At 73.5% G+C, this 55,734-nt stretch carries 54 protein-coding genes and 1 pseudogene (2 of these 55 only partly in view); 31 read left to right on the top strand and 24 right to left on the bottom strand.

Going from position 1 to position 55,734, the window contains the following annotated elements; genetic code table 11:
• Positions 1-679 carry the 3' portion of a phytanoyl-CoA dioxygenase family protein gene (locus AB0I67_RS26090; protein ID WP_357928132.1) on the top strand. The gene continues 140 nt to the left of window position 1, outside the view, so the window shows 679 of its 819 coding nt (coding positions 141-819); its start codon lies beyond the left edge, outside the window; its stop codon occupies positions 677-679.
• 8 nt (positions 680-687) lie between these two features.
• On the opposite strand, the gene AB0I67_RS26085 is transcribed toward AB0I67_RS26090, so the two are convergent.
• Positions 688-1,179, bottom strand: coding sequence for a DUF2087 domain-containing protein (locus tag AB0I67_RS26085; protein ID WP_357928130.1), 492 nt, complete (start codon positions 1,177-1,179; stop codon positions 688-690).
• A gap of 26 nt (positions 1,180-1,205) precedes the next feature.
• Here AB0I67_RS26085 and AB0I67_RS26080 point away from each other — a divergent pair, with 26 nt between their 5' ends.
• Positions 1,206-1,802: a hypothetical protein gene (locus tag AB0I67_RS26080; RefSeq protein ID WP_357928128.1), complete on the top strand. Its 597-nt coding sequence runs from the start codon at positions 1,206-1,208 to the stop codon at positions 1,800-1,802.
• A gap of 125 nt (positions 1,803-1,927) precedes the next feature.
• Here the strand turns inward: AB0I67_RS26080 and AB0I67_RS26075 are convergent, their stop codons facing one another.
• Positions 1,928-4,429, bottom strand: a complete 2,502-nt coding sequence (locus AB0I67_RS26075; protein ID WP_357928127.1) for a DUF3516 domain-containing protein — start codon at positions 4,427-4,429, stop codon at positions 1,928-1,930.
• A 72-nt stretch (positions 4,430-4,501) separates the two neighbouring features.
• On the opposite strand from AB0I67_RS26075, the gene AB0I67_RS26070 reads away from it, so the two are divergent.
• Entirely contained in the window at positions 4,502-5,506 is a 1,005-nt protein-coding gene (locus tag AB0I67_RS26070; protein WP_357928125.1) for a DUF4344 domain-containing metallopeptidase, read from the top strand.
• Here AB0I67_RS26070 and AB0I67_RS26065 read toward each other — a convergent pair.
• On the bottom strand, positions 5,490-6,809 hold the full coding sequence (locus AB0I67_RS26065; protein WP_357928124.1) for an acyltransferase: 1,320 nt from the start codon (positions 6,807-6,809) through the stop codon (positions 5,490-5,492). The genes AB0I67_RS26070 and AB0I67_RS26065 overlap by 17 nt on opposite strands.
• Before the next feature lie 155 nt (positions 6,810-6,964).
• On the opposite strand from AB0I67_RS26065, the gene AB0I67_RS26060 reads away from it, so the two are divergent.
• Together AB0I67_RS26060 and AB0I67_RS26055 are read left to right on the top strand one after the other, a co-directional pair.
• On the top strand, positions 6,965-8,212 hold the full coding sequence (locus tag AB0I67_RS26060) for a sensor domain-containing protein (protein ID WP_357928122.1): 1,248 nt from the start codon (positions 6,965-6,967) through the stop codon (positions 8,210-8,212).
• Complete coding sequence (locus tag AB0I67_RS26055; RefSeq protein WP_357928121.1) at positions 8,203-8,850, top strand: response regulator transcription factor; 648 nt, start codon at positions 8,203-8,205, stop codon at positions 8,848-8,850. Before AB0I67_RS26060 ends, AB0I67_RS26055 begins: the two co-directional genes overlap by 10 nt.
• A 111-nt stretch (positions 8,851-8,961) precedes the next feature.
• Here AB0I67_RS26055 and mihF read toward each other — a convergent pair whose 3' ends face one another.
• The 3 genes from mihF to AB0I67_RS26040 form a co-directional block, all read right to left on the bottom strand.
• The gene (mihF, locus tag AB0I67_RS26050) at positions 8,962-9,267 is read right to left on the bottom strand and encodes an integration host factor, actinobacterial type (RefSeq protein WP_357928120.1); all 306 of its coding nucleotides are present in this window, start codon (positions 9,265-9,267) and stop codon (positions 8,962-8,964) included.
• A 102-nt stretch (positions 9,268-9,369) separates the two neighbouring features.
• Positions 9,370-9,774 (bottom strand): heme-binding protein, encoded by a 405-nt coding sequence (locus AB0I67_RS26045; protein ID WP_357928118.1) that lies wholly within the window; start codon positions 9,772-9,774, stop codon positions 9,370-9,372.
• 97 nt (positions 9,775-9,871) lie between these two features.
• A complete protein-coding gene (locus AB0I67_RS26040; RefSeq protein ID WP_357928116.1) occupies positions 9,872-11,086 on the bottom strand; it encodes an ROK family protein in 1,215 nt (404 codons plus the stop codon).
• Between the two features lie 20 nt (positions 11,087-11,106).
• Here AB0I67_RS26040 and AB0I67_RS26035 point away from each other — a divergent pair, with 20 nt between their 5' ends.
• The 10 genes from AB0I67_RS26035 (at position 11,107) to rbsK (ending at position 21,942) form a co-directional block, all read left to right on the top strand.
• Positions 11,107-12,282 carry an MFS transporter gene (locus AB0I67_RS26035; RefSeq protein ID WP_357928114.1) on the top strand — a complete coding sequence of 392 codons (1,176 nt, stop codon included), beginning with the start codon at positions 11,107-11,109 and terminating at the stop codon, positions 12,280-12,282.
• A 163-nt stretch (positions 12,283-12,445) separates the two neighbouring features.
• Positions 12,446-13,453, top strand: coding sequence for a LacI family DNA-binding transcriptional regulator (locus AB0I67_RS26030; RefSeq protein WP_357928112.1), 1,008 nt, complete (start codon positions 12,446-12,448; stop codon positions 13,451-13,453).
• Positions 13,450-14,364 (top strand): sugar ABC transporter permease, encoded by a 915-nt coding sequence (locus tag AB0I67_RS26025; RefSeq protein WP_357928111.1) that lies wholly within the window; start codon positions 13,450-13,452, stop codon positions 14,362-14,364. Before AB0I67_RS26030 ends, AB0I67_RS26025 begins: the two co-directional genes overlap by 4 nt.
• Positions 14,361-15,179 (top strand): carbohydrate ABC transporter permease, encoded by an 819-nt coding sequence (locus AB0I67_RS26020; protein WP_357928109.1) that lies wholly within the window; start codon positions 14,361-14,363, stop codon positions 15,177-15,179. The genes AB0I67_RS26025 and AB0I67_RS26020 overlap by 4 nt, the downstream gene beginning before the upstream one ends.
• Before the next feature lie 13 nt (positions 15,180-15,192).
• Entirely contained in the window at positions 15,193-16,500 is a 1,308-nt protein-coding gene (locus tag AB0I67_RS26015; RefSeq protein WP_357928107.1) for a sugar ABC transporter substrate-binding protein, read from the top strand.
• A gap of 3 nt (positions 16,501-16,503) precedes the next feature.
• Complete coding sequence (locus AB0I67_RS26010) at positions 16,504-17,589, top strand: ADP-ribosylglycohydrolase family protein (protein ID WP_357928105.1); 1,086 nt, start codon at positions 16,504-16,506, stop codon at positions 17,587-17,589.
• 7 nt (positions 17,590-17,596) lie between these two features.
• Complete coding sequence (locus tag AB0I67_RS26005) at positions 17,597-18,601, top strand: ADP-ribosylglycohydrolase family protein (RefSeq protein ID WP_357928103.1); 1,005 nt, start codon at positions 17,597-17,599, stop codon at positions 18,599-18,601.
• Positions 18,598-19,737 carry an ADP-ribosylglycohydrolase family protein gene (locus tag AB0I67_RS26000; protein WP_357928101.1) on the top strand — a complete coding sequence of 380 codons (1,140 nt, stop codon included), beginning with the start codon at positions 18,598-18,600 and terminating at the stop codon, positions 19,735-19,737. The genes AB0I67_RS26005 and AB0I67_RS26000 overlap by 4 nt, the downstream gene beginning before the upstream one ends.
• Positions 19,734-21,080: an ADP-ribosylglycohydrolase family protein gene (locus AB0I67_RS25995; RefSeq protein WP_357928099.1), complete on the top strand. Its 1,347-nt coding sequence runs from the start codon at positions 19,734-19,736 to the stop codon at positions 21,078-21,080. The genes AB0I67_RS26000 and AB0I67_RS25995 overlap by 4 nt, the downstream gene beginning before the upstream one ends.
• Entirely contained in the window at positions 21,061-21,942 is an 882-nt protein-coding gene (gene rbsK / locus AB0I67_RS25990) for a ribokinase (RefSeq protein WP_357928097.1), read from the top strand. Before AB0I67_RS25995 ends, rbsK begins: the two co-directional genes overlap by 20 nt.
• On the opposite strand, the gene AB0I67_RS25985 is transcribed toward rbsK, so the two are convergent.
• Complete coding sequence (locus AB0I67_RS25985) at positions 21,939-22,277, bottom strand: helix-turn-helix transcriptional regulator (RefSeq protein ID WP_357928095.1); 339 nt, start codon at positions 22,275-22,277, stop codon at positions 21,939-21,941. The two genes, rbsK and AB0I67_RS25985, sit on opposite strands and share 4 nt — an antisense overlap.
• 118 nt (positions 22,278-22,395) lie before the next feature.
• Between AB0I67_RS25985 and AB0I67_RS25980 the strand changes: the two genes are divergently transcribed.
• Positions 22,396-23,394 (top strand): zinc-dependent alcohol dehydrogenase family protein, encoded by a 999-nt coding sequence (locus tag AB0I67_RS25980; RefSeq protein WP_357928093.1) that lies wholly within the window; start codon positions 22,396-22,398, stop codon positions 23,392-23,394.
• Between the two features lie 19 nt (positions 23,395-23,413).
• Here the strand turns inward: AB0I67_RS25980 and AB0I67_RS25975 are convergent, their stop codons facing one another.
• Positions 23,414-23,980, bottom strand: a complete 567-nt coding sequence (locus AB0I67_RS25975; protein ID WP_357928091.1) for a TetR family transcriptional regulator — start codon at positions 23,978-23,980, stop codon at positions 23,414-23,416.
• Between the two features lie 64 nt (positions 23,981-24,044).
• Between AB0I67_RS25975 and AB0I67_RS25970 the strand changes: the two genes are divergently transcribed.
• Positions 24,045-24,944: an oxidoreductase gene (locus tag AB0I67_RS25970; RefSeq protein WP_357928089.1), complete on the top strand. Its 900-nt coding sequence runs from the start codon at positions 24,045-24,047 to the stop codon at positions 24,942-24,944.
• A 4-nt stretch (positions 24,945-24,948) separates the two neighbouring features.
• On the opposite strand, the gene pyrF is transcribed toward AB0I67_RS25970, so the two are convergent.
• Positions 24,949-25,752, bottom strand: coding sequence for an orotidine-5'-phosphate decarboxylase (gene pyrF, locus AB0I67_RS25965; protein ID WP_357928087.1), 804 nt, complete (start codon positions 25,750-25,752; stop codon positions 24,949-24,951).
• 4 nt (positions 25,753-25,756) lie between these two features.
• The gene (pcp, locus tag AB0I67_RS25960) at positions 25,757-26,377 is read right to left on the bottom strand and encodes a pyroglutamyl-peptidase I (RefSeq protein WP_357928085.1); all 621 of its coding nucleotides are present in this window, start codon (positions 26,375-26,377) and stop codon (positions 25,757-25,759) included.
• A 24-nt stretch (positions 26,378-26,401) separates the two neighbouring features.
• Between pcp and AB0I67_RS25955 the strand changes: the two genes are divergently transcribed.
• Positions 26,402-26,671: a hypothetical protein gene (locus AB0I67_RS25955; protein WP_357928083.1), complete on the top strand. Its 270-nt coding sequence runs from the start codon at positions 26,402-26,404 to the stop codon at positions 26,669-26,671.
• Between the two features lie 3 nt (positions 26,672-26,674).
• On the opposite strand, the gene AB0I67_RS25950 is transcribed toward AB0I67_RS25955, so the two are convergent.
• Complete coding sequence (locus tag AB0I67_RS25950) at positions 26,675-27,073, bottom strand: hypothetical protein (protein ID WP_357928081.1); 399 nt, start codon at positions 27,071-27,073, stop codon at positions 26,675-26,677.
• Positions 27,074-27,097: 24 nt separating this feature from the next.
• On the opposite strand from AB0I67_RS25950, the gene AB0I67_RS25945 reads away from it, so the two are divergent.
• Positions 27,098-27,892, top strand: coding sequence for a Cof-type HAD-IIB family hydrolase (locus tag AB0I67_RS25945; protein ID WP_357928079.1), 795 nt, complete (start codon positions 27,098-27,100; stop codon positions 27,890-27,892).
• A 67-nt stretch (positions 27,893-27,959) separates the two neighbouring features.
• Complete coding sequence (locus tag AB0I67_RS25940) at positions 27,960-28,382, top strand: hypothetical protein (protein WP_357928077.1); 423 nt, start codon at positions 27,960-27,962, stop codon at positions 28,380-28,382.
• On the opposite strand, the gene nfi is transcribed toward AB0I67_RS25940, so the two are convergent.
• On the bottom strand, positions 28,305-28,985 hold the full coding sequence (gene nfi, locus AB0I67_RS25935) for a deoxyribonuclease V (RefSeq protein ID WP_357928075.1): 681 nt from the start codon (positions 28,983-28,985) through the stop codon (positions 28,305-28,307). The two genes, AB0I67_RS25940 and nfi, sit on opposite strands and share 78 nt — an antisense overlap.
• Before the next feature lie 7 nt (positions 28,986-28,992).
• On the opposite strand from nfi, the gene AB0I67_RS25930 reads away from it, so the two are divergent.
• Together AB0I67_RS25930 and AB0I67_RS25925 are read left to right on the top strand one after the other, a co-directional pair.
• Positions 28,993-29,994 (top strand): alpha/beta hydrolase, encoded by a 1,002-nt coding sequence (locus AB0I67_RS25930; RefSeq protein ID WP_357928073.1) that lies wholly within the window; start codon positions 28,993-28,995, stop codon positions 29,992-29,994.
• 78 nt (positions 29,995-30,072) lie between these two features.
• A complete protein-coding gene (locus AB0I67_RS25925; protein WP_357928072.1) occupies positions 30,073-33,429 on the top strand; it encodes a serine/threonine-protein kinase in 3,357 nt (1,118 codons plus the stop codon).
• Positions 33,430-33,445: 16 nt separating this feature from the next.
• On the opposite strand, the gene AB0I67_RS25920 is transcribed toward AB0I67_RS25925, so the two are convergent.
• The 5 genes from AB0I67_RS25920 to AB0I67_RS25900 form a co-directional block, all read right to left on the bottom strand.
• On the bottom strand, positions 33,446-34,357 hold the full coding sequence (locus AB0I67_RS25920) for an SGNH/GDSL hydrolase family protein (protein ID WP_357928070.1): 912 nt from the start codon (positions 34,355-34,357) through the stop codon (positions 33,446-33,448).
• A gap of 32 nt (positions 34,358-34,389) precedes the next feature.
• Positions 34,390-35,832, bottom strand: coding sequence for a hypothetical protein (locus AB0I67_RS25915; RefSeq protein ID WP_357928068.1), 1,443 nt, complete (start codon positions 35,830-35,832; stop codon positions 34,390-34,392).
• 40 nt (positions 35,833-35,872) lie between these two features.
• Positions 35,873-37,393 carry a M1 family metallopeptidase gene (locus AB0I67_RS25910; RefSeq protein ID WP_357928066.1) on the bottom strand — a complete coding sequence of 507 codons (1,521 nt, stop codon included), beginning with the start codon at positions 37,391-37,393 and terminating at the stop codon, positions 35,873-35,875.
• Between the two features lie 88 nt (positions 37,394-37,481).
• A complete protein-coding gene (locus AB0I67_RS25905; protein WP_357928064.1) occupies positions 37,482-37,982 on the bottom strand; it encodes a hypothetical protein in 501 nt (166 codons plus the stop codon).
• A gap of 39 nt (positions 37,983-38,021) precedes the next feature.
• On the bottom strand, positions 38,022-38,693 hold the full coding sequence (locus AB0I67_RS25900; protein ID WP_357928062.1) for a GNAT family N-acetyltransferase: 672 nt from the start codon (positions 38,691-38,693) through the stop codon (positions 38,022-38,024).
• Between the two features lie 164 nt (positions 38,694-38,857).
• Between AB0I67_RS25900 and AB0I67_RS25895 the strand changes: the two genes are divergently transcribed.
• Positions 38,858-39,532, top strand: a complete 675-nt coding sequence (locus AB0I67_RS25895; RefSeq protein ID WP_357928060.1) for a glycoside hydrolase family 25 protein — start codon at positions 38,858-38,860, stop codon at positions 39,530-39,532.
• Here the strand turns inward: AB0I67_RS25895 and AB0I67_RS25890 are convergent.
• The 3 genes from AB0I67_RS25890 to AB0I67_RS25880 all read right to left on the bottom strand — a co-directional run bounded on the left by AB0I67_RS25890 (position 39,522) and on the right by AB0I67_RS25880 (position 43,121).
• Positions 39,522-40,697, bottom strand: coding sequence for a cytochrome P450 (locus tag AB0I67_RS25890; protein ID WP_357928058.1), 1,176 nt, complete (start codon positions 40,695-40,697; stop codon positions 39,522-39,524). The two genes, AB0I67_RS25895 and AB0I67_RS25890, sit on opposite strands and share 11 nt — an antisense overlap.
• Positions 40,694-41,428 (bottom strand): SAM-dependent methyltransferase, encoded by a 735-nt coding sequence (locus AB0I67_RS25885; protein WP_357928056.1) that lies wholly within the window; start codon positions 41,426-41,428, stop codon positions 40,694-40,696. The genes AB0I67_RS25890 and AB0I67_RS25885 overlap by 4 nt, the downstream gene beginning before the upstream one ends.
• Positions 41,429-41,558: 130 nt before the next feature.
• The gene (locus AB0I67_RS25880) at positions 41,559-43,121 is read right to left on the bottom strand and encodes a sodium:proton antiporter (RefSeq protein ID WP_357928054.1); all 1,563 of its coding nucleotides are present in this window, start codon (positions 43,119-43,121) and stop codon (positions 41,559-41,561) included.
• Positions 43,122-43,281: 160 nt separating this feature from the next.
• Here AB0I67_RS25880 and AB0I67_RS25875 point away from each other — a divergent pair, with 160 nt between their 5' ends.
• The 8 genes and pseudogenes from AB0I67_RS25875 (at position 43,282) to AB0I67_RS25840 (ending at position 52,055) form a co-directional block, all read left to right on the top strand.
• Complete coding sequence (locus AB0I67_RS25875; RefSeq protein WP_357928053.1) at positions 43,282-45,084, top strand: peptide ABC transporter substrate-binding protein; 1,803 nt, start codon at positions 43,282-43,284, stop codon at positions 45,082-45,084.
• A complete protein-coding gene (locus AB0I67_RS25870) occupies positions 45,077-46,135 on the top strand; it encodes an ABC transporter permease (protein WP_357928051.1) in 1,059 nt (352 codons plus the stop codon). The genes AB0I67_RS25875 and AB0I67_RS25870 overlap by 8 nt, the downstream gene beginning before the upstream one ends.
• On the top strand, positions 46,132-46,962 hold the full coding sequence (locus AB0I67_RS25865) for an ABC transporter permease (RefSeq protein ID WP_357928049.1): 831 nt from the start codon (positions 46,132-46,134) through the stop codon (positions 46,960-46,962). The genes AB0I67_RS25870 and AB0I67_RS25865 overlap by 4 nt, the downstream gene beginning before the upstream one ends.
• Complete coding sequence (locus tag AB0I67_RS25860) at positions 46,959-47,924, top strand: ABC transporter ATP-binding protein (protein ID WP_357928048.1); 966 nt, start codon at positions 46,959-46,961, stop codon at positions 47,922-47,924. The genes AB0I67_RS25865 and AB0I67_RS25860 overlap by 4 nt, the downstream gene beginning before the upstream one ends.
• Positions 47,921-48,709, top strand: a pseudogene (locus AB0I67_RS25855) (ABC transporter ATP-binding protein); the annotation flags it as partial. The gene AB0I67_RS25860 and the pseudogene AB0I67_RS25855, both read left to right, overlap by 4 nt.
• A gap of 15 nt (positions 48,710-48,724) precedes the next feature.
• A complete protein-coding gene (locus tag AB0I67_RS25850) occupies positions 48,725-49,654 on the top strand; it encodes an LD-carboxypeptidase (RefSeq protein ID WP_357928046.1) in 930 nt (309 codons plus the stop codon).
• Complete coding sequence (locus AB0I67_RS25845) at positions 49,651-51,198, top strand: D-aminoacylase (protein WP_357928044.1); 1,548 nt, start codon at positions 49,651-49,653, stop codon at positions 51,196-51,198. The genes AB0I67_RS25850 and AB0I67_RS25845 overlap by 4 nt, the downstream gene beginning before the upstream one ends.
• Positions 51,195-52,055, top strand: coding sequence for a serine hydrolase (locus tag AB0I67_RS25840; protein WP_357928043.1), 861 nt, complete (start codon positions 51,195-51,197; stop codon positions 52,053-52,055). The genes AB0I67_RS25845 and AB0I67_RS25840 overlap by 4 nt, the downstream gene beginning before the upstream one ends.
• Before the next feature lie 127 nt (positions 52,056-52,182).
• On the opposite strand, the gene AB0I67_RS25835 is transcribed toward AB0I67_RS25840, so the two are convergent.
• The 4 genes in view from AB0I67_RS25835 to AB0I67_RS25820 are tightly spaced (at most 38 nt apart) and all read right to left on the bottom strand, a layout consistent with a single transcriptional unit that may run on beyond the window.
• Positions 52,183-53,118, bottom strand: a complete 936-nt coding sequence (locus AB0I67_RS25835) for a LysR substrate-binding domain-containing protein (RefSeq protein WP_357928041.1) — start codon at positions 53,116-53,118, stop codon at positions 52,183-52,185.
• A gap of 19 nt (positions 53,119-53,137) precedes the next feature.
• Positions 53,138-53,935: a family 1 encapsulin nanocompartment shell protein gene (locus tag AB0I67_RS25830; RefSeq protein WP_357928039.1), complete on the bottom strand. Its 798-nt coding sequence runs from the start codon at positions 53,933-53,935 to the stop codon at positions 53,138-53,140.
• Positions 53,932-54,936, bottom strand: coding sequence for a Dyp-type peroxidase (locus AB0I67_RS25825; RefSeq protein ID WP_357928037.1), 1,005 nt, complete (start codon positions 54,934-54,936; stop codon positions 53,932-53,934). The genes AB0I67_RS25830 and AB0I67_RS25825 overlap by 4 nt, the downstream gene beginning before the upstream one ends.
• Positions 54,937-54,974: 38 nt before the next feature.
• Positions 54,975-55,734, bottom strand: the 3' portion of a protein-coding gene (locus AB0I67_RS25820) for an MFS transporter (RefSeq protein WP_357928035.1). The gene runs 605 nt beyond the window's last position; 760 of the gene's 1,365 nt are visible here — the last part of the coding sequence; its start codon lies off the right edge, out of view; its stop codon occupies positions 54,975-54,977.

Here is a 55,734-nt window from a genome sequence, read left to right as displayed (position 1 = left end):
CTTCCCCCGCCACCTGGCCCGCGGCGAGTGGCACCGCGGCGCGCAACGCCGCGACTACACCCCCGAGACCGGCTTCGAGCTCCACCAGGCGGTCGCCGCGGGCGAGCCGTTCGAGGAGCTGATCGACCACCCGAGCTGGCTCCCGCTGGTCACCAGGTTCGCCGGCGAGCAGGGCAGCTACGTCGAAGGCGTCTTCATCGACGAGTCGATCGCCTCCGCCCGAGGCCCAGGCGGCCGCCACCCGCTGCACTCCGGCGGCCACCGGGCGGCGCTGCGCAACCAGTACGGCTACGCGCACGGCGCCTTCCGCTGCGGCATGGTCAACATCATCCTGGCCCTGACCGACGTCGGCCCGGGCGACGGCCCGACGATGCTGGTCCCGGGCTCGCACAAGGCGAACCTGCCGCACCCGCTGGCGCACCTGCCCATGGAGGAGCTGCCCGGCGCGGAGCCGATGCACCTGCGGGCGGGTGACGCGCTGCTGTTCGTGGACGCGCTCCTGCACGGCGGCGCCACCCGGACCAACCCCGGCGAACGCCGCGTCGTCATCTACCGTTACGGCCCGGTGTGGGGCTCCAGCCGGTACGGCTACGCCTACGACGAGAAATGGCTGGCCGGGCTGACCGGCACCCGGCGGGCGATCCTGCGCCCGCTCGCGCCGATCCGCCCGGGCGACTAGAGCGACGATCAGAGCGAGGTGGGCCCGCCGCTGCGCCAGTACACGTTGTCCTCCCGCGACAGCAGCTCGGCGTCGATGAGGTAGCGCCGCAGCGCCGCGTAGTCGTCGTGGAAGGCCCGCAACGCCACGTTGACCTCCTTCTCCGGATACCGCACCCCGGGCTCGAAGACCTGGGAGATGTACCGGAGCACCACCATGCGCTTCTCGTGCTTCATCGGCATCTCGCGCAGCCGCCCGTCCACCAGGAAGGTCCGCAGCACGCGCTCCTCGCCGGTGAGCTTGACCGGCTCCGGCGCCACGCTCTTGAGCAGTTCCTTGAACCGCTCCGGCCGCGCCCGCCAGCTCCCGCCGGCGTCGCGCTCGGCGAGGCCGCCCCGTTCCAGCCGGGCGAGCGCGTCGGGGGAGGCGGCGTCCTGGCCGAGCACGAGCGCCGCCAGGGCGCGCAGCGTGTCCTCCTGGTAGAGCAGGCCGAGCACGCGGCGGATTTCTTCGTCGTTCACCCGCCCATTTTGGCAGGATGTGCCGAATGAAGCTCATCCTATTTTTAGCCGTCGCCACCGGCCTGGCCGCGCCGATCCCCAAGGGGTTCCTGCTGTACGAGAAGGCCGCGGCCCAGAAGGACGCCAACCCGGAGACGAGCTGGCAGGTGAGCGCCGCCAAGACCGCTCGCTTCACGGTGAACCCGTGCAACAAGCAGGCCCTCGGGCAGGCCGGCCGTACCGCGGCCAAGACGATCACCTACACCGCGGTCCCCGACTACGCCAAGTCGGAGCAGGTGATCCTGTACGCCTCCACGCAGGCCGCGCAGGAGAGCATGACCGCGTTGCGGACCGCCCTGACCACCTGCGCGGTGCGCAAGGACCACGGCTCGGCCTCCTACCGCTTCAAGGGCGTCCCGGCCGCGCTGGGTGACGAGGCTCTCCTGGTGCTCGGGCAGTTCTACCAGGGCCGCAAGCCGGCGATCGGCGGCGAGCGGGCGGTCGTGGCCCGCCGCGCCAACGCGATCGTGATCTACTCCCAGAGCGGCGAGTGGGGCCGTCCGGCCGGCACCGACTACGCCCGGCAGCAGAAGGACGCCAAGGCCATGCTCGCCAAGATCTGCGCCGTCGCGGCCTGCGACTGAGCGAATGTCCGGATCTTGCGACACTCCCATGACGTGACCGGGACGATGCCCGGCCGAGACTGAGATGTGGACGTGTGCCGGGGCGTCCATTGCCAGTCCGCTCCGGCACACGCGCCCTCCGGACCTCAGAGCCGGTTGAGCCCCTGCACGTGCAGCACGGCCCGGCCCTCCTCGTCGGAGGCGGCCAGATCGACCTCGGCGTCGAAGCCCCAGTCGCCGTGACCCTCCGGGTCGAGCACGACCTGGCGCACCTTCCACAGCCCGCTCTCCTCGGCGATGCGCAGCAGCCCCGGCCCGCGCGCGTCGGGACCGGTGCCGATCTCGTCGTGCTCGTCGTAGTAGGCGTCGAGCATCGCGGCCCAGTCGAGGTCGGGGTAGAGCTCCTCCAGCTCCTCCTGCCGGTCGTAGGCGGCCAGCTCCACCAGCCGGAACATCGCGTTGCGCACCAGGACGCGGAAGGCGCGCGGGTTGCCGGTGACCGGGCGGACCTTCGCCTCCAGCTCCTCCTGCCGCTCCAGCGCCTCGGCCGGGTTGGCCAGCTTCTCCCACTCGTCGATCAGCGAGGAGTCGACCTGCCGCACCAGCTCGCCCAGCCACTCGATGAGGTCGACCAGGTCGTCGGTCTTCAGGTGCTCGGGGATGGTGCGCGACAGCGTGCGGTAGGCGTCGGCCAGGTAACGCAGGACCGTGCCCTCCGAGCGCGGCAGCTCGTAGAAGGAGATGTACTCGGAGAAGGTCATCGCCCGCTCGTACATGTCGCGGATGACCGACTTGGGGCTGACGGTGTAGTCGGCCACCCACGGGTGCCCGCGCCGGTAGGTCTCGTAGGCGCCGAGCAGCAGCGTCTCCAGCGGCATCGGGTACATGACCTCCGCCAGCAGCTCCATGCGCTCGTCGTACTCGATGCCGTCGGCCTTCATCTGCGCCACGGCCTCGCCGCGCGCCTTCTTGAGCTGCGCCGACAGGATCTGCCGCGGGTCGTCCAGGATCGACTCGACGATGGAGACCATGTCGAGCGCGTAGGTGGGCGACTCGCGGTCGAGCAGCTCCATCGCCGCCAGCGCGAAGGTGGACAGCGCCTGGTTGAGCGCGAAGTCCTCCTGCAGGTCGATGGTGAGCCGCGCCCGCCGGCCCTGCTCGTCCGGCTCGGCGAGCTGCTCGACGATGCCGCCGGCCAGCAGCGAGCGGTAGATGGCGATGGCCTGGCTGATGTGCCGGCGCTGCCACTTGCGCTCTTCGTGGTTGTCGGTCAGCAGGTGCTTCATCGCCTGGAAGCAGTCGCCCGGCCGGTTGATCACCGCCAGCAGCATCGCGTTGCTGACCTTGAAGCGCGAGCCGAGCGGCTCTGGCTCGGCCTCCTGGAGCTTGGCGAAGGTCTCCTCGCTCCAGCCGACGAAGCCCTCCGGTGCCTTCTTGCGCGCGTAGCCGCGCCGCCGCTTGGGGTCGTCGCCGATCTTGGCGAGCGCGCGGTGGTTCTCGATGTCGTGCTCGGGCGCCTGGCAGGCGACGTAGCCGATGGTGTCGAACCCGGCCCGGCCGGCCCGGCCGGCGATCTGGTGGAACTCGCGCGCGCGCAGCCGGCGCACCTTGGTGCCGTCGTACTTCGACAGCGCGGTGAACAGCACCGTGCGGATCGGCACGTTGACGCCGACGCCGAGGGTGTCGGTGCCGCAGATGACCTTCAGCAGCCCGGCCTGCGCCAGCCGCTCGACCAGCCGGCGGTACTTCGGCAGCATGCCCGCGTGGTGCACGCCGATGCCGTGCCGTACCAGCCGGGACAGGGCCTGGCCGAACTTGGTGGTGAAGCGGAAGCGGCCGATCAGCGCGGCGATGGCCTCCTTCTCGGCCTTGCTGCACATGTTGATGGACATCAGCGACTGCGCCCGCTCCATCGCCGCGGCCTGGGTGAAGTGCACCACGTAGACCGGCGCCTGGCCGGTGGAGAGCATCTCCTCCAGCGACTCGTGCAGCGGCGTCATCCGGTAGGAGTAGACCAGCGGGACCGGCCGCTCGGCGTGCTTGACCACCGAGGTCGCGCGCCCGGTGCGCCGGGTCAGGTCGCGCTCGAACATCGCCACGTCGCCGAGCGTCGCCGACATCAGGACGAACTGCGCCTGCGGCAGCTCCAGGATCGGCACCTGCCATGCCCAGCCGCGGTCGGGCTCGGTGTAGAAGTGGAACTCGTCCATCACCACCTGCTGCACGTCGGCGCGGGCGCCGTCGCGCAGGGCCAGGTTGGCCAGGATCTCGGCGGTGCAGCAGATGATCGGGGCGCCGGCGTTGACGCTGGCGTCGCCGGTCATCATGCCGACGTTCTCGGTGCCGAAGATCGCGCACAGGTCGAAGAACTTCTCCGACACCAGGGCCTTGATCGGCGCGGTGTAGAAGGTGCGCTGGTCGCGGGTCAGGGCGGTGAAGTGCGCTCCCGCGGCCACCAGCGACTTGCCCGAGCCGGTGGGCGTGGCCAGGATCAGGTTGTTGCCGGAGACGACCTCGATCAGCGCCTCCTCCTGCGCTGGATAGAGCGTGAGGCCGCGCTCGGCGTTCCAGGCCGAGAAGGCCTCGAAGATGTCGTCGGGCCCGGCGTCGATGTCCTCGGGGAGGCGGTCGATGAGGAGGTTGTCCACCCGTCCATAATCTCATCGACTTGACCGGCCCCAGTAAGGCGACTGTTCGCATGCGCCTGATTACATACTGCTATGAGACTGATCGTGCTCGGGGTGCTCGCGCTGATGCTGGCCGGTTGCGTGGCCCCGTTCCGGCCGGCCAGGCCCGCGGCCGGCGGGGCGTCCGTGCCCCCGCCCAGCCCGAGCACCAGCCCGAGCACCAGCCCGAGCACCAGCCCCAGTGCCGGGTCGCCCTACCGCTTCACCGCCGGTTACGTCCGGCCCGGTAACCGCGACCTGGGGCCGGCGGCGGCGCTGATGAGCGGCCGCAACCTGGTGCAGGAGTGGGCGGCGGCGGCCAACGCCGGATTCGCGCCGCCGGTGGACGTGCCGATCGTGGCCAAGCAGTGCGACATGGTCAACGCCTTCTACGACCCGGAGGAGCGCTCGCTGACCATGTGCTACGAGATGGCCGCCTACCTCGGCAAGCTGTTCGCCCAGCCGGAGAAGGGCGAGGAGCCGCCCCCGGCCGAGGAGGTCGACGAGCGGGTCGTGGGCGCGCTCAACGGCATCTTCTTCCACGAGCTCGGGCACGGCCTGATCGACCTGTACGACCTGCCGACCACCGGCAAGGAGGAGGACGCGGTCGACCAGCTCTCGGCGCTCGTGCTCATCGGGGAGGCGGAGGAGAGCAAGGACTACACCGGCATCCTGGCCACCATCGGCGCCTGGGGGCGGATGGCCGAGAGCGAGGAGGGCGCGCTCGGCAAGGAGGACTACGCCGACGAGCACTCGCTCAGCGGGCAGCGGTACTACACGATGATGTGCTACCTCTACGGCTCCGACCACAACGCCTTCCTGCCGCTGGTGGCGGAGGGGGAGCTGCCGGTGGCGCGGGCTCAGCGGTGCGAGCAGGAGTACGCCAAGATGGCCGACTCGTGGGGGCGGCTGCTGGCGCCGCACATGCGCACCGACCCGCCCACCCCCACCGCCTCCCCGACCTCGTCCACGACCGGTCCGCCGACCGGGCTCCCCACCTCGACCCCGCCCGAGGACCCGGCGACGGTGCCCGCGCCGGAGCTCACGCCGACGAGCTGACCGGCAGCCGCTCGGCCGCGGGCGGCTCGGCCGGGCCCGCCGGCGGCTCGACCGCGGCGGACGGACGGCGGCCGGCGCGGGTGAGGAGCAGGCCGCCGACCAGCGCGGCCGTCCCGGCCACCGGCGCGATCCCGGGCGCGAACCCCGCCGCCGTCAGCGTGAGCAGCCCGCCACCGACCAGCACCGCCGCGCCGAGCGCCGCCGCCCATCCCAGCTCCCGAGCCGGTACGGCAGGCGGTTCCTCGAAGCGTGCGAACCCCCGCAGCAGCCACGCCATGACCACCGAGAGCAGCCCCAGCCACAGCGGCCACCCGGCCAGCCACCCGCCGCTGAACGGCTGCGGCGTCTCCACCCCGAACAGCACCACGACGACCCCGGTCACCGCGAACAGCGCGGGCATGTGCCAGAGGTACACCGTCATGATCCGCGGTCCGGCCCAGCCCATCAGCCGCTCGGTGGGCAGCCGCACGATCAGCGGCCGCAGCAGCACCGCCAGGCCGATCTGCCCGGCCGAGACGGCCAGCATGGCCAGCGTGGGCGGCGCCATGTTGGACATCTCGGCGCCCGGCAGCCCGATCATGCTGCCCGGGTAGGGTCCGAAGCCGACCAGCAGCGCGGCGGCGCCGTACCCGGCCAGCGCGAGCAGCCCGGTGCGGCGCAGCCGGCCGTCGACGTAGAAGAAGCCGAGCTGGTGCACGGCCAGCCAGACGAACACGATGTTGGCGTAGCCCAGCATCTCGGCACCGGTGCCGAAGCGCAGCACGTCGGTGGCGACCGCGCCCAGCCCCAGCACGGCCGGGACGCGCCAGCCGTACCGCGCGTGCAGTCTGAGCAGGTACGGCGTGGCCGTCACCGCGATCAGGTAGACGGCCAGGAACCACAGGAGCTGGCCGGTCAGCCGCGAGCCGGTCTCGAGCGGCTGCTCGGGCACGCCGAGCGCGCCGAGCACGTGCGGGAGCGGGATCCAGACCGCCGCCAGCGGCAGCAGCGGCCAGGCCAGCCGGCGCAGCCGCGAGCCGAGCCAGGCGGGGGAGTTGCCGCGGGCGCGGCGGAAGCTGATGGCGTTGGCCGCGCCGCCGGCGAAGAAGACCAGGGGCATCACCTGGCTGATCCAGGTGACCACCCAGACGCCGGGGGTGGCCAGCGCGTTGCCGGTGCTCAGCCGGGCGCCGTCGAAGCCCAGCACGGGGATGCTCCAGTGCTGGAGCACGACCAGGGCCATGCCGAAGACCCGCAGCAGGTCGATGAAAGGGTCCCGGGGGGTCTGTGGCCGGGCACGGCCGAGCAGGGCGGTTTGCGTCATGTGTCTAGCCTTGTGACTGAGCGACTCCGGCACACTGCCGCAGACCACCGTCTTCGGGTGGACATCCCCGCAGGGTGGAGGGTAGGGCAGGCCCTACCACGGCAGGCGGGTCCGCCGGGTCGATCCCGTCCCTCGCGGCCCGTAGCGTTGAGGCCATGCGTTCCAGGATCCGGCGCGTCGCCCTCGACACGCGCTACCAGATTGTCGGCTTCCCCACCGCCGTGCTCGGCTTCGCGTTGCTGCTCGTCGGCTTCGCCGCCGGCGTGGGCACGCTCGTGGTGTGGGTCGGCGTGCCCCTGCTGGCCGGCACGCTGATGCTGGCGCGCGGGCTGGCCGACGGCGAGCGCGCCTGGATGGCCGACGTGCTGCAGCGCCCGCTGGTGCGGCCCCGCTACCGCGCCGCGCCGGCCGACGCCGGCCGGGTGCGCCGCCTGGTGAACCCGATGACCAGCGGCCAGTCCTGGCTCGACCTGCTGCACGGCGTCCTGCTGCTGCCGTTCGCGATCATCTCCTTCGTGCTCACCCTGGTCGCGTGGGCGATTCCGGTCACGGCGCTCACCTATCCGATCCACGGCCTGGTCACCAGCCGCATCCCCGGCAACGCGGGGCTGGCCGAGGTGCTCCGGGTGGGGACGGGCTACGGGCCCAACCTGGTCATCAACCTCGGCATCGGCGTGCTCGGCCTGGTGATGCTGCCCTACCTCGTGCGCGGCGGCGCCCTGCTGCGCGCCGGGTACGGCCGGCTCCTGCTCACCCGGGTGGCCGAGCTCCAGGAGCGCATCGACGACCTGGCCGAGGGCCGCGCCGCCGCCGTATCGGCCGAGGCCGCGGCGCTGCGCAAGCTGGAGCGCGACATCCACGACGGGCCGCAGCAGCGCCTGGTCTCGCTGGCCATGGAGCTGTCGCGGGCGCAGCGCCAGCTCGCCAAGGACCCCGAGGCGGCCCAGGTCACCATCAAGGAGGCGATCAGCGCCACCCGCGAGACCCTCGACGAACTGCGGGCCCTGTCGCGCGGCATCGCCCCGCCCATCCTGTCCGACCGGGGCCTGGCCCCCGCGCTGGCCGCGCTCGCCGGCCGCTGCACCGTCCCGGTGGAGCTGGACATCCAGGTCGTCGGCCGCTTCCAGGCCGCCGTCGAGAACGCGATCTACTTCGTCGTCGCCGAGTCACTCACCAACATCGCCAAGCACAGCCGCGCCCAGCTCGCCACGATCACGCTGATGAAGACCGGTTCCTCGTTGCTGCTCACCATCGGCGATGATGGGGTCGGCGGCGCACACGTCGCCAAGGGACACGGCCTGCAGGGCCTCGCCGACCGGCTGCGCGCGGTCGACGGCGAGCTCGCGGTGGAATCGCCGGACGGCGGGCCGACGATGATCGTGGCGGAGGTTCCGTGCGGGTAGTGGTGGCCGACGACGCCGTTCTCATCCGGGAAGGCCTGGTCAGGCTTCTGGAGGAGTTCGGCAACGAGGTCGTGGCGACGGTCGGTGACGGCGACAGCCTGGTGGAGGCGGTCGTGGAGCACCGGCCGGACGTCTCGGTGGTGGACGTGCGGATGCCGCCGTCCTTCACCGACGAGGGCCTGCGGGCCGCGGTGGAGGTGCGCAGCCGCGTGCCGGGGGCGCCGGTGCTGATCCTGTCGCAGTACGTGGAGGTGTCCTACGCCGACGACCTGCTGGCCGATGCCCGCGGGGCGGTCGGCTACCTGCTGAAGGACCGCGTCATCGACGTGGAGGAGTTCCTGGAGGGGTTGCGCCGGGTGGCCTCGGGCGGCACGGTGTTCGACCCGCAGGTGGTCTCCCAGCTCATGGTCCGGCGCAGGAAGAACGATCCGCTGGCCTCGCTGACCCCGCGCGAGCGCGAGGTGCTGGGGCTGATGGCGGAGGGCAAGTCCAATCCGGCGATCGGCCGGGCGCTGGTGATCAGCGACGGCGCCGTGGAGAAGCACATCCGCAGCATCTTCGCCAAGCTCGACCTGCACGCCGAGGACTCCGACCAGCACCGCAGGGTGCTCGCCGTCCTCGCCTACCTCAGGAGCTGAGCGCTCCCGAGCGCCAGGGGGCGGCCAAGGGGGCGGGGGAGCGTCGCTCCCCCGCACGAACAGCCCGGGACCCTACCCCGGACCCCTGCCCTTCCCCCCGGAAAAACGGATCTAGCCGAGCGCCTCGACCAGCTTCTTGCGCTGCTGGGCGCCGAGGCCGCCGAGACGGCGCTTCTCGTCCACGCCCGCCTCTTCCATCAGGGCGGTCGCCTTGGCGGGACCGATGCCCTTGACCGCGCGAAGCGCCTGGGAGACCTTGATCTTCTTGGCGATGTCATCGTCACGCTCAAGGAGCTGGGCGAAGGTCAGCTCGCCCGACTTGACCTTGCCCAGCAGGGCCGTCCGCTCGGCGCGGGCCTGCGCGGCCTTCTCCAGAGCCGCCTTGCGCTGCTCGGGGGTCAGTGTGGGAAGTGCCATCGTGTATCTCTCCTCGGGGAGTTTCGTTCCGGGACTCTGTTACCCGTATTGCAACGGCTAATCATGGCGGATACCAGCGGGTCGTGTTACCAAAAGCGGTGCTCAGCGGGTTCGCCATACCAGAGCCGCCGCCTCGGCGCACGCGACGTCCTGCGCGACGCTCCCGCCGCTGACCCCGACGCCGCCCGCCACCCGTCCGTCCTCCTCCCGGCCGGCCCACAGCGGGACCCCGCCGCCGAAGCAGATGAAACGCTCGCCGGCCAGCCCGAACAGCTCACCTCCCGGCTTGGTCAACTCCGCCAAAACCGCTGTTGACGTGCGGTTCGCCACCGAGGTGTAGGCCTTGCCCGGCGCCAGCACCGGCCCGGCGATCTCGGCCCCGTCCATCCGCTGGAAGGCCACCAGGTGGCCGCCCGAATCGACCACGGCCACGCTGACCAGCGCGCCCTCCCGGGCGGCCTGCTTGACGGCCGCCTCGCACATGCGCAGGGCCAGTTCGAGGTCCACATGTCCTCCAGATCGGTCGGCAACGCCGCAATCCGTACCCTGCCGCCCGATCGGCGGCAAGAGCCGTCCTGACCTGGACTTTCACCCCTTTGTGCGGCTATACGGGGGCGGAGGCGGACGTGGTGTACATCACACCGTGCATCCGGGCGTGTCGCCACCTTTCCACCCCATTCGGGGTCAGAAAGGCATCGAACACCGATTCCATCGCGCCGAGAAGCGGCCCGCGCCAGCCGAGCGCGGAGGCGACCACCGGCGGGGGCGCGGGGCGTCGCATCTCCATCAGCGCCGCCACGTAGGCCTCCCGCAGCGCCTCGCCGAGCAGGTCCTCGCCGAAGCCGGAGAGGGTGACCAGGGCCGGGTCGTGCGCGTTCACCAGCGCCCCGGCGCCCTTGCCCAGGGCGCGGGCGACGGCGTGCAGCGCCTCGGCCGCCGCCCGGTCGCCGGAGCGGGCGCGTGCCAGCATCCGTCCCGCCTCCGCGCGCCCCTTCCCGCCCCCGTACGGCAGGCCGAGCCGGCGCAGCAGCGCGTTGGAGCCGACCTGCACCCCCCAGCACCCGCTCGTCCCGCACAGGCAGGGCTCGTCGTCGCCGGCCATCGGCATGTGCCCGAACTCGCCGGCGGTGCCGGAGGCGCCGGTCAGTGGCCGCCCACCGACCAGCAGCGAGCCGCCCAGGTCGAAGGCGATGTGCAGGTGCAGGCCCACCTCGACGCCGCGCATCTGGCCGCGCCTGGCCTCGGCGAGGGCGGCCAGGCGGGCGTCGTTGCCGAGGTGCAGGGGGACCGCGCCGAGCGAGAGCAGCTCGCCCACGGGGACGTCGCGCCAGCGCAGGTGCGCGATGTCCACCAGGGGGTCCTCGCCGGGTGCGGCCTGCCGTACCGGGCCGGCGACGGCGACGCCCACGCCGACGGTGCGCGGGCCGACCAGCGCGCGCAGGGCGGCGCCGATCGGCAGGAAGGCGCCTTCGGGGGTGCCGTCGTGCGGCCGGACCTCCAGGGTGGTCGCCCGCCCGCCGAGCTCGCAGACCGCGATCTCCCACTCGTCCTCGCGCAGGTCCACCGCCAGCGCCTGCGGCCCGCGCGGGTGCGGTCCCGGCACGAGGGTGGGCCGGCCTCGGGCGTGCTCGGCGGCCGGGGTCTCGGCCAGCAGCTCGCTCTCGATCAGCTCGCCGACCAGCACGGACGCGGTCCCGCGCGCCAGGTCGAGCTCGCGGGTGAGCTGGGCGCGGGTCCGGCTGCCCCCGCAGTCGTGCACGGCGCGAAGCACCCGGATCCGGTTAAGAGCTCGCAGATCGCCACTTACGGTGGGCATCATCCTCTGATTATGCTCTAGTCGTGAACAAAAGGCGCGCCCGCTGGGGCATGTTCGGCTACTTCTTCTTCCTCGGCGTCACCATCGGCCTGTGGGCCGCCGGGCTGCCCTCGTTGAACGACCGGCTGGATCTCGGCCCCGCGCGGCTGGGCACCGTCCTGCTGCTGGTCTCGGTGGGCGCGCTGGTCTCCATGCTGGCCGCCGGCCACCTGGTGGACCGCTGGTCGAGCCGGACGATGAGCCGGGTCGCCGGCCCGCTGTGCTCGCTGGCCCTGCTCGGCCCGGCGCTGGCGCCCGACTATCTCACCCTGGCCGTCGCCGCCGTGGTGTTCGGCCTCGGCATCGGCGTCGTCGAGGTGGCCATCAACACCCACTCCGTCGAGGTCGAGCGCCTGTACGGCAGGCCGATCATCTCCGCCTTCCATGGCACCTGGAGCCTGGGCGGCGCGGTCGGCGGCGGCATCACCTCCCTCGCGCTCACCGCGCGGCTCGACCCGCAGGCGCTGCTGGTCGGCGGGGCGCTGGTGACGCCGCTGCTCTACCTGGCGATGGGCGGCACCCTGCTGCCCCCGCCGGCGCGCGAGGCGAAGGGCGAGGAGGCCAAGGGCAGCGGCATCCGCTGGGGCCTGGTGCTGGTGCTGGGCGTGGCGGCCTTCGCCGGGCACCTGGCCGAGGGCGCGGCGATGGACTGGGCGGCCCTGCACACCCGCACGGTGCTCGGCGGCGACCCGGCGATCGCCCCGATGGCCTTCACCATCTTCTCGACCGCGATGACCGTCGTGCGCTTCCTGGGCGACCCGATCCGGGCCCGGCTGGGCAGCGTGGCCACGATCGGCCTGGCCGGGGTGGTGGCCACCGCCGGGTACGTCCTGGTGCTGCTGTCGCCGGTCTTCGGCGGCACGCCGCTGGCCTGGACCGGCTGGGGACTGGCCGGCGTGGGCCTGGCGACGGTGGTGCCGGTCATCTTCAGCGCCGTGGGCGCCTCGGGGGCGGCGGTGGGCAAGGCGTTGTCGCTGGTGACCGCCTTCGGCTACACCGGCCTGCTGCTCGGCCCGGCGGTGCTCGGGTTCGTGGCCGAGGAGACCTCGCTGCGGGTCTCGCTGTTCATCCCCGCCGCCTTCGCCGCGATCATCGCGATCACCGGGGTGCCGGCGGTGCGGGAGCTCACCCGCCGCTCGCGCGAGAGGGTGCCGGTGTAGCCCGGGAGCCGGGCCGCCCCCGGGCGGGACACTGTCGGCGGAGTACTACCCTGAGTCACGTGGCGTTATGTGACTGTGACTTGACCGCTAGGTTACCGCCCGGTTTCATGAGAGCCACACGGTAAACGTTTACAGCGTGGCTCGCCAGGCGAAAGGGGCAGGGGTGGCCGACGGACCCACGATCAACACGATCGCCGAACGCGCGGGTGTCTCGATCGCTTCGGTGTCACGAGTGCTGAACGGGCTGCCCACCCGTCCCGACACCGAGCGCAAGGTCATGAAGGCCGCCGACGAGCTGGGCTACGTGCGCAACGCCGTCGCCCGCTCGCTCAAGTCGCGCCGCACCCACCAGATCGCCTTCGCCATGGCCGACATCGGCAACCCGGTCTACCTGGCGATGGTCCGGCAGATCCAGCCCGTGCTCAAGGCGGCCGGCTACCGGCTGGTGCTGCACTCGACCGACGCGGTGGTGGCCGACGAGATCGACGTGCTGCACAGCCTCGGCGAACGGTACGTGGACGGGCTGATCATGTGCCCGATCCGGGTGACCGACGACCACCTCAAGATGATCGCCGCCGCACGGGCGCCGGTGGTGATCATCGGCCTGGTCCCGGACGGCACCCAGGTGGACAACGTGCGCGCCGACTCGCGCGCCGGCGTCCGGCTGGCCGTCCACCACCTGCACTCGCTCGGCCGCCGCCGGATCGGCTTCCTCAACGGCCCGCTCGACACCGTCCCCGGCGCGGCCCGCGAGGCCGCCTACCGCGAGGCGCTCGACGAGCTCGGCCTGCCGTACGAGGAGAGCCTGGTCCAGATCGGCGACTTCTACCGCGAGGCGGGCGCGGGCGCGGCCCGCGAGCTGCTCGCCCGCTCGCCCGGCGTCGACGCGCTGATGTGCGCCAACGACCTGATCGCCCTCGGCGCGCTGGACGTGCTGCGGGCCTCCGGCCGGCGGGTCCCCGAGGACGTGGCGGTGGTCGGCATGGACGACACCGACCTGGCCGCCGCCTCCTGGCCCACGCTGACCAGCGTCTCGCTCGGCTCGGCCGAACGCGGCCGGGCCGCCGCCGAACTGCTGCTGGCCCGCCTCGAAGAAGGCGACCGCACGCCCAGCGTGGTCACCGTCGAACCCAGACTCGTCATCCGCGAATCCACCGGGGGGCCGGCATGACCGCCACCGCAACCCGACCGCCGAAGCAGGACACCCCGGCCCGCCGGGCCGCGCGCGGCAAGCAGGCCCGCGACACGCTGGTCCTGATGCTCCCGGCCCTGGTGCCGGTGCTGCTGTTCAGCGTCGGGCCCCTGCTCTACGGCATGGCCCTGGCCTTCACCGACGCCAAGGCCGGGCGCAACGTCACCTACAGCTTCATCGGCTTCGACAACTTCACCCGGCTGTTCGAGGACTCCGACTTCTGGCAGTCCATGCTCGTCGGCCTGATCTGGGCCGTCTCGGTCACCGTGCTCACCTTCCTGCTCGGCCTCGGCCTGGCGCTGCTGCTCAACGAGAAGCTGCGCTTCCGCGGGGTGGGCCGGGTGCTGGCCGTGGTGCCCTGGGCGATGCCGCCGGTCGTCATCGGCCTGATGTGGCGCCTGGTCTACCACGCCGACGCCGGCATCCTGAACGGCATCCTCGGCACCGAGATCGACTGGCTGGCCGACTTCACCTTCGTGCTGCCGGCGATCATCCTCATGGGCGTCTGGAGCGGCATGCCCCAGACCACCGTGGTGCTCCTGGCCGGCCTGCAGAACGTGCCGGCCGAGCTGTACGAAGCGGGCAAGATCGACGGCGCGGGCACCTGGCAGCGCTTCAGGAACATCACGCTGCCGCAGCTCAAGCCGGTGATCGTGGCGATCACCTCGCTCGACTTCGTGTGGAACTTCAACCAGTTCACCCTGGTCTACGTGCTGACCCAGGGCGGGCCGGGCGGCCGCACCCGGCTGCCCATGCTCTTCGCCTACGAGGAGGCCTTCCGCTACGGGCGCTTCGGCTCGGCGGCGGCCTTCGGCCTGACCATCATGGTCGTGGTGCTGGCCCTCCTCGGCGTCTACCTGTGGCGGCAGATGAGGGAGGCGAGCTCGTGAAGCGGTTCTCGCAGTACGTGGCGCTGGCCGCGTACATGGTCTTCCTGGCCTTCCCGCTGGCGTGGCTGCTGTCCACGGCGCTCAAGACGCCGCGCGAGATGGCCTCCACCGACCCGGCGTGGATCCCGGACGACCCCACCCTGGCCAACTTCACCGCCGCCTTCACCGAGCAGGACCTGGTCGGCGCCGCCGTACGGTCGCTGATCGTGGCGCTGGCCAGCGCGCTGCTGACGGTGGTGCTGGCGCTGCCGGCCGCCTACGCGATGGCGCGCATCCGCGGGGCGCTCAGCCGGGTGGCCACCGGATGGGTGCTGGTCAGCCAGGTCTTCCCGTTCATCCTGATCATCATCCCGCTCTTCATGGTGCTGCGGAACCTGGAGCTGACCAACACGCTCGCCGGTGTGGTGGTCGTGCACGTCACCTTCACGCTGCCGTTCGCGCTGTGGATGCTGCAGGGCTACGTGCGTGCCGTACCACGCGAGCTGGAGGAGGCCGCGGCGGTGGACGGCGCGGGACGGCTGCGCTCGATCGTGAGCGTGGTCGCGCCGCTGCTGGCCCCCGGCGTGGTGGCCACCCTGCTCTTCTCGTTCATCTCCTCCTGGAACGAGTTCCTCTTCGCGCTCGTGGTCCTGAAGGACCCCGACGTGATGACGCTCCCTCTGATGCTGGCGCGGTTCACCGGCCCGGAGGGGGTGGCCAGGCTCGGCCCGCTCGCCGCCGCCTCACTCATGGCGACGATCCCCAGTCTGATTTTCTTCGCAATCATCCAGCGACGGCTGAAGTCCGGCCTCATGGCCGGAGCCGTCAAGGGCTAGAAGGAGTCGCGATATGCGCATCAAATCTGCCGTGGCGGCAGCGGCGTTGCTCGCCCTCGCCGCCGCGTGCGGCAGTGGCGGTTCCCCCCAGGGCGGCACCTCGAGCGAAGCGCCCAAGGCCGCCGAGCCGGTGAAGCTCGACTTCCTGTCCCTCGCGTGGCAGAAGGAGTCCGTCGAGGCCAACAAGGCCATCGTCGAGGAGTGGAACAAGGCCAATCCCGGCATCCAGGTCACCTACGTCCAGGGCTCCTGGGACAACGTCAACGACCAGCTCGTGACCCAGTTCGAGGGTGGCGACCCGCCAGACGTCATCCACAACGACTCCCCGGCGCTGTCCAACTTCGCCTCGCGCGGCTACCTCCTCGACCTCAAGGACAAGCTGCCCGCCGAGCTGAAGAGCGACATCCCGCAGGCCGCCTGGGACACCGTCACCTTCGGCAAGGAGAGCGGCGTCTACGGCGTGCCCTTCCTGCAGGAGTCGCAGGTCATCATCGCCAACAAGAAGCTGCTCGACGCCGCCAAGGTGCGCATCCCGACCACGGACAACCCCTGGACCTGGGACGAGTTCGCCGAGGTGAGCAAGAAGCTGACCAAGGACGGCGCCTTCGGCGTCGCCTGGCCGATGAAGTCGCCGGTCAACAAGACGCTGAACCTGGCGCTCAACTTCGGCGGCACCTTCTTCCAGACCGACGCCGACGGCAAGACCACCGTCAAGGTCGGCCCGGAGGAGAAGGAGGTCCTGCAGCGGATCTACAACCAGATCCACGTGGACAAGTCGGCCGACCCCAAGACCCTCGGCATGGGCACCGCCGACCCGCTCCCCGGCTTCTACAAGGGCGAGTACGCGATGCTCCCGGTCGGCGTCTACCTGCGCCAGCAGGTCGTCGAGCAGGCGCCCGAGGGCTTCGAGTGGATCACCCTGCCGCCGCTGAAGGGCACCAGCACCAACCAGGGCGCGGTCTCGCAGACCCTGTCGGTGGCCGCCGACAGCAAGCACCCGGACGAGGCGCTGAAGTTCATGGAGTTCTTCCTGAACGGCCCCAACCAGGCCAAGCTGGCCAAGGGTGACTGGCTCCTGCCGACCTCGGTCAAGGCCGCCTCCGACCCGTCCATCACCGGCAAGGAGAACGGCTGGGACGTGGCGACCGCCTCGGTCAAGTCGCTCGTCGTCGCCCCGTTCCTCAAGGTCAACGGGTACGACGAGTGGAAGAGCAAGGTGGCCACGCCGGCCCTGCAGGAGTACTACGCCGGCAAGATCTCCCTCGACGAGGCCGCCAAGAAGCTCGTCGAGGAAGGGAACAAGGTCCTGGAGCGGTACTAGCCCATGACCATCGGGGACAGCGCCATTCCGGCGAGCGTGCTCCGGGACCGCGCCCGGGGGTGTCTGCTCGGCCTCGCGGCCGGCGACGCCCTCGGGGCGCCCGCGGAGAACCTCACGCCCGCCCAGATCACCGCCCGCTGGGGCCGGCTGACCGAGGTCACCGGCGGCGGGACCGACGACACCGAATACGCCATCTTCGCCGCCTCACTGCTGGTGCGGCACGGGCGGGGGCTCACCTCCGAGGACGTGGTGGCCGCCTACCGCGAGTCGGTCCTGCCGCTGATCAGCGGGCCGATGAAGGGGGCCGGCTTCTCCGAGCTGGGCGCCGTCGAGGCGCTCAGGCGCGGGCTCGAACCGCCCCTGACCGGGCTCTGGCACCAGCACGGCTGGTCCGACGGGCTGGCCATGCGGGCCGCGTCCTACGGGGTGTTCTGCCCGGGCGAGCCCCTGGAGGCGGCCCGGCTGGTGGAGCAGGACGGGCGGGTCAGCAACGCCGGCGAGGGCATCCTCGGCGGCCGTGCGGTCGCCGCCGGAGTGGCGGCCGCGATGGGCGGGGCCACCCCGGCGCAGGCGGCCGAGGCCGCTTTGTCGGCGGTGCCCGCCGACTCGTGGACCGGCCGCTCCCTCCGCCGCGCCGTCGACCTGGTCACCGCCGCACTGGCCGACCAGGCGCGAGCCGACTCCCGGGCTGGTGGGGCGGGAGCTGACTTCCAGGTGGGAACGGCGAGTGCTTTCTTCGAGGCCGGTACGGCAGGCGCGACCGCGCTGGGTGAGGCGCTGCACGAGGCGGTGGTCGTCCGGCACTACCCCTGGACCGACCTGGCCCCCGAGGCCGTCGCCCTGGCCTTCGCCGCCTACCTGGCCGGCGGCGGCGACGTCGAGACCTCGGTGGTCTTCGGCGTCAGCCTGGGCCGCGACGCCGACACCATCGGCGCCATCGCCGGCGCCCTGGCCGGCGCCGGGCAGGGCGAGTCGGGGGTGCCGGGCCGCTGGGCCGCTCAGATCGGGCCGGTGGCGGGCAAGTGCCTGCCGGTGGTCGCCGGTCGGCACGTGCTGGACGTCGCCGACGAGCTGGTGAAAGGACTGTAGAACCATCATGTCGGGGGAGAGAGCCGCCGGCGCGGTGCTCGGCCTGGCCGTCGGCGACGCCGCGGGCTGGCCCGCCGCGCGCCACCGGTCGCTGGCGCACGCGCCGTGGAGCAGGCGGCTGTATCGCGAGCTCGAGACGTTCGCCGAGGAGCACCGCGTCACGACGCTGCCGGTGCCCTTCGCGCTCAACCAGCCCACCGCGCCGCTGGCGCTGGGGCCGTCCGACGACGCCGAGTGGGTGGCCTGGACCCTGCTGACCCTCGACGCCGCCGCCAAAGACGCCGGCGCCGATCCGGCCGGGGGACGGGCGCGGGTGGCGGCCTTCCGCGCCCTGGCCGGGCGCGAGGAGGTGCGGGCGCGCATCTCGGTGGCGACCGCCCTCGACAACCTGGCGCGGGGCCTGGAGCCGCCGGCCAGCGGGCACGACAACCCGCACTTCTTCGACGACGCCGCCGCGGTGCGGGCCGTCGCCTTCGGCGTGCGCGGGCTGGACCCGGCCGCCGACGCGGCGGTGACCAACTCCGGCGACGGCGTGCTGGGCGCGCTGGCCATGGCCGCGGCGGTCCGCGAGGCGATCGCCTCCGGCGACGTGCGGCGGGCCGTGCGGGCGGCGCTGGACGTGCTGCCGGAGGACACCGCGATCGGGCTCAACGCCCGCCGCGCGCTCAAGGCCGCCAGGGCCGCCGGGGACGCCTTCGCCGCGCTCCCGGCGCTGGACGCCGAGCTGATCGACCACGTCTACAGCTACGGCGTGGCCGCCTCGGTCACCGTGCCGATCGCGCTGGCGCTGGCCGAGGTGTCCGGCGGCACGGTGGCCGCGATCCCGGCGGCGGCCTGCCTGGCCGCGACGGCCGACTCCGCGCCCGCGTTGACCGGCGCGCTCGTGGGAGCCTGCGGGGGAGCAAGCGTGATACCTGAGCAATGGGCGGCCGCGGCACGGAGACTGTCCGGCTGCTGCCTGCCCGACCTGGGTGGGAGAGATCTGTTGGACATCGTGGAGGGGATCGCATGACGCCGCTTGAGGACAAGGCCGCCGGATGCGTGGCGGGAGCGGCGGTCGGCGACGCGCTGGGCGGGGCGACCGAGGGGTGGACGCCCGAGCAGATCGTCACGCGCTACGGGGGGCTGGTCGAGGGGATCGTCCCGCCGTACAACGCCGACTGGCGCAACGCGCGGCCGATCGCGCCCTACCACAAGGGTGACGGGCACATCACCGACGACACCCTGATGACGCACGCGCTGATCCGCGTGTATGAGAAGGCCGGCGACCACCTCGACGCCTACTCCGCCGCCGATCACCTGGTGCCGGAGCTGATGGGCTCGAAGGTGTGGATCCCGGAGCTGGAGGCCGAGGCGCTGCCGTTGCAGCGGATCTTCCTGGCCGAGAAGTGGCTGGTCGCCCGGCTGCACTACGGGCACGTGGACCCGCGTGAGGCCGGCACGGGCAACATCGTCAACTGCGGCGCGGCCATGTACATGGCGCCGGTGGGCGTGGTGAACGCGGGCAACCCGGAGCGGGCCTACGCCGAGGCGATCGACCTGGCCGGCGCCCACCAGTCGAGCTACGGCCGCGAGGCGGCCGGCGTCATGGCCGCCGCGGTCGCCGAGGCCATGCGGCCGGGCGCGACCGCCGACTCCGTGGTCGCCGCCTGCCTGGCCCTGGCCAAGGACGGGACCAAGGCGGCCATCGACGCCGTCTGCTCCCGCGCCCGCGACCTCGGGCACTGGAAGGGTTCCTTCGAGGCGTTGCGCGAGGCGGTCCGGCCCTACGACACGGTCGCCGACACCTACCGCGACCAGGGGCTCGGCGCCCGGCGGCCGAGCCGGCTGCACAGCATCGAGGAACTGCCGCTGGCGCTGGCCTTCCTGGTGATCGCCAAGGGCGACTTCCGTGAGACGGTGCTGGGCGGGGTGAACTACGGGCGGGACGCCGACTCCATCGCCTCGATGGGCGGGGCCATCGCCGGTGCGCTCGGCGGGCTGGCCGGGGTGCCGTCCGACTGGCTCGCGCAGGTCGCCGAGGCCAGCCGTACCGACCTGGTGGAGCCCGGCCTGGCGATCGCCCGGGTCGCTCGCCAGGTGTACGCCCTGGACTTGCGGCGGCGGCGCGCGCACGAGGAGACCTTCGCCCACCTGGCGGGCGAGTGATCCGGCTCACCTGGGTCCAGCCCGAGGACCTGATCGGCCACGAGCTGCGCCAGGCCGCCGAGGACGGCCGTCACCCGGCCGACGGGGGCGACGGGCGGGTCGCGCGGATCGCGGAGCGGTGGCACGCGGCGGGCGGGCACGACGCCCCGCCGCGCGCCGGCGCCTCCACCGGCCAGGCCGCCCACCTGCGCGGCCTGGCCGAGGACCTGCTCGACGAGCTGGCCGCCATCCCCTCGCCGCTGGCCGAGCAGGAGCCGTCCGACCTGGCCGGGATCACCGCGCACTGGCCCGCGGAGCGGCCGGGGCGGGTGCCGGTGGACCGGGAGCGGATCCTGGCCGCCTGGCAGGGCCGCGCCGCCGGGTGCGTCCTTGGCAAGCCGGTCGAGAAGCTGCCGCGCGAGGCGATCCGCGAAATCGCCGAGGCGACCGGCAACTGGCCCCTCCGGAGCTGGTTCACCGCCGAGGGGCTGCCGGAGGAGATCGCCCGGCGCTGGCCGTGGAACCGGCGCAGCGCGGTGAACTCGCTGGCCGAGAACATCGACGGCATCCCCGAGGACGACGACCTGAACTACCCGCTGCTGGCGCTGTCGGTGCTGCGCCGGCACGGGCGCGAGTTCACCACCGAGCAGGTCGCCGGGCTCTGGCTCGACGAGCTGCCGGCCGGGCGGACCTTCACCGCCGAGCGGGTCGCCTACCGCAACCTGCTCGACGGCCTGGAGATCCCGCAGGTCGCGACCTACCGCAACCCGTTCCGCGAGTGGATCGGCGCGCTGATCCGCACCGACGTGTACGGCTGGACCAACCCGGGCGACCCGTGGACCGCGGCCGAGCACGCCTGGCGCGACGCCCGCCTCACTCACACCGCCAACGGCCTGTACGGGGCCATGTTCGCCGCGGCCATGTGCGCCCGGTCGCTGGCGGCCGGTTCCGCGCTGGAGGTCGTCGAGGCCGGCCTGGCCGTGATCCCGCCCGCCTCCCGGCTGGCGCGAGCCGTACGGCAGGCGGTCGAGGACGCCTCCTCGCTCGCCTCCTTCGAGGAGGTCGTGGACCGGCTCTACCAGCGCCACGGCCACCTGCACTGGGTGCACACGATCAACAACGCCGCCGTCGTGGCCGCCGCGCTCGTGCACGCCCGCGACTTCACCACCGCCATCGCCGGGGCGGTCGCCGCCGGCTGGGACACCGACTCCGCCGGCGCCACCGCCGGCTCCGTCGCCGGGGCGCTCTGGGGCGTGCCCGAGCAGTGGCGGATGCGGGACAGCCTGGCCAGCAGCCTGACCGGCTTCGACGGCATCAGCCTCACTGAGCTGGGAGGATGGACGCATGATCTCGGTCTTCGGTAGCGCCAACATGGACCTCGTCGCCTACGTCGACCAAGCGCCCAAGCTTGGCGAGACGGTGACCGGCCGGGCCTTCCACACCATCCCCGGCGGTAAGGGCGCCAACCAGGCGATCGCCGCGGCCCGCGCCGGCGCGGAGGTCGCCTTCCTCGGGGCCGTCGGCGACGACGGCTTCGGCATCGCCCTGCGCGCCGTGCTGGTCGAGGCCGGGATCGAGGTCAGCCTGCTGCGGCAGCTCCCCGGCGCGAGCGGCATCGCGCACATCGTCGTCGACGGCGGCGGCGCCAACTCGATCATCGTGGTGCCGGGGGCCAACGGCGAGGTCAAGAGCCTCACCCCGGCCGACGAGGCGATGATCGCCGCTTCGCAGGCGCTGCTGCTCCAGCTCGAACTGCCGATGGAGGCCGTCACCGAGGCGGCCCTGGCGGCCCGCGCGGCGGGCGTGCCGGTCATCCTCACCCCGGCCCCCTCGCAGCCGCTGCCCGACGCCCTGCTCGACGCGGTCACCCTGCTCGTCCCGAACGAGCACGAGGCCGCCGACCTCACCGGCTCCACCGACCCGGCTCAGGCCCTCGACCTGCTGCTCGACCGGGTCCCCGAGGTGGTCGTCACGCTCGGCTCCAAGGGCGCCCTGTACGGCTCCCGCACCGGCGACCGCCTGCGCGTGGCCGCCATCCCGGTGCAGGCCGTGGACACCACCGCCGCCGGCGACACCTTCGTCGGCGCCCTGGCCGTGGCCCGCGCCGAGGGGCTCGTCCCGGCCGAGGCCCTGCGCTTCGCCTCGGTCGCCGCCGCGCTGTCGGTCCAGAAGGCCGGGGCCAGCACCTCCATGCCGCACCGCGCCGAGATCGACGCCGCCCGCTAGTCCGCCCGCGGCTGCGAGGCGCGCACGACCAGGTCCAGGAGGCCGGGGAAGGCGGCCTCGAACTCCTCCCGGCGCAGGGTGTTCAGCCGGGAGGTGCCCCGGTAGTGCTGGCGGATGACGCCCGCCTCGCGCAGCACGTGGAAGTGGTGGGTGGCGGTGGACTTGCCGACCGGCAGGTCGATGGCCCCGCACGCGACGTCCGTCTCGGCGGCGTGCAGCGCGGTGACGATGAGCCGTCGCACCGGGTCGACCAGCGCCTCCAGCACCTGCTGCAAGGTGACGTCGGCGAGGTCGGGGTGCGGGGGGACCCGCTCGGCCTGCTGCGCTCGGGGCATCGGGGCGTCTCCTGTGGTTGGTCCGGCAGCCATCAAAGTACCATGACGATCGAAGTTTGACGGTGATCGTCCTTTCGTGCTTGAGTCGGCGGCACCGATGACGAGAAAGGTGCGGGCGATGAGCAGAGCGGTGCGCTTCCACGAGTACGGCGGGCCTGAGGTGCTGCGGCTGGAGGAGGTGGCGGTGGGCGAGCCCGGGCCGGGCGAGGTCCGGATCGCGGTGGAGGCGATCGGCGTCAACCGGGCCGAGGTGTTGTTCCGCAGCGGGCACTACATCGAGGCGGCCAGGAGCTTCCCGGCCGGGCTGGGCGCCGAGGCGGCCGGGGTGGTCGAGGCGGTGGGGCCCGGAGTGGGCGGGTTCGAGTCCGGCCGGCCGGTCAGCGTGGTGCCGGCCTTCTCGATGAACGACTACCCGCTCTACGCCGAGCGGGCGATCGTGCCCGCCGCGGCGGTGCTGCACCGGCCGGAGGGGCTCGACGCGGTCGAGGCGGCGGCGGTCTGGATGCCGTACGTGACGGCCTACGGCGCGCTGGTCGAGGTGGGCGGGATGCGCGCGGGCGACACGGTGGTGCTCACCGCGGCCTCCAGCAGCGTCGGCCTGGCGGCCATCCAGGTCGCCCGCCGGGTCGGGGCGCGGCCGATCGCCACCACCCGCACGCCGGCCAAGAAGCAGGCCCTGATCGAGGCGGGCGCCGAGGAGGTCGTCGTCACCGGCGAGGAGAGCGTGTCCGAGCGCGTGCTCGGCCTGACCGGCGGGCGCGGCGCGGAACTGGTCTTCGACGCCGTCGCCGGACCGGGCGTGCTCGACCTGGCCAGGGCGGTCGCCCCCGGCGGCACGCTGTTCCTCTACGGGGCGGTCAGCGGCGAGGTGACCCCGTATCCGGGCTTCGACCTGGGCATGCCCGCGCTCAACATCCGCACCTACACGATGCACGAGACGACGCGCGACCCGGCGAGGCTGCGCCGGGCCGAGGCGTTCGTCACCTCCGGGCTGGCCGCCGGGGCCTTCCGCCCGGTGGTGGACCGCACCTTCGAGCTGGAGCGGGTGGCCGACGCCCACCGGTACATGGAGGCGGGCGAGCAGATCGGCAAGATCGTGCTCACCGTCGGCCGCTGACCTCGGCGGGGGCGGCCGGTCAGAGCTGGTCGAGCCGGGACAGCTCCAGGGCGCGGGCGAGCACCTGCGGCAGCTCGTCCCCGGCCTCGGCCCATCCGGCCATGGCCACGTCCAGCGTGGCGAAGCCGACCCCCGAGATCAGCTCGGCGCGGAGCCGGTCGCCGGCGCAGCGGGGCAGCAGCTCGGCGGCCACGCCCTGCCGCCACTCGAACTGCCGGTCCAGGTAGCGGGCCCGGAGCGCGGGCGTGCCGAGGATGAGCCGGGTGAGCGCGAGCGCCTTCTCCGGGAACTCCAGGTAGTGCCGCGTCAGCTCCTCCAGCGCGTGCCGGACCGACGCGCCGGGCGGCTCGCCGTCCGGACGCGCGGCGACGATGGCGCGGGTGTGCTCGCCGACCGCGGTGAGCACCTCGACGATCACGTCCTCCTTGGAGCGGAAGTAGCGGAAGAAGGTCCGCCGCGACACCCCGGCCGCCTCGACGATCTGCTCGACGGTGGTCTCCTCGTAGCCGTTGCGCGCGATGAGCTGGGCGGCGGTGTGCGAGAGCTCGTCCTTGACGAGCTGGCGCTTGCGTTCGAGGAAACTCACCGGCCCAGGATAGCACCGCATGCACTCCTTGACACTGAGTGCCATCAGAGGCACTCTGGGACGCATGGACCGTTGGACGTACGCGAACCTGCCCGACCTCACCGGCAAGACGATGATCGTGACCGGCGCCAACAGCGGGCTCGGCTACGTGAGCACCCGCGAACTGGCCCGCAGGGGCGCCCGGGTGATCATGGCCGTGCGCGACGAGAACAAGGGCCGCCGGGCCAAAGCGGAGATCGAGACCGCGGTGCCGGGCGCCGCCCTGGAGGTGCGCCGGATCGACCTGGCCGACCTCGACACCGTGCACGCCTTCGCCGCCGGCGTGGACGAGCCCATCGACGTGCTGATGAACAACGCCGGGGTGATGATGCCGCCGCGCACCCTCACCAAGCAGGGCTTCGAGCTGCAGTTCGGCGCCAACCACCTGGCCCACTTCGCGCTCACCGGCCTGCTGCTCGACCGGCTGAGCTCCGACGGCCGGGTGGTGACGGTCAGCTCCGACCTGCACCGCCGCGGCCGCCTCGACTTCGCCGACCCCAACGGCGAGCGCTCCTACTCGCCGCTGCGGCACTACGCGCAGTCGAAGTTCGCCAACGTGCTGTTCGGGCTGGAGCTCGACCGGCGGCTGCGCGCCTCCGGCTCGGCCGTGCGCAGCCTGCTCGCCCACCCCGGCTACTCGGCCACCAACCTGCAGACCAGCGGGCCGCGCGGCCTGATCAACCTGGGCGGGCGGCTCGGCAACCTGCTGCTGGCCCAGACCGTGGACATGGGCGCGCTCAGCCAGGTCTACGCGGCGGTCGCCGAGGAGGCCGAGAGCGGGCAGTTCATCGGCCCGCACCGGGGGATGCGCGGCTGGCCCGCCGTGGTGCGGCCGGTGCGCTCGGCCACCGACCCGGAGACGGCCCGGCGGCTCTGGACGCTCTCGGAGGAGCTGACCGGCGTCACCGTGCCGGTCGGGCGGTGAGCGCTCAGGCCAGCGCTTCCGCGCACTCGTCGCGGAAGGTCATGACGCGCTCGCGGACCTTGGCCGGGTCTTCGAGTACGGCACGCGACACCGAGGGCAGGACCGCCTGCCGTACCGGCCAGAACAGCCGGGCGACGTCGGCGGCCGAGGCGCCCTGGGCGCCGAGCCCGGGCGCCAGGACCGGCCCGTTGAGCCGCTCCAGCGGGTAACCGGCCGAGGACAGCGTGGCCCCGACCACGACGCCGATCGAGCCGAGCGGCTCGCGCCCGGCGTTGGCCGCGCCGACCCCGTCGAAGACCTGCCCGGCGACCAGGTCCTGGAGCTCGGCGGCCTCGGGGTTGGAGGTGCGGGCGAGCACGAACAGCCCGGCGTCGGCGGCGTACGCGGCGGCGACGGCCCCGCGCAGCGACCCGAAGCCGAGGTAGGGGCTGACGGTGATCGCGTCGCAGGCCAGCGGGCTGTCGTGGTCGAGGTAGGCCTCGGTGTAGCCGGCCATGGTGCTGCCGATGTCGCCGCGCTTGACGTCGAGCACGACCAGCGTGCCGGCCTCGCGCAGCTCGGCGAGCAGCCGTTCCAGGACGGCGACGCCCCGGCTGCCCCAGCGCTCGAAGAAGGCCGACTGCGGCTTGACCACGGCGGCCAGGTCGGCGGCGGCCTCGGCGACGGTCAGGCAGAACCGTTCGAGCCCGGCCGGCGAGTCGCCCACGCCCCACGCGTCGAGCAGCGCCGGGTGGGGGTCGATGCCCACGCACAGCGGCCCGCGCTTGTCGATGGCCGCCCGCAGCCTGGTCCCGAATGGCTCACGCATCACATCAGGCTATCTCGCCGGCGACGGCCTGGACATCTACTTGGACGGTCGTGGCCGTCCGAACCAACAAGTCGAGCGCCCGCGCGATCTCCGGGATCGCCATGCTCGGCTGGTCGCCCGCGACGACCTGGGCGGGGGAGTAGGGGACGTGCACGAACCCGCCGCGCAGGTGCGGCAGCTCGGTCTCGATGAGGTGGGCCAGGCCGTAGGCGACCTGGTTGCAGACGAACGTCCCGGCCGAGTAGGAGACCGCGGCGGGCAGGCCAGCGGCGCGGACCGCGCCGACCATGGCCTTGACCGGCAGGTGCGCGAAGTAGGCGGCCGGGCCGCCCGGCACCACGGGCTCGTCGAGCGGCTGGGCGCCGGCGTTGTCGGGGATGCGCGCCTCGATCAGGTTGACCGCGACCTTCTCCACGGTGATCCCGGCCCGGCCGCCCGCCTGGCCGACGCAGAGCACCAGGTCCGGCCGGTGCTCGTCGATCGCGGCCCGCAGCGCGGCCAGCGAGGTGGCGAAGACGCAGGGCAGTTCGGCGACGGCGACGCCGGGGACGAGCCGGACCGCCTCGAAGGAGGGGTTGACGTCGGATCCGTCGAACGGCTCGAAACCGGTCAGAAGAGTGCGCACAACCAGGAAGGGTAGATCATCCGCATGTATGAGATCGCCCGGCGCACGCTGTGGCTGCACTCGGCGCCGCCACGCGAGGTCGTGGTGTCGATCGGCCTGCCGGTGGAGGAGCCCTCGGGGGAGTGGGCCTGTCCCTACCGCATCGACGGGCTGGACGGGTGGGAGCACGAGCGCAAGGTGGCCGGCTACGACGCGGTCGACGCCCTGGAGGCGGTGCTGTCGGTGGTCAAGGTCGCCTTGATCGACTCGCACGAGGCCCGCGAGGGCCTGCTCGACCTGGACGACCCCGACTAGCGGCTATCGCTCCAGCAGCCAGCGCCAGCGGGGCAGCTCGGAGGCCACGGTGACCGCCGCGAGCAGCGTGGTGGCCGAGGCCAGCAGCGGGATCCAGATCAGCCAGGCGCACACCACCGCCGCGGCGATCTGCAGCACGACCAGCCCGACGGTCACCCAGCCGGGCACCGGGACCAGGACGTGCGGGCGCGAGCCCGGCGTGGCGAAGACCGTGGGCAGGCCGATCAGCAGCAGCACCGAGAGCACCGCGAGCGGCACGGAGGTGGACCACAACGCCCACGGCGTCGCCACCCACGCGACCACCTCGGTGGCGAAGCGCAGCGCCGAGCCGCGATCGACGCCCATCGCCACGGTCTTGGCCTTGGCCGCGCTGTCCGTCAGGGGACCTGCTCTATCCGACATAGGCTGACATCCTATGATCGAACGGTGACTGCGCCGCGCCTTGTCGCCACCGATCTGGACGGAACCCTCCTCGACTCGGCCCGGCAGGTGAGCCCCCGCACCCGTGCCGCCCTGCAGCGGGCCGCCGCCGCGGGCGCCCAGATCGTCATCATCACCGCCCGCCCTCCGCGCAACATCCTGGCCATCGCCGAACAGGCCGGGGTCGGCGGCCTCGCCCTGTGCTCCAACGGCGCCCTGCGCTACGACCTGACCGCCAAGACCGTCACCGCCGCCTCCCCGCTGGAGCCCGCCACCGTGGGCAAACTCCGCGACCTGCTGCGCGAGGCCCTGCCCGACCCGCTGTTCGCCATCGAGACCGGGCACGGCGTGCTGATGGAGCCCGGCTACCCCGTGCTCGTGCCGGAGGACGCGCCCAACCGCCGGCATGTCGCCGACCTGTGGGCCGAGACCGAACCCGTGGCCAAGCTGCTGGTCCGGTGCGAGGGCCACACCTCCGACGAGCTGTTCACCGCCGCGACCGCCGCCGTGGGCGAGCTCGCCGAGATCACCTACTCCGGCATCAGCAGCGTGCTGGAGATCAGCGCGCCCGGCGTCACCAAGGCCACCGCGCTGGCCGCGCTCTGCGCCGAGCTCGGCATCGCCCCCGAGCAGGTGGTCGCCTTCGGCGACATGCCCAACGACCTGGCCGTGCTGGCCTTCGCCGGGCACGGGTACGCGATGGCCAACTCCCACCCCTCCGTGCTGGCCGCCATCCCCCGGCACACGCTCAGCAACGACGAGGACGGCGTCGCCGCCGTACTCGAAACGCTGTACTCCTGAGGGAGTACCCGCCACGACGACCACCGGCGGATGCCCCGGCCCCGCCCGCGCCGCGAGCATGGGCGGCATGAACAGAGGCTTCCACACCGCCTTCGCCTACCTGGCCACCCTCGGCTGCGTCGCCGTCATGGTGCAGGCGATCACCGCCGGGCAACTCGTCGACGGCGGCTCCACCGCCATGCACGGCATCGGCGCCGGGGCCGTCCACCTCGTGCAGCTCGGCCAGCTCGTCGCCGCCGTGCTGCTGTGGCGCCCGGGCCGCGGCCCGGCCTGGCCCGCCGTCGTCAGCCTGGTCATCCTGCTGGCCGGATTCGCCCAGTCGGCCACCGGCGGCAGCGGCGCGGTCGCCGTGCACGTGCCGCTCGGCGTCACGGTCTTCGGGCTCAGCGTCTGGGCGACCGTCTGGGCCTGGTCACGGCGTGCCGTACCGGGCCAGATGGTCGGCGAGCCGGACCGGCTCGGGCAGCCGGTAGCGGGGAGCGGCGCGTAGCACCTGCTCGCACGCGGCGGCCACGCCGATGCGGTGCCCGGGCGAGACGAAGACCGGGCGCACCCCGGGCTGGGTCCGCAGGACCCGGCCCACCTCCTCGCCCTCCAGCCGGATCGGCGACCAGGACCCGCGCGCGGGGGCCGGATCCTCGAACTCGCCGACGAACGGCGTCTTGCCCACCCCCAGCGCCGGCAGCCCGGTCAGCACGCCCAGGTGGCAGGCCAGCCCGAAGCGGCGCGGATGCGCGAGCCCGTGGCCGTCGCAGATGAGCAGCTCCGGCGGCGCGCTCAGCCGCTCCAGCGCCTCGATCAGCGCCGGGATCTCCCGGAAGGCGAACAGCCCCGGCACGTACGGGAAGGCGGCGCTCCCGCGCACCAGCGACTGCTCCACCACCTCCAGCGTGCGCGCGTCCAGCACCACCACGGCCGCCGACAGCTCGTCGTCACCGTGATAGTGCACGTCGAGCCCGGCGACCGTGGCGAACCGGTCGGGCCCGTCGAAACGGACCAGGGGACGGAGGCGGCGCTGGATCTCCTCCGCCTCCTCGGCGGTCTTCGGCCAAGGGTGCACCAATAGAGGGTAGACCCGTAATGTCGAGATCATGGCGGACGTGCGAATCATTGTCGGCGCTGACGTGGCGGCCGACGCGGCACTGCTGCGCGAGATCGCCGAGCGCGAGTTCGACGCGCTCGGGGTCACGGGCGTGTGGTCGGAAGAACTCGACGCGGGCAAGGGCGAGGCCCTCGTGCTCGTGCCCGGACCCGACCCCGGGACCAGGGCGGCGATGGCCGAACTGGACCCCTCGGCGGTCTGGGCCGACTTCGACCGGCGCGAGGACGCTCCCGGCATCTACGGCCGGGGCATCGAGGGCCTGCTCTGGGCCATCCGGCGCGCGGTGCACCTGCGGCGGCACGCGCCCCAGCGCATCCGGTACGGCGGGGCCCCCGAGCAGTGGGCCGAGCTGCACCTGCCCGAGGGCGGCGGCCCGCACCCGGTGGTGGCCCTGATCCACGGCGGCTACTGGCGCTCCCACTGGGGCGCCGACGTCATGGACGCGCTCTGCGCCGACCTGGCCCGGCGCGGCCTGGCCGCCTGGAACCTGGAGTACCGCGGCCCCGACCGGTACGGCTGGGCGGCGACCTGCGCCGACATCGCCGCGGGCCTCGCCGCCCTGGCCGAGGCGCCGGCCCCGCTCGACCTCGACCGGGTCGCCGTCGCCGGGCACTCGGCGGGCGGGCAGCTCGCCCTGTGCGCCGCGGCCGACGGCGCCCGGGTCGCGCTGGCCGTCTCGCTGGCCGGCGTGCTCGACCTGGCCGAGGGCGAGCGGCGCTGGCTCAGCTCCGGCGCCGTCCGCGCCGCGCTGGGCGCCCTGCCGTACGGCGAGGCCAGCCCCCTGCACCGGGTGCCGCTCGGCGTCCGCCAGCTCATCGTGCAGGGCTCCGGGGACGAGCTCGACCTGGTCGACTTCGGCCGCCGCTACGCCCGGGCCGCCAAGGAGGCCGGCGACGACGTCACCCACCTGGAGATGTCCGGCGACCACTTCGCGGTGATCGACCCGCGCACCCCGATCTGGCAGACCACGGCGGTGGCGATCGCCCGCGCCCTGAGGTGAGCGGACCACGCCCGACGAGCCCGAGGTGAGGTGGGCCGCACGCCGAACCCGTCCGGCCCCGGCCGCGTCGAACAAGGCATGACGACCCTCGCCCCGGGCGACCCGCAACGGCTGGACCGCTACTGGCTGGCCGGCCGCCTCGGCGCGGGTGGCCAGGGCGTGGTCTACGAGGCCTACGACGAGGCCGGCGACCGGGTGGCGATCAAGCTGCTGCACGGCGACGCCAGCCGCACCGCGAAGGAGGTGGAGGCCGCCCGCCGGGTGGCCTCCTTCTGCACGGCCCGCATCATCGAGGCCCGCCTGGACGGGCCGCGCCCGTACATCGTCAGCGAGTTCGTGGACGGCCCGAGCCTGCGCCAGGCGGTGCAGCGGGGCCGCCGCTTCGGCCCCGACGAGCTGCGCCGCCTGGCGACCGGGATCGCCACCGCGCTGGCCGCCATCCACCAGGCCGGCGTGGTGCACCGCGACCTCAAACCGGCCAACGTGCTGCTCGGCCCGGACGGCCCGCGGGTGATCGACTTCGGCATCGCCCGCACCGCCGAGATGTCGCTCACCACCGCGCACGTCATGGCCGGCACCCCGACCTACATGGCGCCCGAGGTCTTCGCCGGCGAGCGCGCCACCGCGGCCTCCGACGTCTTCGCCTGGGGCGCGGTGGTGCTCTTCGCCGCCACCGCCCGCGACCCGTTCGAGGCCGAGAGCCTGGGCGGGGTCATGTACCAGGTGCTCAGCCGCGAGCCGGACACCGGCATGCTGGCCGAGCCGCTGCGCGGGCTGGTGCACGCGGCTCTGGCCAAGGACCCCCGCAGCCGGCCGGACGCCGGCGAGCTGCTGTGGGCGCTGGTCGGCGGCGACGACCTGGCCGGCGGCAGCCGGGCCGCCGCCGGGCTGGCCGCGCCGCGGGTGTCGGAACGGGCGCTGGGCGAGCTGGCCGAGGAGGTCTACGCCGGGCTCGGCCGCCCGGAGCGCGACCTGGTGCCCGAGGTCTTCCTGCGCATGGTCGAGGCCGACGAGGAGGGCGCCGACGCGGTGCGCCGCGTGAGCCGGGAGGAGCTCACCGACGGCCGCCGCGAGGCCGACAGCGTGATCGGCGCCTTCGCCGGAGCCGGGCTGATCACCGAGGGCCAGGACTCGGTCGCCATCGCCCACCCCGCCCTGCTGCGCGCCTGGCCGCAACTGCGGCTGTGGCTGGAGGACGAGCGCGCGGGCCTGGTCGTGCACCGCGGCCTGAGCCGGGCGGCCCGCCAGTGGCACACCGGCGGGCGCCGCGACGGCGACCTCTACCAGGGCTCCGCGCTGGAGGACGCGCTCGGCTGGGCGGCCACCGGCCGCCGGCGCCTGAGCCTCAACCGGGTCGAGACCGAGTTCCTCGGCGCGGCCGCCCGGCTGGCCCGGCGGCGCACCACCCGCCGGCGCGTGGTCTCGGCCTCGCTCGCCCTGCTGCTGGTGGCGGCGCTGGGCGCGGCCGGGTTCGCCGAGTACCAGCGCCGCATCGTGGCCGAGCAACGTGACGAGGCGGTCGCCAAGGACGTCGCCCGGCGGGCCGACAGCCTGCGCGCCACCGACCCCGAACTGGCCATGCGGCTCAGCGTCGCCGCCTGGCGCCTGGCCCCGGTGACCGAGGCCCGCTCGGCGCTCTACCGGGCGCAGACGCAGCCGGAGGTGGCGGTCTTCACCGAACCCGACCTGGCCCACGGCGTGCGGGCGCTGTCGCCGGACGGCCGGGTGCTGGTCTCGGCGGCCGGCCGGCGGGTGCGCGTCTGGGACGTGCCCGGCCGCCGCGCGCTCGGCGACTTCCGCGCCGAGCACCCGGTCGAGCAGGCCGCCGTCGACGCCAAAGGACGGCTGGCGCTGCTGGCCAAGGGCCGCGTCACCCTGCACGACCCGACCGGACGGCAGAGCGGCGGCGCCTTCGACGGCGCGCTCTCGGTCGAGTCGGCCGGACCGCTCCTGGTGCTCAGCATCGGGCAGCCGGGCGCCGCGCCCACCGGCGCCGCCACCTGGGACGGCGAGCACCGCACCGACTGGCCGGGCGTCAGCAGCTGGGACCTGTCGCCCTCGCCGGACGGCTCCCGCCTGGCCGTCGAGCGCGGCCGGGCCGTGGAGATCTGGGACACCGCCCGCCGCGAGCTGCTGCGGCGCGTCGAGACCGGCCAGGACCTGCACGCCTCGGCGCTGTCGCCGCGCGGCGACCTGCTCGCGGTCTCCTTCCGCGGCGAGATCCGCTTCTACGACACCGCCACCGGAGCCCGGCGCGAGGCGCTCACCCTGCACCAGCCGCGCGGCAGCCTCCTGGCCTTCAGCGCCGACGGCCGCCACCTGCTGGTCACCCAGTCCGACTCGCTCGGCCACAGCTTCGAGGCCCTGGCGGTGTGGCGGCTGGGCGAGCTCGCCGGGCGGCCGTGGAAGCTGTCCTTCGGCTACGACTACCCGCACCACGTCCGGCTCGACGGCGCCCGCGCGCGCTACCTGACCACCTCCGGCCAGGTCACCACCATCGACCTGGCGCCGGTCCTCGACCCGCCCGGCGCCGGGAACGGGCCGCTCGACGTCGCCGAGCGCGACGGCCGGCTCGTCGTCACCGAACGGGGCCGGACCCTCGCCGAGTTCCGCGCCTCCACCCCGCAGGCGAGCTTCCGTTACGCGCTGGCCGGCTCGCTGCTGGCCTACGGCGAGGCGGAGGGCAACCGGATCCACCTGTGGGACGCCCGCACCCGCCGCGAGACCGGCGTCCTGGAGGGCCCGGCCGGGGTGGGCGCGTTGCGCTTCAGCCCCGACGGGCGGCTGCTGGCCGCCGACGCGAGCCTGTGGGACGTGCCCGGCCGCAAGCTGCTGCGGACCTTCCCCGGCCTCAGCGACATCGTCGCCCTCGGGCCCGGCGGGCGGGCGCTGGCCAACCGGCTCGACACCGCCTACAACGGCGGCGGCCAGGGCCTGTGGAGCGGCGTCGGCCTCGACACCTCGACCGGCGCGGTCACCGCGCTGCCGCTCGGCTACCTCGGCGGCGCCGCCTTCAGCCCCGACGGGCGCACCGTCGCCGTCGGCGACAACGACGGCCGCCTGCAGTTCCTGGACGCCACCACCTGGCGGCGCACCGGTCCGGTCCTGGGCGGCCATACCGACGACATCGGCCACCTGGTCTTCTCGCCCGACGGCGCCCTGCTCGCCACCACCGGCAACGACCCCGAGCTGCGGCTGTGGGACGTGGCCGGCCGGCGCCTGCTCGGCCTGCCGGTCCAGGGTGCCTCCGGCGCGGTGCGGTTCGCCGGCGGGTGGCTGTACGCCGGGGGCCGTCCGGTCCTGGCCGTCGGCGGCGACCTCGCCGCCCGCGCCGTCTGCGACCGCGCGGGCGGCGGCCTGGGGGAGCGGGAGTGGCGTGACCACCTCCCGGACGTCCCCTACCGCGAGACCTGCCCCGGCGGGGCCGGCCGCTAGAGGTCGATCGAGGTCGCTAGAGGTCGCTGTTGACCAGTGTCGCCAGCACCGAGCGGGCCTGGTGGTCGGCGCCGAGCCGGTTCGGGTGCAGCGGTACGGCCGGCCCCAGCGGATCGGTCGTCACCGGCAGCACGCCCTCCACCCACTTGACGCCCGGCCGCTGGCAGGCGTCGTGCCCGACGCTCCCGCTGTAGGTGTCGACCAGCGTCACCTTCTCCGCCTTCGCCACCCGGCGCAGCATGCGGTTGAGCTCGTCCAGCTTGTCGCCCAGCCAGTCGGCGTCCTGGTCGGTCATCTGCACGTACGGGTAGCAGCCGCCGGTCGCGGGCAGCCCGGCCAGGTAGTCGACGAGCAGGATGCGGGCGTGCGGCGCCCGGGCGCGGATGGCCCGGACGGTCGCGGCCACCTTGGGCCCGGTGCGCCGGATGTTGCGGGACATGGCGTCGCCCTCGGCGGTGACCCACTTGGCCTTGCACGGCGCCCCCAGCGGCGCGGGCAGCACCACCCCGGGCAGCAGCGTCAGCGTCGGCAGGATGTTGATGCAGCTCAGCGCGGCGGCGGCCAGCTTGGCGTCGTTGCCGCCGATGCCCAGCGTCACCAGGTCGGTCCGCGGCGTCAGCCGGTCGAACTGCGCCGCGTTCACCCCGTCGTACAGCCTCGGCACCAGGCGCACCGGCTGCGGCCTGGTCATCTCCTCGGTCGTGGCCCCGCTGCACGTCGCGTCACGGAAGGTGGTCGCGCCGAGCGCCCGCGCCACCTGCTTGGGATAGTTGTAGCTCGCCTGCAGGCAGCCGCTCGGCGCGTGTTCGGTCGAGACGTTGGTCAGGGTCACGTCCGCGCTCCAGGAGTCGCCGAGCGCGACGTACTCCCGGTAGCGGGGGCCGGGCGCGGCCAGCAGCCCGGCGATGAGGATCAGAGGAAGCAGCACACTCCGTATTGTGATCTATACACTGCGTTATTTCAGCTGGTCCACGCGGTGGTGTGCGGGAACATCTGGGTGAGCTCGCGGCTGCGCAGGTCGGCCAGCGCGGCGGCGACCACCGCGACCGCCAGCACCACCATGAGCGCGACCGCCACCGCCTGCCGCAACCGGCTGCGGTGCCGGCGGCGCTGTGCCTCGGCCACCCGGCGGCGCGTGGCGCGGCGCTCGCGCTCGTCGGCCAGCCAGGCGCGCAGGCGGGGCCAGGCGTGCGGGAGCGCGGGGGCCGTGACCTTGACCGTCTCGCCCTCGACCGCCAGCAGGCCGGCCTCGCGGTAGGCGTCGAGGAGCTGGCGGGGGAGCGCGGCGCGCGGGGCCCGCCGGGCGCTGAGGTCGCGGGGCGAGACCAGCCGCAGGAAGGCCCTGGGAGCCTGGCGCTGGACCGCCTCGGGCAGGGCGGCGAACAGCTCCTCGGCCCGCTCGCCCAGCGGCGGCTCGGGCGCGGTGGCCAGCGGGGCCGCCTCGCGCACGCCGCGGTGCAGGTCCCAGCTTCCCAGCAGGGCCAGCAGCAGCTCGCGGGCGGTCGGGCGCTGGGCGGGGGAGCGGGACAGGGAGGCGGCCACCAGGGTGTGCAGGGGTTCGGGGAACTCCAGCTCGCGCGGGATCTCCGGCACGGCGGCCGGGTCGGCGGGCATGGGGTCGCGGCCGGTGGCGGCGTAGATCATCAGCGCGCCCCAGGCGAAGACGTCGGCGGCGGCCTCGGGCGCGCGGCGGCCGGAGGAGGGGAACCACCGCTCGGCCATCGACCCGGCCAGCGTCCCGGCCGCCGGCCCCAGCGTCCACCCCGGCGCCGGCGGCACCGAGCCGTGCCCGCTCTCCCACGCGGACGGCTCGCCTCTACCGGTCTCCCGCCCGAACGGCTCGCCTCTACCGGTCTCCCGCGCGGAGGGGATCCCGCGGCCGGTCCCGGGCTCTCGTCCCGGGCCGTCGCGGCGGGTGCCTCGGGCCGGGCCGTCGTCGGCCAGGTCGAGGCGGGCGCGGGAGGCCCGGGTCTCGGGCGCGGGGTAGGCCGGGACGCCGCCCCCGGCGAAGCCGACCACCCGCGGCCCGGCGGGCCCGAGCACGACGCTGGACGGCTTGAGCGCCCCGTGCGCCAGCCCCGCCTCGTGGATGGCGACCAGCGCGGTGGCGGTGCCGATGGCCAGCCGCCGCAACCGGTCCCCGCCGAAGACCCCGGCCTCGGTCAGGTCCGGGCCGGGCACGAACTCACTCACGGTGAACGGCGGCGTGTGCTCCGGCCGCGCCTCGATCATGCGTGCCGTACAGAATCCGGCCACGGACGTGGCGTCGCCGCCGCCCAGGGTGATCGCCACCCGGCGTCCCTGCTCGTCGTAGCCGTCGAAGACCTCACCCCGGTCGCCCAGCCGTCCCGCCAGCCAGTACTGTCCCAGGCGCGCCGGATCTCCCGCGCGCAGCGCTGTCACCCTCACAAGTGCTTTGTCGCTCCGCGCGGGAGAAAGGTTGTTACTCTGCGTCGATTCCTCCGTGCAACTTGCGGTGCCGCTGGACAAAGGCCTCCAAACTGGCCGGCCGGGCCGCCGCCTGCGCCGTTCTCGCCGTCGCGGCGTCCGGGGCGGGCCGCGTCGCGGGCTTGCTCGGCGTGTACAGCCAGGTCTGGAAGAGCGCGTCGAGCTGGCGGCCGGAGATCTTCTCCGCGAGCGAGACGAACTCCGACGTCTCCCCGTTGCCGTGCCTCTTGGTCTGCGCCCAGGTCCGCAGGATGCTGAAGAAGGTCTGGTCCCCGACCTCGCTGCGCAGCGCCTGCAGCGTCATGCCGCCCCGCCAGTAGACCGAGGCGTAGAACAGGAAGGCGGGCGTCGGGTCGCCGGGCACGCGCGACCAGAAGCGCGGGTGGTCGGCCGGGATGTCGTCGTAGAGGGCGTTGGCCAGCTCGGCGGCGGTGCCGGTGCCCTCCTTCTCCGACCACAGCCACTCGGCGTAGGTGGCGAAGCCCTCGTTCAGCCAGATGTCCTGCCAGCGCTTGAGCGCCACGCTGTCGCCGAACCACTGGTGGGCGTTCTCGTGCACCACGACGCTGAAGTCGGGGCCGGTCTCGAAGAAGACCGAGTCGTAGACCGGCTGCGTCTGGGTCTCCAGCGCGAAGCCGACGTTCTCGTTGACGACCGAGCCGCCCATCGAGGAGAACGGGTAGCGGCCGAACAGGCTCGCCAGCCAGTCGACGATCTCCGGGGTGCGCTCGACGCTGTCCTTGGCGAACTGCTCGCGCGGGCCGAGCGTCGGGTCGTAGGCGGTGGTCACCGGCAGGCCGCCGGAGGACCTGCCGCGCCGTACCTCCAGGTCGCCGATGAACAGCGTGGCCAGGTAGCTGGCCATGGGCTTGTCCATCACCCAGTGCCAGGTGGTCTTGCCGCCGGAGGTGCGCTTTCCGGCCAGGATGCCGTTGCTGATCGCCTCGGTGCCCTCGGGCACGCTGACCGCGATGTCGTAGGTCGCCTTGTCGGCCGGGTGGTCGTTGCTGGGGAACCACCACCAGGCGATCTCCGGCTGGCCCAGCGCGAGCGCCCCGCCGGGCCGGGGGATCCACGGCCGGACCACGCCGGGCACCTCGATCGAGCCGGGCACGCCGGTGTAGCCGACCTCGACGGTGAAGGGCAGGTGCTTCGGCAGCGGCCGGGCGGGAGTGATCTCCAGCTCGTGCGTGCCGCTGCGGGCGAAGCTCGCGCTGCGGCCGTTCACCTTCACCTGCTGCACGTCGAGCAGGAAGTCGAGGTTGAAGCGGGTGAGCGACTGGGTGGCCGTGGCCACGACGGTGGCCTTGCCGGTGAGCCGGTCGGCGCCGGGCTGGTAGTCCAGGCGCAGGCTGTAGTGCTTGGCGTCGTAGCCGCCGTTGCCGTAGTCGGGGAAGTACGCGTCGCCGATGCCGGGGGCGCCCGGCGCCGCGGCGGTCGCGGCGGCGGGTGCTGGGACGAGGGTCAAGCCGAGAGCGGCGGCCAGGGCCGCCCGCCAGAACGAGCGCGTGTGCACGTGCCCTCCTCGTGGGTGTCCGTCGCCCGTGACGGTATGTCAAAGCGCCCGGTGAGGAAAGGCGGCGCGACGGCCGGGACCGGACGGGTCACTCCCGGTGGAACGGCCGGGTCGGCTGCTCCCGCTCCGCCCCCTCGGACCGCGCCCGTTCCCCTGCCTCCGGCCGGTACGGCGGAGCCGCCACCGGCGCCTTCCGCCAGCGCGCCGGGGCCGTCGAGGCCACCACCAGCAGCGCCCCCACCAGGACGATCATCCCCGACCGCGCCGTCGCCAGGTACCCGTTGCGCAGGTCGGTGGGCAAGGCCCGTTCCAGCTCCGCCACCGGCAGCCCGCCCACCAGCACCGAGAGCTGGTGCATCACCCCCACGACCAGCAACGCCAGCCCCGGCACCAGCGAGGCCAGCGGCGAGATCCGCGACCCGGCCAGGATCCCGGCGACGACCGCGGTGGCCAGCAGCGCGCTCAGCCCGATCCACGGGAGGTAGTGCAGCGACCACCCCCTGACCGCCCGGCCCGCCCCGTAGGTCAGCCCGGCGAAGAGCACCGGTGTCAGCAGCAGCCCCGCGATCGCTCCGATCCAATGGCGCATGGCCTCACGCTACTCCCCGGGCGGTCCGGCACGAGGCCCTCATTCCCGCGCCTCGGTGAGCCCGAACGCCGTCCAGCCGAGGTCGGGGAAGCCGGCGGAGTCGGCGGTGGCGGCCGAGGCGTGGTTGCCCGGATCGTGCAGGTAGGTGGGCACCGCGCCCTCGTCCAGCACCCGCCGGGCGGCCTGCGCCACCAGCGTCCGCGCCAGGCCCAAGCCCCTGGCCTGCGGCTCGGTCACCACGGCCAGCTCGTGGCCGTGTTCGTCGTGCCGCTTGACGCCCACGCCGGCCAGGTGCTCGCCGGTGTCCGGGTCGCGGGCTACCAGGACCTCGCCGCCGAACGGGCGCAGCCAGGCCGGTACCCCGTCGCCGTCGGCGGGTACCCAGACGCCGGTGTCGGGCAGTTCGGCGGGCTTGGCGCTCCAGCGGAAGAGCGCGGTGAACCAGCCGCGTCCCGGGAAGCCGACCAGTTCGGGGATCGCGGCGCCGGCTGGCCTGCCGTACTCCCGGGTGACCGCGGCGACGTGCGGCGGCGGGACGGAGAGGACCCCGTCGCCGCCGGGCCGGGCGACACCGAGGACGGGGTGCAGCCGCCCGTCCCAGCCGGGCGCCAGGCGGCGCGGCTCCCCGACGACGGTGATCCCGGCTGCGGGCGGCGGCCACTGCCCGAGCCAGCGGGCCAGGTGTTCCTCGAGACGACGTTCCGGTGTCATATGCATACCTTAGGGGGGTATCAACAGGAAGGCGAACCGGTCAACCGATCGATTGACCCGCGCCTCACCCCCTCGATCCCGCCCAACCCCCCGGACACCCGATGTGACCTGGGCCTTTTCCGCCGAGGGTGGAAGGAGTCCAAGCACAGGAAGGGAGCTGCGCCATGCGGCGAACGATGGTGACACTGGCTCTGGCCGCCGCGGTGGCGGCCGTCCCGGCCGTGGCCGCCCAGGCCGAGGGGCAGGTGAAGGGCGTCGACGCCTCCCGCTACGACGCCACCTTCGACTGGGGCACCCCGGGCGTGGAGTTCGGCTTCGCCAAGGCGAGCGAGGGGGAGCGGGGCACCGACCCGGCCTTCGCCCGGCACTGGCGGGAGATGCGGGGCAACGGCCTGGTCCGCGGGGCCTACCACTACGGCCACCCCGGGACCGACCCGGTCCGCGAGGCCGACCACTTCCTGACGGTGGTGCGGCAGCAGGGCCTGGTCCAGGGCGACCTGCTCGCCCTCGACCTGGAGGTGGCCGACGGCCGCTCGGTCGAGCAGGTGAACGCCTGGGCCAGGCGCTGGCTGGAGCGGGTCGAGCAGCAGACCGGCGTCAAGCCGTTCTTCTACAGCTCGTGGTCCTTCGCCGGCCAGTACGGCGAGGGCCTGGGCGAGTACCCGCTCTGGGTCGCGCACTACGGCAAGTCCAAGGGCGAGGTCGAGCCGCCCCGGCCGTGGAGGGAGTGGGTGGTGCACCAGTACGCCTCGACCGACCACGACTGGAACGTCAGCCGGGTGAGCCCGCAGGAGCTGCGGGCCCTGGGCGTCAAGGCGCCCGCCCCGGTCAGCCCGTAGCCCAGCGCAACGGCAGGTGGTCGAGCCCGAGCAACTGGTAGACGTGCTCGACCACCTCGCCGGACACCTGGTAGTCGGGGATCACCCGATGCCACTCCTCGAGGGCGATGCGCAGCTCGGCGCGGGCCAGGTGCGCGCCCAGGCATCGGTGCACGCCCGCGCCGAAGCCCAGGTGCCGGTTCTTGGCCCGGTCGAGCACCACCTCGGCGGCGTCCGGGAAGGCGCCGGGGTCGCGGTTGGCCATCGTCAGCGGCAGCAGCACCATCTCGCCCGCCCGCATCGGGCAGCCCTCGACCACGGCGTCCCGGGTGAGCTTGCGGCCGGGCAGCACGATCGAGTACGCCCGCACGAACTCCTCGACCGCTGCCGGGATGCGCGCCGGCTCGGCGACGAGCGCCGCCCGTTCGGCGGGATGCTCGCTGAGGTGCCAGAAGGCGAAGGACAGCTGCGCGGTCACCGTGTCGAGCCCGGCCAGGAACAGCAGCAGGCAGAGGGCGAGCAGGTCCTCCTCGGGCACGTCCCAGCCCGCCGCCACGCTCACCAGGTCGTCGCGCGGCTCGGCGCGGCGTTCGCGGATGAGCTCGGCGAAGCACGCGCTCACCTCGCCCATCGCCGCCATCCGCGCCTCGCGCCGGTCCGGCGCCGGCGGCGCGTGCAGGATGGCGTCCTCCCAGGCCAGGAAGGTCTCCAGCCGCTCGACCGGCAGACCCATCAGCTCCAGGAAGATCGTGGTCGGGAAGCGCCGGGCGAAGTCGGGCACGAAGTCGCACTCGCCGCGTCCGGCCAGTTCCCGCACCAGCGCCGCGCACGTGGCCCGGATGTGCGTCTCCATGGCGGCGATCCGGCCGGGCGCGAACAGCGGCCGCAGCCGGCGTCGCCACTCGGTGTGCTCGGGCGGGTCCAGCATCTCGGGGATCCACCGGTAGCGGGGCTCGGGGTCGAAGACGCTGACCGCGGCGTTGCTGAACAGCTCGTGGTCCTGCAACGCGGCCACGATCGCCTCGTAGCGGGTCAGCACCCAGAAGCCGCCGCCGACCTCGGAGCGGAAGGCGCGGTGCTCCTCGCGGATCAGGTCGAGGCGGGGGATGGCCAGCCCGGCCGGCTGCTGCCCGGCGATCGGGGTGAAGGCCGCCGGGTCGCTGGGGAAGGGTAACGACGGGCTCACGGCTTACGCCCCACGCCGCACAGGAACCAGCCCGGCAGCCGGCCGTCCAGGTCGAGCTCGTCGGGATCGGGCCGCCAGTCCTGCAGGTCGGCCAGGCCCGGTTCGAGCAGCTCGAACCCGTCGAACATGCGGCTGATCTGCTCGCGGTCGCGCAACGTCATGGTGGTGCTGGCCCGCCGGTAGACCGCCGCGCCCTGCCGGGCCGACTCGACCTGCTCGCGCGCGCTGATGTGCGAGATCACCAGGTGGCTTCCGGAGGGTACGGCTTCGCGGAGCTCGGCGATCTGGGCGTAGGGGTCGTCCTCCTCGGTGAGGCAGTGCAGCACCGCCACGAGCAGCAGCCCGATCGGCTCGGTGAAATCCAGGAAATTCCGTAACTCCTGATTTTTCAAAATTTCAACTGTGTTGCGAAGGTCGCCGGGCAGCGCCAGCGTATTCGGGGTGGTGGCGAGCAGGGCCCGCGCGTGCGACAGGACCGACGGGTCGTGGTCGAGGTAGGCCACCCGCGCCTCGGGCGCGATCTCGTGCACATTGCCCTGGGTGGGCAGACCGGCTCCGATGTCCACGAACTGGCGGATCCCGGCGCTGGTCAGGTGGCGTACGGCCCGCCGCAGGAAGGCCCGGTTGGCACGGGCGAGGGCGGGGGTCTGCGGCGCCACCTGGAGGACCTGCTCGGCCGCCTCCCGGTCGACCGCGAAGTGGTCCTTGCCCCCGAGGTAATAGTCATACATCCGCGCGACATTAGGCGTATCAGGGTCAAATCCCGACACGTCTCCCCCTTATCTCCACTAACACCGGATAGCGCGATAAAAGATGATTCGTGTCACTATCTCATGGTGAATGGCCGCCGGCGGCGGGATTTCAGGCGCGGGCCGAACTCTGCAGATCCAGCCGGCGCAGCACCTGGTCGGCCGCCTTCGGATCCACCCCGGGCTCGCGCCGGGCCCGCAGGATCTCCGCCCGCGCCGCCATGACCATCTGGTCCTCGACCTGCCGGTAGAGCTTGACCTGCCGCACCCGCTCCCGCAGCACCTGCTGGTAGTCGTCGGAGCCGGGCTCGTCGCCGAGCTGGACCAGCATCGAGCGGTGCCGCTCGCGCAACCGCTCGACCACCTCGTCCGGCAGTTCCTCACCCTCGGCCAGCTCGTTCAGCCGGCCCAGCGCCGCCCGCCCGGCGCGGATCGCCAGCGGCCTCGTCGCCGCCAGCTCGGCGTCCGCGTCCGCCTGCACGCCCAGCGCCCTGACCAGCGGCGGCAACGTCAAGCCGGGCAGCACCAGCGTCACCGCGATCACCGCGAAGGCGGCCAGCAGCAGCTCGCCCCGGGCGGGCGTGTCCAGCGGCAGGGCCAGCGCCAGCGCCAGCGTCGCCAGGCCGCGCATGCCGCAGTAGGCCAGGACGAGGTCCTCGCGCCAGTTGGCCGGCACCAGGTCGGGGTCGCCGGAGCGCCTGGCCATCGGCCCGGACACCGCCATCCACGCGAACCGCACCCCGACGATCACCACGCAGATCGCCGCCGCGTGCCAGGCCGCGACCTTGAGGTCCACGCCCGCCTCCAGCACCGCGCGCAGCTCCAGCCCGATCAGGCCGAAGGCCAGGCCGGTGATGAGCAGCTCCAGCGTGTCCCAGAAGGCGCCGCCGTACAGCCGGTCCTTGACGCCGGCGTCCTGGTCGGTGGAGCGGCCGAGGGTGAGGCCGGCGGCCAGCACGGCGAGCACGCCGGAGGCGCCGATCGCGTCGGCCGCCAGGTAGGTGGCGAACGGCACGACCAGGGTGAGCGCGTTGCGCGCGGTTTCCTCGGCGATGCGCGCCAGCAGCCAGCGGGCCAGCCACGCGGCGCCCAGGCCGAGCAGCACCGCCGCCCCGGCCTCGTAGCAGAAGTCGAGCACCGCGACCGGCACCGAGTAGGTGCCGCTGAGCATGGCCTGGACCGCCACGCCGTACACCACCAGGGCGGTGGCGTCGTTGCACAGCCCCTCGCTCTGCAGGGTGGTGACCAGGCGGCGGGGCAGGCGCAGCGGCTCGGCGACCGCCTCGGCGGCGACCGGGTCGGGCGGCGCGGTGAGCGCGCCGAAGGCGATGGCGGCCGCGGCGGTGACGCCGGGGATGACCAGCCAGGTGGTCCAGGCGACCGCCGCGACGGTGACCAGCACCAGCACCAGCGCCATCCAGACGACCGTGCGGCGGTGCGCCAGGATCATCCCCCACGAGCTGCGCTGCGCCGCGGCGAAGATCAGCGGCGGCAGGAAGATCGGCAGGATCAGCTCGGGATCGATGCGCACGTCGGGCACGCCGGGCATCAGCGCCAGCGCCACGCCCAGCAGGAGCACCAGCACCGGGTACGGCCGGCGGACGCGCTCGCCGACCGCGACGAGCAGGGCGGTGGCGAGCATGAGGCCGAGGACCACCGCGAGCTGCCCGAGCACCCGCCCATCCTCCCACCTGCGGCTTCTCCGCCCCTGGCAAGACACCATCGAAGTTTTCGATGCTCAGCCCGTGAAGCACTCACGAACGTTGGGAGGACGAACGGAATTCGCCAGCATTCGTCCACACCCCACCCCCTCTGACCTCCCCGAAGGAGAGCCGATGCGCAGACTCCTGGCCGCCGGCGCCCTCGCCGCCTGCACGGTCCTGGCGGGCGCGCCAGCCTCGGCGGCCCCGGCCGACACCACTCTCAGGGTGCTCATGGACGGCTCCGGCGTGGACACGCTCAACCCGTTCCTGGCCTACTACGACGGCGCGCTGGAGATCTTCGGCTCGATCTACCCCACGCTGAACTCCCTGGAGCCGGACGGCACCCCCGGCCCCTACCTGGCCACCGAGTGGAGCACCTCCGAGGACAAGCTGACCTGGACCTTCAAGCTCCGCCAGGGGCTCAAGTGGAGCGACGGGCAGCCGATCACCGCCGAGGACGCCGCCTGGACGCTCAACCTGATCATGAAGGACGAGGTCGCGGCCACCGCCAACGGCTCCCTGGTCAGCAACTTCGCCGAGGTCACCGCCCCCGACCCGGCCACCCTGGTGATCAAGACCAAGGAACCGCAGTCGAACGTGCTCTACGTGAGCATCCCCAAGCGCGGCATCCCGATCGTGCCCAAGCACGTCTGGGAGGGCAAGACGATCAAGACGGAGAAGAACGACGCCTTCCCCGTCGTCGGCTACGGCCCCTGGACCCTCACCGAGTACAAGCCCGAGCAGTACGCCCGCTACAGCGCCAACAAGGAGTTCGTGCTCGGCGGCCCCAAGTTCGACAAGATGATCCAGCAGGTCTTCAAGGCCAGCGACTCCGCCGTCGCCGCGCTGCGCAGCGGCCAGCTCGACTTCGTCGAAGGCGTCAACGCCACCCAGTTCAAGGCCCTGCAGGGCCAGCCCGGCCTGCTCACCGCGCAGACCGCGGGCAACGGCTGGTACGGCCTGGAGATCAACCACAACGCGCGCACCCGCACCGGCAAGAAGATCGGCACCGGCCACCCCGCGCTCGGCGACCCGGTCGTGCGCAAGGCGATCGCGCTGGCCACCGACAAGAAGACCCTCGTCGACAAGGTCCTGGACGGCCTCGGCACCGTCGGCCAGGGCTACCTGCCGCCGGCGTGGCCGCAGTGGAACTGGACGCCGCCCCAGGTCACCCCGTACGACCCGGCCGAGGCCAACCGCATCCTGGAGGAGGCGGGCTACAAGAAGGGCGCCGACGGCGTCCGCGTCGACCCCAAGAGCGGCAAGCCGCTGGCCTTCCGCTTCGGCATCCACTCCGACGACTCCGCCGACGCGGCGATCTCGACCTACCTGGCCGGCTGGCTCAAGGAGATCGGCATCAAGGCCACCATCCAGTCGCTCAGCTTCAGCGCGCTCAACAGCGACCTGGCCAAGGGCGACTGGGACCTTCTCATGGACGCCTGGTCCACCGGACCCGACCCGACCTACCTGCTCGGCATCCAGACCTGCGCCGTGCTGCCCAAGGACGACGGCAGCGCGGGCAACACCGACTCCTTCTTCTGCGACAAGGCCTACGACGAGCTGTTCGCCAAGCAGCGCACCGCCTTCGACCCCGCCGAGCGGGCCAAGATCGTGGGCGACATGCAGCAGATCCTCTACGACGCCAACGTCAACCAGATCTACTACTACGCCAACCGGCTGCTGGTCGCCCGGACCGACACCGTCACCGGCGTCATCGAGGGCAAGCCCGACGCCAACGGGCTCTACCCGGTGCAGTCGTCGTTCTGGAGCTACCTCAAGGCCGCGCCGCCCGCGGCCGCCCAGCCCGGCTCCGCCGCCGCCTCCGCCTCGGGCGGGAGCAGCGGGCTGTGGTGGGGGCTCGGCGCCGCCGTCCTCCTCCTGGCCGGCGGCGGCGTGATCGTCGCCCGCCGCCGTACGGCAGGCGACCGTGAGTGAACCCGGCCCGGCCGCCCCGGTGACCCTCGCCACCCCCGCCACCCCCGCCACCCCCGCCAATGGGGTGGCCGGGGGGTCGAAGCGCAGCGCCGGCCTGCCGGGCTACCTGGCCGGCCGGCTGGTGGCCGCCGCGGTGAGCTTCCTGGTCACCCTGGTCATCGGCTTCGTCATCTTCAACCTGATGCCCGCCGACCCGGTCCGGACCCTCACCCGGGGCCGCCCCACCAGCGAGGCCCAGCTCGAACAGCTCCGGCTGCAGCTCGGCCTGGACGACCCGGTCTGGATGCGCTTCCTGAGCTTCCTCAAGGACACCCTCACCGGCGAGCTCGGCTACTCCTGGCAGTTCCAGCAGCCGGTCGCCAGCCTGGTCGGCGAGCGCCTGGGCCCCACCCTGCTCCTCATGGGCACCGCCGCCGCGGTCTCCATCGTGCTGGGCCTGTGGCTGGGCGTGCACAGCGGCTGGCGGCACGGCGGCGCCCTCGACCGGGTGGCCTCGGCCGCCTCGCTCACCCTGTGGTCGGTCCCGACGTTCTGGCTCGGCATGATCCTGCTCGTGCTCTGCATCGGGATCTTCCCGGCCGGCGGCATGAGCGACCCGGCCCTGAACGCCACCGGCTTCGACTACGTGATCGACGTGGCCAACCACCTGGTGCTGCCCTGCCTCACCATGGTCCTGGTGGTCTTCGCCCAGTACGTGACCATCATGCGCTCGTCGATCATCGACGAGCTCGGCTCGCCGTACCTGCTGACCGCCCGCGCCAAGGGCCTGACCGACGCGGAGGTGCGGCGCCGCCACGCCGTCCCCAACGCGCTGCTCCCCAGCGTCACCGTGATCTTCATGCACCTCGGCACCCTGGTCAGCGGCGCGATCACCGTCGAGGCGGTCTACTCCTGGCCGGGCCTGGGCCACCTGACCTACGAGGCACTCAAGATCCCCGACCTGCCCCTGCTGCAGGGCACCTTCATCGTCTTCAGCGCGAGTGTGATCATCATGAACCTGCTGGCGGACCTGGTCTACCGGCTGCTCGACCCCCGGGTGCGGGCGGCATGAGGGCCCTGCTGAAGCGGCCCGCCGGGCTCGCCGGCCTGGCCGTGCTCGCCGTCCTCGGCCTGCTGGCCCTCGCCGCGCCGCTGTTCATCGGCCCCGACCAGCTCGACGTCACCCGGGTGGACGGCCCGCGCCTGTCGCCGCCCGTCGACGGCTACCCGCTGGGCACCGACCAGGCGGGCCGCTCGATCCTGCTGCTGACCATCTGGGGCGCGCGCGAGTCGCTGGCCATCGGCCTGATCGCCACCGTGCTCACCGTGCTGCTGGGCAGCGCGGTCGGCCTGCTGGCCGGGCACTACCCGGGCCGGGTCGGCAACGCGCTCATGCACGTCACCGACTGGTTCATCGCGCTGCCCAGCCTGCCGCTGGCGATCTCGCTGTCGGCGGTGCTCGGCCAGGGCGCGGCCTCCATCACCATCGCCATCGCGGTCACCTCGTGGACGGCGACCGCCCGCCTGGTGCGCGCCCAGACGCTCGCCGTCGAGGCCCGGCCGTTCGTCGAGCGGGCCAGGGCGCTGGGCGCGGGCAACGCGCAGATCATGCTGCGCCAGGTGCTGCCGAACGTGCTGCCGCTGATCCTGGTCTCCAGCACGCTCACCGTCGCCTCGGCGATCCTCAGCGAGGCCACCCTGACCTTCCTCGGCCTCGGCGACCCGACCAGCGTGACCTGGGGCGCGATGTTGCAGATGGCCTTCTCCGGCGGCGCGGTCACCGCGGGCGCCTGGTGGTACCTGCTGCCGCCCGGCATCGCCATCCTGCTGGTGGTGCTGGGCTTCACGCTCACCGGACGCGCCGTCGAGCACGTCCTCAACCCGCGGATGGTCTCATGAGCCCGCTGCTGGAGGTCAGAGACCTCACGGTCACCTACCGGCCGGACGTGCGCGCGGTGCGCGGGGTCGGCTTCACCCTCGACGCCGGCCAGACGCTCGGCGTGGCGGGGGAGTCCGGCTCGGGCAAGTCCACCATGGCGCTCGGCCTGCTGCGGCTGCTCGCGCCCGGCGCGCGGGTCACCGGCGAGGTGCGCTACCGCGGCGAGGACCTGCTGACCGCCCGCTGGTCGCGGCTGCGCGCGGTGCGCTGGGCCGGGGCCTCGGTGGTCTTCCAGGGCGCGATGAGCGCGCTCAACCCGGTCCGAGCCATCGGCGAGCAGATCGCCGAGCCGATCCTGCTGCACGAGCGGGTCTCGCGCCGCGAGGCCCGCAAGCGGGCCGCCGAGCTGCTGGACAAGGTCGGCGTCCCGGCGGCCCGCGCGGGGGACTTCCCGCACGAGTTCTCCGGCGGCCAGCGCCAGCGCGTGATGATCGCCATGGCGCTCGCCTGCCGCCCCGAGCTGATCATCGCCGACGAGCCGACCACCGCGCTCGACGCCGTGGTCCAGGCTCAGGTGCTGGAGCTGCTGTCGGAACTGGTGCGCGACGCCGGCATCGCGGTCATCATGATCAGCCACGACCTGTCGGTGCTGGCCGGGACCTGCGACCGGCTGGCGGTCATGTACGCCGGGCGGCTGGTCGAGATCGGGCCGTCCAAGCGCCTGGTCGGGCAGGCCGCGCACCCCTACACCGAGGCGTTGTGCCGGGCCTTCCCGGTCATCGGGGACCCCGCCTCGCGCTACGCCCCGGCGGGGCTGCCCGGCGATCCGCCCCGGCTGACCGAGCAGTTGCCCGGGTGCGCCTTCGCGCCGCGCTGCCCGCACGCGGGGGACGCCTGCCGTACCGAACCCGTCTCCCTCCGGCCCGCGGGGCCGGACCACCTGGCCGCCTGCCTGCGCGTGCCGGAAGGAGAGCCCGCATGAGCGCCGAGGTGGACACGCCCGCGACGGCGGCGCCCGAGGGGGCGGCGCCGGTCCTGGAGGCCCGCGCGCTGGAGGTCGCCTACCCGGCGCGGCGGCGCGGGCAGCAGGGATTCCAGGCGCTGCGCGGCGTGGACCTGCACGTCGCGCCCGGCGAGATCGTCGCGCTGATCGGCGAGTCGGGCTCGGGCAAGTCGACCCTGGCCCGCGCCCTGGTCGGCCTGGTCAAGCCCACGGCCGGGCAGGTCCTGGCCGAGGGCGCCCCGCTGGACTACCGAGCCCTGCGGGCCCACCGCCGCCGCGTCCAGCTCGTGCTCCAGGACCCGTACGGCGCGCTCAACCCGCGGCAGAACGTCTTCGACGCGGTCGCCGAAGGCCCCCGGCTGCACGGGATGAAGGACGACCTCCCGGGACGCGTCCACGAGGCCCTGGCCAAGGCCGGCCTCCGCCCGCCCGCCGAGTTCGTCCGCCGCTTCCCCCACGAGCTGTCCGGCGGCCAGCTCCAGCGCGTCGTCATCGCCGGCGCGCTCGCCCTCGAACCCGCCGTGCTGGTCGCCGACGAGCCCGTGGCCTCCCTCGACGCCTCCGTGCGCGGTGAGATCCTCAAGCTCATCCTCGACCTGCGCCACAGCCTCGGCCTGTCCGCCCTGGTCGTCAGCCACGACCTCGGCCTGGCCTGGAACATCGCCGACCGCGTCGCGGTCATGCGCGAGGGCCGGATCGTCGAGACCGGCCCCGTGGAGCAGGTCCTGCTCCAGCCCGCCCACGACTACACCCGCCTGCTCCTGCGGAGGAACCACTAGATGACCGTCTACCGCCGCCCCCGTGCCCTGCGTGAGGGCGACCGCGTCGCCGTGCTGGCCGCCAGCAGCCCGGTCAACCAGGTCCAGCTCGACCTCGGCCTGCGCGCGCTGGAGGAGATCGGCCTCAAGCCGGACACCTTCACCTCCGCCCGCGACACCGGCAGCGACTTCGACTACCTGGCCGGCGACGACGCCCTGCGCGCCACCGACCTCACCCGGGCGCTGTCCGACCCCGCCTACGCCGGGGTCTTCCTGGCCGGCGGCGGGTACGGCATGCAGCGCACCCTGGAGCGAGTCGACTGGACCCGCATCGACCCGCTCCAGCCCAAGGTGGTCGTCGGCTACTCCGACGTCACCGCGCTGCTGGAGGCGATCGCGGTGAAGCTCGGCTGGGTCTCCTTCTTCGGCCCGATGGTCGCCTGCAACGGCTTCTACCAGGGGCCGGGCCGCTACGACTTCGACTTCCTCACCAACCTGCTGTTCAAGCCGGAGACCGTCACCGGCCTGACCTTCCTCGACGGCCAGGCCGTCGTGCCCGGCGTCGCCGAAGGCATCACCCTGGGCGGCACCGCGACCCTGCTGGCCGCCTCGCTCGGCACCGACACCAGCCTGCCCGCGCGCGGCGCGATCCTGTTCCTGGAGGACGTCGACGAGGAGCTCTTCCGGCTCGACCGCATCATCACCCAGCTCCGCCGCTCGATCTACACCGACGGCGTCGCCGGCATCATCCTGGGCACCTTCACCGACTGCGGCGAGCCGCGCGAGGTCGAGCGCATGCTGGTCGACCGGCTCAGCGACCTCGGCGTGCCGGTCCTGGCCGGCGCGGACATCGGTCACGGCATCGCCCAGCAGACCTACCCGATCGGCGTGCGCGCCCGGCTCGACGCCGGCGCGGGCACCCTCACCTTCCTGGAGCCGGTGCTCGCATGACCTATGACCTGCTGCTGCGCGGGGGGCAGCTGGCGGACGGCACCGGCGCGCCCCTGCGCGCCGCCGACCTGGCCGCCTCCTCCGGCAGGCTCACCCTCCTCCCGCCCGGCGCGCCCGCCACCGCCCGCGCCGAGGTCGACGTCACCGGCTCGGTCGTCGCGCCGGGCTTCATCGACGTGCACACCCACTCCGACGGCACGGCCCTGCTCGGGCCGCTGACCGACCTGGCCCTGGCCGCGGTACGGCAGGGCGTCACCGTGGAGATCTGCGGCAACTGCGGCTCCAGCATGTTCCCCGCCGGGCCCGGACGCACCGACGACCGGGCCGCGATCTTCACCGGCTTCCCCGCCTTCGCCGAGGCCCACGAGCGGGCCGGACGGGCCAACCACCTGGCCGCGCTCGCCGGGCACGGCACCCTGCGCGCCGCGGTCATCGGCGAGGCCGACCGCCCCGCCACCCCCGCCGAACTGGCCGCGATGGCCGACCGGCTCGACGCCGACCTGCGCGCGGGGGCGGCGGGGCTGTCCACCGGGCTCATCTACACCCCCGGCACCTACGCCGGCACCGACGAGGTCGTCGCCCTGGCCGCGGTCGCCGCCCGGCACGGCAAGCCGTACGTCACCCACCTGCGCGACGAGATGGCCCGCGTGGAGGAGGCCCTGGAGGAGGCGGTCGAGATCGCCCGGCGCAGCGGCGCCGCGCTGCACGTCTCCCACCACAAGACCGCCGGCAAGCACGCCTGGGGACGCACCGAGCGGACCCTGGCCCGGCTCGACGAGCTGCGCGCCGCCGGGCTCGACGTGACCTGCGACGTCTACCCCTACACCGCCGGCAGCACCTCGCTGTCGGCCATGCTGCCGCCCTGGGCCAACGACGGCGGATCCGAGGCGCTCGCCGCCCGCCTGGCCGACCCCGCCCAGCGCGAGCTCATGCGCCGGGCCATCGCCGACGGCGTGCCCGGCTGGGAGAACACCGTCGGCAACGGCGGCTGGGACCGCATCTCCATCGCCTGCGCCGAGCACCGGCCCGCCGACGAGGGCCGCGTCATCGCCGACCTGGCCGCCGACCGCGGGCTCGACCCCCTCGACCTGGTCGCCGAGCTGCTGGCCGGGGGCGAGGTGACCATCATCAGCCACTCCATGGTCGAGGAGGACGTCCAGCGGGTGCTGGGCCGGCCGTACACGATGATCGGCTCCGACGGGGTGCCCAAGCCGGGGCGGCCGCATCCGCGCTGGGCCGGGACCTTTCCCCGCGTCCTCGGCCACTACGGCCGCGACCTCGGCCTGCTCGGGGTGGCGGAGGCGGTGCGCCGGATGACCGGGCTGGCCGCCGAACGCTTCGGGCTGCGCGACCGCGGGGTGCTGCGCGACGGGGCGCACGCCGACCTGGTCGTCTTCGACCCGGCCGCCGTCGCCGACCGCGCCACCTACGCCGAACCCCTCCTGCCGCCGGCCGGGATCGCCCTGGTGGCGGTCGCGGGTGAGATCGTCGTCCGTGACGGCGCGCCCACCGGGGCCCTGCCGGGAAAGGTGCTCCGCGTATGACCACCCCCCACCCCGACCTCTCCCCAGCCCCCCACCCGGGCGCCCACCTGGACCCTGGATCCGAGCCTGGCTCGTGGTTCGGTGGACTGGCCGCGGAACTCGGGGCGCTGGCCGCCGCCTGTCCCGGGACGCTCGCCGTCGCCGTGGACGGCGGCCCCGGCGTCAACGGCGACCTCGAACTCCCCCTGGCCAGCACCGGCAAGCTCCTGCTCCTCGCCGAGACCGCCATGGGACTCGACGCCGGCGCCCTGGCCCCCGACGAGCCCGTGGACCTGCTGGACGAGGACTACTGCCCCGGCTCCGGCCTGCTCACCGGCCTGTCCCAGCGCCGCTGGACCGTGGCCGACCTCGCCCTGCTCACCGCCGCAGTCAGCGACAACACCGCCACCAACGCGCTCCTGCGGCGCATCGGCCTGGCCCGGGTGAACGCCGGGGCCGCCGCGCTGGGGCTGGCCCGCACCCGGCTGCTCGACCGCATCCGCGAGCCGCGGCTGCCCGAGCACCCGCCCGCCTTCGCCCTGGGCACCGCGGCCGAACTGGCCCGTCTGGCCGCCCTCGCCGCCGGGGACGCGCCCTGGGCGCGGATCATGCTCGGCTGGATGGCGGCCAACACCGACCGCGGCCTGGCCGCCGCCCTCGTCCCGCACGACCCCGAGGCGCGGGCCGCGGTGCCGGGGGAGGTGTGGGTGGCCAACAAGACCGGCACCGACGTCGGCACCCGGGCCGACGTCGGCGTCTTCACCGGCCGCCGCCGGGTCGCCTACGCCGTGCTCGCCTCCGGCCCGCCCGGCTCCGAACCCGCCCTCGTCGACTCCGTACGGCAGGCCGGCCTCCTCATCTCCCACCTAGCCACATGACCCACTGACCGGGCCCGCCTGCCGTACCCCCCGAAGAACCCCAGCCCGAGCACCCGCCCGCCCCCTCCAGAGGACCCCAGCCCGGGCGGCCCGCCCCTACCCAAAGGACCCCAGCCCGGGCGCCCGGTCAACTGGTGGAGCGGGCGGGCCCGGGCAGGGCCCCCCGAAGCTGGGTGGCCGCATTCCGCAGGTAAGCCACAAACGTCCGAAGCGCCGGATTGGGGTTGGTAGGCCGCATAGCCACCCCGATCCGCCGGTGCAGCCGATCACCCACCACCCGGCACACCTCCACCCCGGTGGCCCCGTGCACCCCCAGGCTGGGCACGAGCGCCACGCCCAGCCCCGCCCGCACCAGCCCGATGGTCACCTCGTAGTGGTCGCTCCGGCACCGGATCCGCGGCGTGAACCCCTCCAGCGCCGCCGCCCGCTCCAGCACGGACAGCACGGGCGACCCCGTCCCGTAGGAGGTGATCCACGCTTCCCCGGCCAGCTCCGCCAGCCGTACCCGATCCCGCCGCCCCGCGGGGTGCCCCGCGGGCACGACCACGAGCTGCGGCTCGTCGAAGAGCGGCACCACCTCGACCCCCACGGGCGCCCGCCAGGGATCGAGCGGGTGCTCGAAGACCACCAGCAGGTCGATCTCCCCGCGCTCCAGCTCGGGCATGAGCTCGTGCGGCTGCCCCTCCTCCAGGTCGAGCTCCACCCCGGGATGGCGCGCTGCGAACCGCGCGAGAGCCAGCGGCAGCAACCGGTACCCGGCCGAGGCGAAGAACCCCACCCGCAGGTGCCCGGAGTCGGCCCTGGCCAGCTCCAGCAGGTCCTTCTCGGTCGCCTCCAGCAGGTCGAGCACCTCCTGGGCGCGCATGGCCAGCCGCCGCCCGGCGGCGGTCAGCCGCAGGCTCTGCGCGCCGCGCTCGACGAGCCCGACGCCGGCCTCCTCCTCCAGCTTGGCGAGCTGGTGCGACAGCGCGGACGGCGACAGCTTCAGGGTGCGGGCGGCGCCCGCGATGCTGCCGGCGCGGAAGACTTCCAGGAGGACTTTCAGCCGGGTGGTGCTCAACATGGCCCGACCATAGCCCCTGCTAGGGGCGCAGGTGGACGACGGCCTCGGCGGTGTAGGGCAGGAAGGTGAACGACTCCTGCAGGTACAGCGTGACCGTGTTGGAGGTGTGGCTGTCGTAGCCGATCGAGACGTCCTGCCCGAGGTGCAGGTCGAAGTCGCCGCCGCGGGTGGAGACGATGAGCGCGCCGGTCAGCGCGGGCGCCCAGATGATCTCGCCGGTGACCAGCCGCCGGAGGTGTTCCAGCACCGGGTAGCCGTGGTCGCTGGTCTCGGCCACCCCGGTGTAGGCCTCGGCGCTCAGCAGGACCGAGTAGGGCCCGTCGACGCCGGCCATCCGCAGCGCGCTCAGCCCCTGGGCGATGGCCTCGGGGTAACCGTCGACCGAGCCGGGCAGCGCGATCGGCTGGTTGCTGCTGGCCGCGATCAGCCCGGTGATGCCCGCCGCCGCGTAGCCGTCGAAGACCGCCCGGTCCTCGGCCATCGCCAGGCCCTTGGCCGCGTCCTTGACCGGCTGCCAGTCGCTGTCGCCCGAGCCGCGCTCCACGTCGTCGATGGCCTGCCGGCTCAGCTCGAACGGCCGGCGCAGCTCGACGAGCCCCGCCGCCTCGCGCCGCCAGGCCCGCACCCCTTCGGCGGGCGGGGCGAGCGTGCTGAGGTGGCCGGTGCTGACCGCGGCCAGTTCCGGACCGGCCGGGCCGCGCACGTCGACCACGCGCCGGCCGGCCAGGTGGCGCTTGAAGGTCCGCGCCGCCTCCTCCTCGATCTGCGCCCAGGCCTCGTCGGAGATCGGCGCGAGCTCGCGGTGCAGGTTGTTCATACGCTTGCTTCCCCCTTGAGCGAGCCGATCCCGAGCGAGCCGGCGGCGGCGGTGGCGACCGGGACCCGGTCGGCCAGCTCCTCCAGCAGGTCGGGCGCGGGCGCGAAGAATGACGAGCCGGTCAGGGCGGTGGAGAAGTCGAGGATGCGGTCGTAGTTGCCGGGCGGGTCCCCGATGAACATGTTGTCCAGCATCTTCTCCAGCACCTCGGGCGTGCGGGTGTAGCCGATGAAGTAGGTCCCGAACTCGCCCCGGCCGCTGTTGCCGAACGGCATGTTGTCCCGGACGATCTTCAGCTCCTCGCCGTCCTGCTCGATGACGGTGAGCGCGTTGTGCGCGTCGGAAGGCTTGACGTCGTCGGGCAGCTCGACGTTGGAGAGCTTGTAGCGGCCGATCACCCGCTCCTGCTCCTCGACGGAGACGGCGTTCCAGGCGTCGAGGTCGTGCAGGTACTTCTGCACCGTGACGTAGCTGCCGCCGGCGAACCCGGGATCCTCGTCGCCGACGAAGACCGACGCCTCGGCCAGCGCGCCCTGCGGGTTCTCCGTGCCGTCGACGAAGCCGAGCAGGTCGCGGGTGTCGAAGTAGCGGAAGCCCTGGACCTCCTCGACCCACGACAGCGAGCCGCGCAGGCCGGCCATGATGAGCTGGGCGAGCTCGAAGCACAGGTCGGTGCGTTCGGCGCGGATGTGGAAGAGCAGGTCGGCCGGGGTCGAGGGGGCGTAGTGCACGCCTCGCACCTCCCGCATCGGGTGCAGCAGCGCGGGCCGCGGCAGGCCGAAGGCGCGGTCCCACAGCTCGGAGCCGATGCCCATGACGCAGGTGAGGTAGCCCTCCAGGTCGCGGAAGCCCACGGTGCGCACCAGCGCGGGCAGGTCGCCGCAGAACGCGCGGACCGCCGCGTGCGCCTCGCGGTCGTGCCGTACGGTGGCCACCAGGAAGATCGCCGAGCGGGTGAGCGGGGTCAGGACCGCCTGAAGCGGCTGGAACGGCTGATACACATCCCGCCCGTTGCCGGGTCCCGGTATGGGAAAACCGTTCAGTGCGCCCGCAGGTCGTAAAGCGCCACGACCAGGGCGGCGGCCACGAACGCGGTGACCACCCACAGGCCGTGCTGGAAGGCCGGTCCCCAGCCGCTCCGCAGCGCGCCAAAGAAGACCGACCCGCAGGCCGCGATGCCGATCGCCGAGCCCAGCCGCTGCCCGGTCTGGAGCACCCCGCCCGCCGCGCCGCCCTGCAGCGGAGGCACCTCCGACAGGGTGAGCGCCTGGTTCGGCGAGATCACCAGCCCGCTGCCGATCCCGGCCAGCAGCAGCGGCACCGCGGTCGCCAGGCCCACCGAGGCGCCGGGCACCAGCGTGGTGGCCAGGATGGTCAGCCCCATGCCGGCCACGACCAGGAGCAGCCCGCCGACCACCAGGGGCCGCCCGAGCCGCGTCACCAGCCGCCCGCCCACCACCGACGCCCCGGCCGAGCCGAGCGCGAAGGGCGTGATCGCCAGGCCCGCCTCCAGCGCGCTGTAGCCGTGCCCGCTCTGCAGGTAGAGCGTGTAGATGAAGAAGATGCCGGTGAAGCCGGCGAAGTACAGCAGCGCCACCGCGCTGCCGAGGCTGTAGGAGCGCTTGGCGAACAACGACAGGTCCACCAGCGGCTCGCGCCGGTAGGACCGCTCCCACAGCACGAACAGCACCAGCACGACCAGCGCCGCCGGGATGAGCAGCCACTTGGCCGGCCCCGGCCACTGGTGCTGCTGGATGAAGGGCAGCAGCAGCCCGGCCACGCCGGTGCCGAGCAGCAGC

The sequence above is a fragment of the Nonomuraea sp. NPDC050310 genome, from assembly GCF_040655795.1.
In the GTDB taxonomy this organism is placed as follows: Bacteria; Actinomycetota; Actinomycetes; order Streptosporangiales; family Streptosporangiaceae; genus Nonomuraea.
Note: the sequence above shows the minus strand (reverse complement) of the source record. Positions and strands in the feature narration are given on the sequence as shown.

Excerpts from the sequence above, each read along its gene's own strand:
- AB0I67_RS26080 (WP_357928128.1), top strand. The coding sequence starts at position 1,206 with ATGAAGCTCATCCTATTTTTAGCCGTCGCCACCGGCCTGGCCGCGCCG.
- AB0I67_RS26070 (WP_357928125.1), top strand. The coding sequence starts at position 4,502 with ATGAGACTGATCGTGCTCGGGGTGCTCGCGCTGATGCTGGCCGGTTGC.
- AB0I67_RS26065 (WP_357928124.1), bottom strand. The coding sequence starts at position 6,809 with ATGACGCAAACCGCCCTGCTCGGCCGTGCCCGGCCACAGACCCCCCGG.
- AB0I67_RS26060 (WP_357928122.1), top strand. The coding sequence starts at position 6,965 with ATGCGTTCCAGGATCCGGCGCGTCGCCCTCGACACGCGCTACCAGATT.
- mihF (WP_357928120.1), bottom strand. The coding sequence starts at position 9,267 with ATGGCACTTCCCACACTGACCCCCGAGCAGCGCAAGGCGGCTCTGGAG.
- AB0I67_RS26040 (WP_357928116.1), bottom strand. The coding sequence starts at position 11,086 with ATGATGCCCACCGTAAGTGGCGATCTGCGAGCTCTTAACCGGATCCGG.
- AB0I67_RS26025 (WP_357928111.1), top strand. The coding sequence starts at position 13,450 with ATGACCGCCACCGCAACCCGACCGCCGAAGCAGGACACCCCGGCCCGC.
- AB0I67_RS26015 (WP_357928107.1), top strand. The coding sequence starts at position 15,193 with ATGCGCATCAAATCTGCCGTGGCGGCAGCGGCGTTGCTCGCCCTCGCC.
- AB0I67_RS26010 (WP_357928105.1), top strand. The coding sequence starts at position 16,504 with ATGACCATCGGGGACAGCGCCATTCCGGCGAGCGTGCTCCGGGACCGC.
- AB0I67_RS26005 (WP_357928103.1), top strand. The coding sequence starts at position 17,597 with ATGTCGGGGGAGAGAGCCGCCGGCGCGGTGCTCGGCCTGGCCGTCGGC.
- AB0I67_RS26000 (WP_357928101.1), top strand. The coding sequence starts at position 18,598 with ATGACGCCGCTTGAGGACAAGGCCGCCGGATGCGTGGCGGGAGCGGCG.
- rbsK (WP_357928097.1), top strand. The coding sequence starts at position 21,061 with ATGATCTCGGTCTTCGGTAGCGCCAACATGGACCTCGTCGCCTACGTC.
- AB0I67_RS25985 (WP_357928095.1), bottom strand. The coding sequence starts at position 22,277 with ATGCCCCGAGCGCAGCAGGCCGAGCGGGTCCCCCCGCACCCCGACCTC.
- AB0I67_RS25980 (WP_357928093.1), top strand. The coding sequence starts at position 22,396 with ATGAGCAGAGCGGTGCGCTTCCACGAGTACGGCGGGCCTGAGGTGCTG.
- AB0I67_RS25970 (WP_357928089.1), top strand. The coding sequence starts at position 24,045 with ATGGACCGTTGGACGTACGCGAACCTGCCCGACCTCACCGGCAAGACG.
- pyrF (WP_357928087.1), bottom strand. The coding sequence starts at position 25,752 with ATGCGTGAGCCATTCGGGACCAGGCTGCGGGCGGCCATCGACAAGCGC.
- AB0I67_RS25955 (WP_357928083.1), top strand. The coding sequence starts at position 26,402 with ATGTATGAGATCGCCCGGCGCACGCTGTGGCTGCACTCGGCGCCGCCA.
- AB0I67_RS25950 (WP_357928081.1), bottom strand. The coding sequence starts at position 27,073 with ATGTCGGATAGAGCAGGTCCCCTGACGGACAGCGCGGCCAAGGCCAAG.
- AB0I67_RS25940 (WP_357928077.1), top strand. The coding sequence starts at position 27,960 with ATGAACAGAGGCTTCCACACCGCCTTCGCCTACCTGGCCACCCTCGGC.
- nfi (WP_357928075.1), bottom strand. The coding sequence starts at position 28,985 with ATGATCTCGACATTACGGGTCTACCCTCTATTGGTGCACCCTTGGCCG.
- AB0I67_RS25925 (WP_357928072.1), top strand. The coding sequence starts at position 30,073 with ATGACGACCCTCGCCCCGGGCGACCCGCAACGGCTGGACCGCTACTGG.
- AB0I67_RS25905 (WP_357928064.1), bottom strand. The coding sequence starts at position 37,982 with ATGCGCCATTGGATCGGAGCGATCGCGGGGCTGCTGCTGACACCGGTG.
- AB0I67_RS25900 (WP_357928062.1), bottom strand. The coding sequence starts at position 38,693 with ATGACACCGGAACGTCGTCTCGAGGAACACCTGGCCCGCTGGCTCGGG.
- AB0I67_RS25895 (WP_357928060.1), top strand. The coding sequence starts at position 38,858 with ATGCGGCGAACGATGGTGACACTGGCTCTGGCCGCCGCGGTGGCGGCC.
- AB0I67_RS25885 (WP_357928056.1), bottom strand. The coding sequence starts at position 41,428 with ATGTATGACTATTACCTCGGGGGCAAGGACCACTTCGCGGTCGACCGG.
- AB0I67_RS25875 (WP_357928053.1), top strand. The coding sequence starts at position 43,282 with ATGCGCAGACTCCTGGCCGCCGGCGCCCTCGCCGCCTGCACGGTCCTG.
- AB0I67_RS25865 (WP_357928049.1), top strand. The coding sequence starts at position 46,132 with ATGAGGGCCCTGCTGAAGCGGCCCGCCGGGCTCGCCGGCCTGGCCGTG.
- AB0I67_RS25860 (WP_357928048.1), top strand. The coding sequence starts at position 46,959 with ATGAGCCCGCTGCTGGAGGTCAGAGACCTCACGGTCACCTACCGGCCG.
- AB0I67_RS25850 (WP_357928046.1), top strand. The coding sequence starts at position 48,725 with ATGACCGTCTACCGCCGCCCCCGTGCCCTGCGTGAGGGCGACCGCGTC.
- AB0I67_RS25845 (WP_357928044.1), top strand. The coding sequence starts at position 49,651 with ATGACCTATGACCTGCTGCTGCGCGGGGGGCAGCTGGCGGACGGCACC.
- AB0I67_RS25840 (WP_357928043.1), top strand. The coding sequence starts at position 51,195 with ATGACCACCCCCCACCCCGACCTCTCCCCAGCCCCCCACCCGGGCGCC.
- AB0I67_RS25835 (WP_357928041.1), bottom strand. The coding sequence starts at position 53,118 with ATGTTGAGCACCACCCGGCTGAAAGTCCTCCTGGAAGTCTTCCGCGCC.
- AB0I67_RS25830 (WP_357928039.1), bottom strand. The coding sequence starts at position 53,935 with ATGAACAACCTGCACCGCGAGCTCGCGCCGATCTCCGACGAGGCCTGG.